Source organism: Micromonospora sp. NPDC048170, from assembly GCF_040652795.1.
Taxonomy (GTDB): Bacteria; Actinomycetota; Actinomycetes; order Mycobacteriales; family Micromonosporaceae; genus Micromonospora.
Map to the genome: position 1 here is coordinate 1 of NZ_JBEZMR010000042.1, position 47,276 is coordinate 47,276.

The 47,276-nt window shown below is 71.6% G+C and carries 42 protein-coding genes, 1 tRNA gene and 2 pseudogenes; 28 read left to right on the plus strand and 17 right to left on the minus strand.

Annotated elements, in window-relative coordinates:
• Nucleotides 1–134 precede the first annotated feature (134 nt).
• Nucleotides 135–1,916, minus strand: coding sequence for a hypothetical protein (locus AB0D32_RS30285; protein ID WP_357097616.1), 1,782 nt, complete (start codon nucleotides 1,914–1,916; stop codon nucleotides 135–137).
• On the opposite strand from AB0D32_RS30285, the gene AB0D32_RS30290 reads away from it, so the two are divergent.
• Together AB0D32_RS30290 and AB0D32_RS30295 are read left to right on the plus strand one after the other, a co-directional pair.
• The gene (locus AB0D32_RS30290; RefSeq protein ID WP_357097603.1) at nucleotides 1,881–2,819 is read left to right on the plus strand and encodes a tetratricopeptide repeat protein; all 939 of its coding nucleotides are present in this window, start codon (nucleotides 1,881–1,883) and stop codon (nucleotides 2,817–2,819) included. The two genes, AB0D32_RS30285 and AB0D32_RS30290, sit on opposite strands and share 36 nt — an antisense overlap.
• Nucleotides 2,816–3,832, plus strand: coding sequence for an HAD-IIA family hydrolase (locus tag AB0D32_RS30295; RefSeq protein ID WP_357097534.1), 1,017 nt, complete (start codon nucleotides 2,816–2,818; stop codon nucleotides 3,830–3,832). Before AB0D32_RS30290 ends, AB0D32_RS30295 begins: the two co-directional genes overlap by 4 nt.
• 34 nt (nucleotides 3,833–3,866) lie before the next feature.
• Here the strand turns inward: AB0D32_RS30295 and AB0D32_RS30300 are convergent, their stop codons facing one another.
• Nucleotides 3,867–4,205, minus strand: coding sequence for an SCP2 sterol-binding domain-containing protein (locus AB0D32_RS30300; RefSeq protein WP_357097605.1), 339 nt, complete (start codon nucleotides 4,203–4,205; stop codon nucleotides 3,867–3,869).
• A 113-nt stretch (nucleotides 4,206–4,318) separates the two neighbouring features.
• Between AB0D32_RS30300 and AB0D32_RS30305 the strand changes: the two genes are divergently transcribed.
• The 13 genes from AB0D32_RS30305 (at nucleotide 4,319) to AB0D32_RS30365 (ending at nucleotide 20,035) form a co-directional block, all read left to right on the plus strand.
• The gene (locus tag AB0D32_RS30305; protein WP_357097536.1) at nucleotides 4,319–4,915 is read left to right on the plus strand and encodes a hypothetical protein; all 597 of its coding nucleotides are present in this window, start codon (nucleotides 4,319–4,321) and stop codon (nucleotides 4,913–4,915) included.
• Nucleotides 4,912–5,181: a hypothetical protein gene (locus AB0D32_RS30310; protein WP_357097538.1), complete on the plus strand. Its 270-nt coding sequence runs from the start codon at nucleotides 4,912–4,914 to the stop codon at nucleotides 5,179–5,181. Before AB0D32_RS30305 ends, AB0D32_RS30310 begins: the two co-directional genes overlap by 4 nt.
• 21 nt (nucleotides 5,182–5,202) lie before the next feature.
• The gene (locus tag AB0D32_RS30315; RefSeq protein WP_357097540.1) at nucleotides 5,203–6,063 is read left to right on the plus strand and encodes a TlyA family RNA methyltransferase; all 861 of its coding nucleotides are present in this window, start codon (nucleotides 5,203–5,205) and stop codon (nucleotides 6,061–6,063) included.
• 121 nt (nucleotides 6,064–6,184) lie between these two features.
• Nucleotides 6,185–7,069 carry an NAD kinase gene (locus AB0D32_RS30320; RefSeq protein ID WP_357097542.1) on the plus strand — a complete coding sequence of 295 codons (885 nt, stop codon included), beginning with the start codon at nucleotides 6,185–6,187 and terminating at the stop codon, nucleotides 7,067–7,069.
• Nucleotides 7,070–7,199: 130 nt separating this feature from the next.
• The gene (recN, locus tag AB0D32_RS30325) at nucleotides 7,200–8,957 is read left to right on the plus strand and encodes a DNA repair protein RecN (protein WP_357097544.1); all 1,758 of its coding nucleotides are present in this window, start codon (nucleotides 7,200–7,202) and stop codon (nucleotides 8,955–8,957) included.
• A 119-nt stretch (nucleotides 8,958–9,076) separates the two neighbouring features.
• Complete coding sequence (gene steA, locus AB0D32_RS30330) at nucleotides 9,077–10,255, plus strand: putative cytokinetic ring protein SteA (protein WP_357097546.1); 1,179 nt, start codon at nucleotides 9,077–9,079, stop codon at nucleotides 10,253–10,255.
• A 27-nt stretch (nucleotides 10,256–10,282) separates the two neighbouring features.
• Entirely contained in the window at nucleotides 10,283–11,218 is a 936-nt protein-coding gene (locus tag AB0D32_RS30335; RefSeq protein WP_357097548.1) for a copper transporter, read from the plus strand.
• Between the two features lie 61 nt (nucleotides 11,219–11,279).
• Entirely contained in the window at nucleotides 11,280–12,146 is an 867-nt protein-coding gene (locus tag AB0D32_RS30340; protein ID WP_357097550.1) for a hypothetical protein, read from the plus strand.
• Between the two features lies 1 nt (nucleotide 12,147).
• The gene (locus AB0D32_RS30345) at nucleotides 12,148–13,848 is read left to right on the plus strand and encodes a lipid II flippase MurJ (RefSeq protein ID WP_357097552.1); all 1,701 of its coding nucleotides are present in this window, start codon (nucleotides 12,148–12,150) and stop codon (nucleotides 13,846–13,848) included.
• Nucleotides 13,849–13,903: 55 nt separating this feature from the next.
• The gene (locus tag AB0D32_RS30350) at nucleotides 13,904–15,064 is read left to right on the plus strand and encodes a glycosyltransferase family 4 protein (RefSeq protein ID WP_357097554.1); all 1,161 of its coding nucleotides are present in this window, start codon (nucleotides 13,904–13,906) and stop codon (nucleotides 15,062–15,064) included.
• Nucleotides 15,064–17,448 carry a hypothetical protein gene (locus AB0D32_RS30355; protein WP_357097556.1) on the plus strand — a complete coding sequence of 795 codons (2,385 nt, stop codon included), beginning with the start codon at nucleotides 15,064–15,066 and terminating at the stop codon, nucleotides 17,446–17,448. Before AB0D32_RS30350 ends, AB0D32_RS30355 begins: the two co-directional genes overlap by 1 nt.
• A gap of 150 nt (nucleotides 17,449–17,598) precedes the next feature.
• Nucleotides 17,599–19,353 (plus strand): CTP synthase, encoded by a 1,755-nt coding sequence (locus AB0D32_RS30360; RefSeq protein WP_357097558.1) that lies wholly within the window; start codon nucleotides 17,599–17,601, stop codon nucleotides 19,351–19,353.
• 76 nt (nucleotides 19,354–19,429) lie between these two features.
• Entirely contained in the window at nucleotides 19,430–20,035 is a 606-nt protein-coding gene (locus AB0D32_RS30365) for an NUDIX hydrolase (RefSeq protein ID WP_357097560.1), read from the plus strand.
• A gap of 108 nt (nucleotides 20,036–20,143) precedes the next feature.
• Here AB0D32_RS30365 and AB0D32_RS30370 read toward each other — a convergent pair whose 3' ends face one another.
• Nucleotides 20,144–20,467, minus strand: coding sequence for a TM2 domain-containing protein (locus AB0D32_RS30370; RefSeq protein WP_357097607.1), 324 nt, complete (start codon nucleotides 20,465–20,467; stop codon nucleotides 20,144–20,146).
• Between the two features lie 225 nt (nucleotides 20,468–20,692).
• Between AB0D32_RS30370 and ald the strand changes: the two genes are divergently transcribed.
• From ald to AB0D32_RS30415, 9 genes are all read left to right on the plus strand, one after another.
• Nucleotides 20,693–21,808, plus strand: coding sequence for an alanine dehydrogenase (ald, locus tag AB0D32_RS30375; protein ID WP_357097562.1), 1,116 nt, complete (start codon nucleotides 20,693–20,695; stop codon nucleotides 21,806–21,808).
• A gap of 11 nt (nucleotides 21,809–21,819) precedes the next feature.
• Nucleotides 21,820–22,812 carry a site-specific tyrosine recombinase XerD gene (locus AB0D32_RS30380; RefSeq protein WP_357097609.1) on the plus strand — a complete coding sequence of 331 codons (993 nt, stop codon included), beginning with the start codon at nucleotides 21,820–21,822 and terminating at the stop codon, nucleotides 22,810–22,812.
• Nucleotides 22,813–23,187: 375 nt separating this feature from the next.
• On the plus strand, nucleotides 23,188–24,111 hold the full coding sequence (locus AB0D32_RS30385) for an AAA family ATPase (RefSeq protein ID WP_121397670.1): 924 nt from the start codon (nucleotides 23,188–23,190) through the stop codon (nucleotides 24,109–24,111).
• A gap of 35 nt (nucleotides 24,112–24,146) precedes the next feature.
• Nucleotides 24,147–25,214, plus strand: coding sequence for a ScpA family protein (locus AB0D32_RS30390; protein WP_357097565.1), 1,068 nt, complete (start codon nucleotides 24,147–24,149; stop codon nucleotides 25,212–25,214).
• A complete protein-coding gene (gene scpB, locus AB0D32_RS30395; RefSeq protein ID WP_357097567.1) occupies nucleotides 25,211–26,113 on the plus strand; it encodes an SMC-Scp complex subunit ScpB in 903 nt (300 codons plus the stop codon). The genes AB0D32_RS30390 and scpB overlap by 4 nt, the downstream gene beginning before the upstream one ends.
• Nucleotides 26,100–26,870, plus strand: a complete 771-nt coding sequence (locus AB0D32_RS30400) for a pseudouridine synthase (protein WP_357097569.1) — start codon at nucleotides 26,100–26,102, stop codon at nucleotides 26,868–26,870. The genes scpB and AB0D32_RS30400 overlap by 14 nt, the downstream gene beginning before the upstream one ends.
• A gap of 160 nt (nucleotides 26,871–27,030) precedes the next feature.
• Complete coding sequence (gene cmk, locus AB0D32_RS30405; RefSeq protein ID WP_357097571.1) at nucleotides 27,031–27,711, plus strand: (d)CMP kinase; 681 nt, start codon at nucleotides 27,031–27,033, stop codon at nucleotides 27,709–27,711.
• Nucleotides 27,708–29,111 carry a ribosome biogenesis GTPase Der gene (gene der / locus AB0D32_RS30410; protein WP_357097573.1) on the plus strand — a complete coding sequence of 468 codons (1,404 nt, stop codon included), beginning with the start codon at nucleotides 27,708–27,710 and terminating at the stop codon, nucleotides 29,109–29,111. The genes cmk and der overlap by 4 nt, the downstream gene beginning before the upstream one ends.
• Before the next feature lie 200 nt (nucleotides 29,112–29,311).
• Nucleotides 29,312–29,385, plus strand: a tRNA-Pro gene (locus AB0D32_RS30415).
• Between the two features lie 84 nt (nucleotides 29,386–29,469).
• On the opposite strand, the gene AB0D32_RS30420 is transcribed toward AB0D32_RS30415, so the two are convergent.
• The 12 genes from AB0D32_RS30420 to AB0D32_RS30475 form a co-directional block, all read right to left on the minus strand.
• The gene (locus AB0D32_RS30420) at nucleotides 29,470–30,675 is read right to left on the minus strand and encodes a site-specific integrase (RefSeq protein ID WP_357097575.1); all 1,206 of its coding nucleotides are present in this window, start codon (nucleotides 30,673–30,675) and stop codon (nucleotides 29,470–29,472) included.
• Entirely contained in the window at nucleotides 30,675–30,857 is a 183-nt protein-coding gene (locus AB0D32_RS30425) for a helix-turn-helix domain-containing protein (RefSeq protein WP_357097612.1), read from the minus strand. The genes AB0D32_RS30420 and AB0D32_RS30425 overlap by 1 nt, the downstream gene beginning before the upstream one ends.
• 534 nt (nucleotides 30,858–31,391) lie before the next feature.
• The gene (locus AB0D32_RS30430; RefSeq protein WP_357097577.1) at nucleotides 31,392–32,951 is read right to left on the minus strand and encodes a hypothetical protein; all 1,560 of its coding nucleotides are present in this window, start codon (nucleotides 32,949–32,951) and stop codon (nucleotides 31,392–31,394) included.
• Nucleotides 32,948–33,907, minus strand: a complete 960-nt coding sequence (locus AB0D32_RS30435) for a bifunctional DNA primase/polymerase (RefSeq protein WP_357097579.1) — start codon at nucleotides 33,905–33,907, stop codon at nucleotides 32,948–32,950. Before AB0D32_RS30435 ends, AB0D32_RS30430 begins: the two co-directional genes overlap by 4 nt.
• Before the next feature lie 197 nt (nucleotides 33,908–34,104).
• Nucleotides 34,105–34,398, minus strand: coding sequence for a hypothetical protein (locus AB0D32_RS30440; RefSeq protein ID WP_357097581.1), 294 nt, complete (start codon nucleotides 34,396–34,398; stop codon nucleotides 34,105–34,107).
• Nucleotides 34,395–34,670, minus strand: a complete 276-nt coding sequence (locus tag AB0D32_RS30445; RefSeq protein ID WP_357097583.1) for a hypothetical protein — start codon at nucleotides 34,668–34,670, stop codon at nucleotides 34,395–34,397. Before AB0D32_RS30445 ends, AB0D32_RS30440 begins: the two co-directional genes overlap by 4 nt.
• A gap of 136 nt (nucleotides 34,671–34,806) precedes the next feature.
• Nucleotides 34,807–36,963, minus strand: coding sequence for a cell division protein FtsK (locus AB0D32_RS30450; protein WP_357097585.1), 2,157 nt, complete (start codon nucleotides 36,961–36,963; stop codon nucleotides 34,807–34,809).
• 97 nt (nucleotides 36,964–37,060) lie between these two features.
• Complete coding sequence (locus AB0D32_RS30455) at nucleotides 37,061–37,231, minus strand: hypothetical protein (RefSeq protein WP_357097587.1); 171 nt, start codon at nucleotides 37,229–37,231, stop codon at nucleotides 37,061–37,063.
• Nucleotides 37,232–37,258: 27 nt separating this feature from the next.
• Nucleotides 37,259–37,726, minus strand: coding sequence for a DUF3307 domain-containing protein (locus AB0D32_RS30460; protein ID WP_357097589.1), 468 nt, complete (start codon nucleotides 37,724–37,726; stop codon nucleotides 37,259–37,261).
• Nucleotides 37,727–37,816: 90 nt separating this feature from the next.
• Nucleotides 37,817–38,701, minus strand: coding sequence for an ABC transporter permease (locus AB0D32_RS30465; protein WP_357097591.1), 885 nt, complete (start codon nucleotides 38,699–38,701; stop codon nucleotides 37,817–37,819).
• On the minus strand, nucleotides 38,698–39,072 hold the full coding sequence (locus AB0D32_RS30470) for an RRQRL motif-containing zinc-binding protein (RefSeq protein WP_357097593.1): 375 nt from the start codon (nucleotides 39,070–39,072) through the stop codon (nucleotides 38,698–38,700). Before AB0D32_RS30470 ends, AB0D32_RS30465 begins: the two co-directional genes overlap by 4 nt.
• Nucleotides 39,072–39,323, minus strand: coding sequence for a DUF6284 family protein (locus AB0D32_RS30475; RefSeq protein WP_357097595.1), 252 nt, complete (start codon nucleotides 39,321–39,323; stop codon nucleotides 39,072–39,074). The genes AB0D32_RS30470 and AB0D32_RS30475 overlap by 1 nt, the downstream gene beginning before the upstream one ends.
• A 733-nt stretch (nucleotides 39,324–40,056) precedes the next feature.
• Here AB0D32_RS30475 and AB0D32_RS30480 point away from each other — a divergent pair.
• Together AB0D32_RS30480 and AB0D32_RS30485 are read left to right on the plus strand one after the other, a co-directional pair.
• Nucleotides 40,057–41,223 (plus strand): hypothetical protein, encoded by a 1,167-nt coding sequence (locus AB0D32_RS30480; protein ID WP_357097597.1) that lies wholly within the window; start codon nucleotides 40,057–40,059, stop codon nucleotides 41,221–41,223.
• A 4-nt stretch (nucleotides 41,224–41,227) separates the two neighbouring features.
• The gene (locus AB0D32_RS30485) at nucleotides 41,228–41,788 is read left to right on the plus strand and encodes a cysteine hydrolase (protein WP_357097614.1); all 561 of its coding nucleotides are present in this window, start codon (nucleotides 41,228–41,230) and stop codon (nucleotides 41,786–41,788) included.
• Nucleotides 41,789–41,863: 75 nt separating this feature from the next.
• On the opposite strand, the gene AB0D32_RS30490 is transcribed toward AB0D32_RS30485, so the two are convergent.
• Nucleotides 41,864–44,839: an NACHT domain-containing protein gene (locus tag AB0D32_RS30490; protein WP_357097599.1), complete on the minus strand. Its 2,976-nt coding sequence runs from the start codon at nucleotides 44,837–44,839 to the stop codon at nucleotides 41,864–41,866.
• 372 nt (nucleotides 44,840–45,211) lie between these two features.
• A pseudogene (locus AB0D32_RS30495) lies at nucleotides 45,212–46,179 on the minus strand (tyrosine-type recombinase/integrase); the annotation flags it as partial.
• A 59-nt stretch (nucleotides 46,180–46,238) separates the two neighbouring features.
• Between AB0D32_RS30495 and AB0D32_RS30500 the strand changes: the two are divergent.
• Both AB0D32_RS30500 and AB0D32_RS30505 read left to right on the plus strand, forming a co-directional pair.
• Nucleotides 46,239–46,400, plus strand: a complete 162-nt coding sequence (locus tag AB0D32_RS30500; RefSeq protein WP_357097601.1) for a UTRA domain-containing protein — start codon at nucleotides 46,239–46,241, stop codon at nucleotides 46,398–46,400.
• Nucleotides 46,400–46,921 (plus strand): annotated as a pseudogene (locus AB0D32_RS30505) (GNAT family N-acetyltransferase). The gene AB0D32_RS30500 and the pseudogene AB0D32_RS30505 overlap by 1 nt, the downstream one beginning before the upstream one ends.
• Nucleotides 46,922–47,276: the final 355 nt, after the last annotated feature.

The following is a 47,276-nucleotide window of genomic DNA, read 5'->3' on the forward strand; positions in this document are numbered from 1 at the left end:
GTACTGCACTCGGGAGGGTGTGGGAGAGTAGGACACCGCCGGACAATCTTCCAGTCGAGGGCCGCCCCATCCGGGTCGGCCCTCGACTGCGTAGCGTCGTTGGTGACGCAATGAGGAAGGATGTACCTGTGAGTTCAGAATCGCAGGGCGGAGATCGTCCCCGTCGCTACGAAGACCGTTCGAGCGGACGCGAGGGAGCACCGCGCCGCGACGACCGACCCCCGTACCGTGATGACCGGGGCGGCCAGCGAGGCGGGAACGCCGGCAGCGACCGCCGTGAAGGGGGCTACCGCGGCGGTGACCGCCGCGAGGGAGGCTTCCGGTCCGGTCAGCGAGGGGGCGACTTCCGTGACGGCGGCGCCCCACGCCGCGACGCCGGCGACCGCCAGGGCGGCTTCCGGGGCGACCGCGAGGGTTTCCGTGGCGGGGATCGCCGCGAGGGTGGTTTCCGTCGCGACAGTGACGAGCGCTCTGGTGGTTACCGTGGTGGGGACCGTCGTGAGGGCGGCGACCGCCAGGGTGGTTTCCGTGGCGGCGACCGCGAGGGCGGCTTCCGTGGCGGCGACCGTCGCGAGGGCGGGTTCCGTCGTGAGGGTGGTGACCGTCCGGGTGGTTTCCGTGGTGGTGACCGCGAGGGCGGTTTCCGTGGTGGGGACCGTCGTGAGGGCGGCGACCGCCAGGGCGGCTTCCGTGGCGGCGACCGCGAGGGCGGCTTCCGTGGCGGCGACCGCCGTGAGGGCGGGTTCCGTCGTGAGGGTGGTGACCGTCCGGGTGGTTTCCGGGGTGGTGACCGCGAGGGCGGTTTCCGTTCGGGTCCGCCACGTGAGGGTGGCTTCCGTCGTGACGGTGGTGACCGCGAGGGTTTCCGTGGCGGCGATCGCCGTGAGGGTGGTTTCCGTCGCGACAGTGACGAGCGCTCTGGTGGTTTCCGTGGTGGGGACCGTCGTGAGGGCGGCGACCGTCCGGGTGGTTTCCGGGGCGGCGACCGTGACGGCGGTTTCCGTGGTGGGGACCGTCGTGAGGGCGGCGACCGCCAGGGTGGTTTCCGGGGCGGCGACCGCGAGGGCGGCTTCCGTGGCGGCGACCGTCGCGAGGGCGGGTTCCGTCGTGACGGTGGTGACCGTCCAGGTGGTTTCCGGGGTGGTGACCGCGAGGGCGGTTTCCGTTCGGGTCCGCCGCGCGAGGGTGGCTTCCGTCGTGACGGTGGTGACCGTCCGGGTGGTTTCCGGGGTGGTGACCGCGAGGGTGGCTTCCGTGGTGGGGACCGTCGTGAGGGCGGCGACCGCCAGGGCGGTTTCCGGGGCGGCGACCGCGAGAGCGGTTCCCGCGGGGGTGACCGTCGTGAGGGCGGCTTCCGTTCGGGTCCGCCGCGCGAGGGTGGCTTCCGTCGTGAGGGTGGTGACCGTCCGGGTGGTTTCCGTGGTGGTGACCGCGAGGGCGGTTTCCGCGGGGGTGACCGTCGTGAGGGCGGCGACCGTGAAGGTGGCTTCCGGGGTGGTGACCGCGAGGGCGGTTTCCGTTCGGGTCCGCCGCGCGAGGGTGGCTTCCGTGGTGGGGACCGCCGTGAGGGCGGCGACCGCCAGGGCGGCTTCCGGGGCGGCGACCGCGAGGGCGGCTTCCGCGGGGGTGACCGTCGTGAGGGCGGCGACCGCCAGGGCGGCTACCGGGGTGGTGACCGCGAGGGCGGCTTCCGGGGCGGCGACAGTCAGGGTGGTTTCCGGGGCGGCAACCGTCGGGACGGTGGCTTCCGGGATGGAGAGCGCCGCGACGAGCGGCGGGAGCGTCCGGAGGCGGAGGGGGAGCGCACGGCGGCCCCCGTACTGCCCGACGAGATCGTCGCGACCGACCTCGACAAGGATGTCCGGGCCGAGCTGCTGTCGCTGGCGAAGCCGGTCGCCGAGACGGTCGCGCGGCACCTGGTGGCAACGGGTCAGCTGATCGACGAGGACCCGGCCGAGGCGCTGGCGCACGCGTTGGCGGCCCGTCGGCTGGCGTCCCGGATCTCCGCCGTCCGCGAGGCGGTGGGCCTGGCGGCGTACCACGCGGGTGAGTGGCAGACGGCGATCGCGGAGCTGCGTACGTACCACCGGATGAGCGGGTTGCAGAGCCACCTGGCGGTGCTCGCGGACTGTGAGCGGGCGCTGGGCCGGCCGGAGCGGGCGATCGACCTGTTCCGTGGCGCGGACCGGGAGAAGCTGGACCCGGCCGTCGCGACCGAGCTGCTGATCGTGGCGGCCGGGGCGCGCGGTGACCTGGGCCAGAAGGACGCTGCCGTGGCCATGCTCCAGGTCCCCGAGCTGACCAGCGAGACGGCCGAGCCGTGGACGGCCCGGCTGCGGTACGCGTACGCCGACGCGCTGCTCGCGGTCGGTCGTCGCGACGAGGCCCGTGAGTGGTTCTCCCGGGCGGCCGACGTCGACACCGAGAGCGAGACCGACGCCGCCGAGCGGCTGCTGGAGCTCGACGGGGTGGTGATCGAGGGCGACGAGGAGGACGAGGAGTCCGCCGAGGAGATCGCCTCCGGCCCCGGCGCCCCGGGTGCGGTGCCGGCCCGGCCGGACGCCGACCTCGGCGGCGACGCGGAGCCGACCGACGAGGACACCGACGGGCGGCAGGACGACTCGGAGACCGCCGACGAGCGCCGGGACGAGGTCGCGGCCACGGCGGTGCCGACGGACGACCCGGTCGACGCCAAGCCGGTCAAGCCGGTCGAGGACGAGCCGGTCGAGGACGAGGCGCCGGCGGGCGACGACACCGGGGCCGCCACCGGCGGTGGCAGCCCGGCGGTCACCGGCGAGTCGGACACCGCGCAGCGATGACGACGGGTGCCGGGGAACGGCTGGTCGACGGGTACGCCCTGGTCGTGTTCGACCTGGACGGCGTGATCTACCTGATCGACCGGCCGGTCCCCGGCGCAGTCGAGGCGGTCGGCCGGCTGCACGCCGAGGGCCGAGCGGTGGCGTACGCGACCAACAACGCCTCGCGCCGCTCCAGTGAGGTGGCCGACCTGCTCACCGGGATGGGCGTGCCCGCCCGTCCCGAGGAGGTGCTCACCTCTGCGTCAGCCGCCGCCGAGCTGCTCCGCGACCGGCTTCCCGCCGGCACCGCGGTGCTGGTCGTCGGCACCGAGGCGCTGCGGGCCGAGCTGCGTGCGGTGGGGCTGACCCCGGTGTCCCGGGCCGACGAGTCGCCGGTCGCGGTGGTGCAGGGGTTCGGTCCCCAGGTGTGCTGGGCGGATCTGGCCGAGGCGTCGGTGGCCGTACGGGGCGGCGCGACCTGGGTCGCCACCAACACCGACCCGGCCCTGCCCAGCGGGCGGGGACCGCTGCCGGGCAACGGTGCCCTGGTCGCCGTGCTGCGTACCGCGCTCGGGCGGGATCCCGACGTGGTCGTCGGCAAGCCCGAACCGGCACTGTTCACCACGGCGGCCCGCCGCGCCGGGGAGGGCCGGACGCTGCTGGTCGGCGACCGGCTGGACACCGACATCGAGGGCGCCCGGCGGGCCGGGCTGGACAGCCTGCTGGTGCTCACCGGCGTGAGCGACGCGGCCGAACTGCTCGCCGCCCCGCCCCACCGCAGGCCGACGTACGTCTCGATGGACCTGGCGGGGCTCTTCGACCCGGCGGCCGTGGTGCGGGTCCCGGGCCCGGCGGACGCCGGCGGCTGGTCGGTGCTGGCACGGGACGACACGCTGGAACTCTCCGGGTCGGGCCGTGCGCTGGACGCCCTGGCGGAGCTCTGCGCGGCCGCCTGGTCGGCACCGCCGGCGCGGATCCGTTCCGGGTCGACCGAGGCGGAGAAGGCGCTGGCCGAACTCGGCCTCGCCGGCTGACCTCCGCTCACCGGCACGCCCGGCGTCGTGAGGCTCAGAGCAGTTTGCGCAGCTTCATCAGGTCGAGCGGGTTCGCCTTGATCGACACCCGGCGGGACGTGACCGCGCGGGTGACGTCGAGTTCGCCGCGGACCAGCGCGAGCAGGTCGTCGCTGCTGGTGCTCAGCGCGATCTTGGCCTTCGGGTCGTCGCCGTCGGCCAGGTCGACCAGGCGGCCGCCGGTGAGCCGGCCGTGGAAGGCGGTCTCCAGGTCGGTGATCCGGCAGGCCAGCGTCCGGTCGAAGTCGACCTTCTCCCGCACGGTCTCCGCGTTGTGGTCCAGCCGGGCGGCCAGATCCCGCAACGCCTGCCGGCACTCGTCCACGCTGGCCACGATCGCCCCCTCACCGCTCGCCACGCCGTCCCCGGCACCGTACCGCACAGGGCGTTGCGGGGTGCCCGGTAGCGTGACACCTGCACACCCCCGCCCCGCGGAAGGAATGAGGCATGCAGGACGCGTGGCGCGCCTACCTCGAGCTGGCCATGGGCCTGACGGAGGCGCCCCGGAAGAAGGCCCAGGACGCGGTTCGCCGGCTCGTCGGCTCGGGCGGGGCGACCGCCGTCCAGTTGCAGACCCTCGCCGAGGAACTGGTCTCCACCGGCGCGGCCAACCGTGAGGCGCTGACCAAGCTGGTGCGCTTCGAGGTGGATCGGGCCCTCGGCGCGGTGGGGCTCGCCACCGCCGACGAGGTCGCCGAGCTGACCCGACGGGTGCGCGAGCTGGAGCGTCAGCTCCGCGGCGCCAAGGCGACCCCCGGTGCCCCCGCGCCCGCCGGCGTCGCCGAGCCGTCACACCCGGTGCCCGCCGGTGCCGGACCGTCGGCCGCCCCGGGCGCCGCCGAGCCGGTCGCACCCACCTCGGCGGCGCCGGTCGAGAGGCCGGCCGTCGCGAAGAAGGCGCTGGCCAAGAAGGCCGTCGCCAAGAAGGCGGTGGCGAAACGGGCGCCGTCGGCCCTCGCCCCGGCCGAGGGCGGCGAAGCGGAGCCGGTCCGGCCGGCGAAGAAGGCGCCGGCCCGTAAGCGGCCGCCGGAGGGCGGGGCGTGACCGGCCCCTTCCGCCCCGGCCCGCCGCCCGGCGCCGGCGTACGACCGGTGGCGCCGGGAGCACCGGCCCGGCCTGGGCCGCGCCCCGGTCCGCCGCCGCTGCCGGAGCCCGACGAGGACCTCGGCGAGGGCCGGCATCCCGCCGTGGACGCCGCCGTGCGGGCGATGGCCAACGCCGCGGCGCTCGCCCCGGTCGACCAGATCGCGCAGTACGAGGCGGCGTACGAGACGCTGCGGGAAACCCTCGCCACCATCGACCAGTCCTGACCGACCGGAGAAGAACCACGCATGGCACGTCGTAACCGGCTGGACGCCGAACTCGTCCGCCGCGGTCTGGCCCGGTCCCGGGAGCAGGCCGCCGCGCTGGTGGAGGCCGGCCGGGTCCAGCTGCGCGGCGTGCCGGCCCGCAAGCCCGCCGCGATGGTCGACCCCGCCGACCCGCTCCTGGTGACCGGTGAGGACCCCGGCTCGGAGTACGTCTCCCGGGGCGGGCACAAGCTGGCCGGCGCGCTGGCCGCCTTCGCCCCGGGCGGGCTGATCGTGGCCGGCCGGCGGTGCCTGGACGCGGGCGCCTCCACCGGCGGCTTCACCGACGTGCTGCTGCGCGCCGACGCGGCGGAGGTGGTCGCGGTCGACGTCGGCTACGGGCAGCTCGCCTGGCCGCTGCGCAACGATCCCCGGGTGCGGGTCTTCGAACGCACCAACGTCCGTACGCTGACACCGGAGGCCATCGACGGGCCGGTCGACCTCACGGTCGCCGACCTGTCGTTCATCTCGCTGCGGCTGGTGCTGCCGGCGCTGGCCGGCTGCACGCGGCCCGACGGTGACCTGGCGCTGATGGTGAAGCCGCAGTTCGAGGTCGGCAAGGAACGGGTCGGGGCCGGCGGGGTGGTCCGCGATCCGCTGCTGCGGGCGGAGGCCGTGCTCGACGTGGCCGCCGCGGCGGGCCGGCTCGACCTCGGCCTGGCCGACGTGGCCGCGAGCCCGCTGCCGGGGCCGAGCGGCAATGTCGAGTTCTTCGTATGGTTACGCCGGGACGCACCACCTGCCGACCCGGAGCGGGTGCGCGCGGTGGTGACCGCCGGGCCGGGTGGCCCGGTGCCGTCCGGCGACCGGCCGGACGCGGCGACGGAGGAGGTGGCCGGGTGAGCGAGCTGGCGAGCCCCACGGTCGCGGGCGGGCCACGGCGGCCCGGTGGACCAGGCATCCGGGACGGACACCCGGCGAATGGCCGCGGGGGCCGGGCGGGCACGGCGGGACGGCCGTCCCGGTGAGCCGCACCGCCCTGCTGGTGACGCACACCGGCCGTCGGCGCAGCACCGAGCACGCCCGCGCGGTCGCCGCCGACCTCATCGCGGCCGGTTTCGAGGTACGGGTCGTCGCCGAGGAGGCCGACGACCTCGACCTGCCCGGAGTGGTCCCGACGACCGGGTTGGAGGCGGCCGAGGGCGCGGAGATCGTCTTCGCGCTCGGCGGCGACGGCACCTTCCTGCGCGCGGCGGAACTGGCCCGCCCGGCGAAGGTGCCGCTGATCGGCATCAACCTCGGCAAGGTCGGCTTCCTCGCCGAGGCGGAGATCGACGACCTGGACAGCGCGGTACGCGACGTGGTCGGGCGCAACTACACCGTGGACGAGCGGCTCACCCTCGACGTGACCGCCGAGTTCGACGGCGGCCCGACCATCGAGTCCTGGGCGCTCAACGAGATCAGCGTCGAGAAGGGCGAGCGCGCCCAGATGCTGGAGCTGCTCGTCGACGTGGACGGCCGACCGCTGTCCCGGTACGGCTGCGACGGGGTGGTCTGCGCCACCCCCACCGGCTCGACGGCGTACGCGTTCTCGGGCGGCGGGCCGGTGGTCTGGCCGGAGGTGGAGGCGCTGCTGCTGGTGCCGATCAGCGCGCACGCGCTGTTCAGCCGGCCGCTGGTCACCGCGCCCACGTCCACGTTCGCCATCACCGTCGACCCGTTCACCACCCTCGCGGTGCTCTCCTGCGACGGCCGGCGGGTCTACGACCTGCCGCCCGGGGCCCGGGTCACCGTGCGGCGCGGCGCGCTGCCCGTGCGCGTCGTGCGGCTGCGGGACCGCCCGTTCACCGACCGGCTGGTGGCGAAGTTCGACCTGCCCGTGCACGGCTGGCGCGGCAACCGTCGGTGACCCCACCAGGTGGGGCCGGCGCCGACCGGCCGCACCCGGTTCGCGTCGCCGGGGGTGTCGGCGGGCGGACGCACCGGCGCGCCCACGCCGGCTGGTCAACTGTCGGGGGCCGCGTCTACTGTCGGTTGTTGTGCTGGAAGAGCTGCGCATCACCGGACTGGGCGTCATCGAGGACACCACGCTGCCGCTGACCGGCGGCATGAACGTCATCACCGGCGAGACCGGTGCGGGCAAGACCATGGTGGTCACCGGCCTCGGCCTGCTCTTCGGGGGGCGTGCCGACGCCGGGCGGGTCCGCGCCAAGCCGGGCCGGGCGGTGGTCGAGGGACGGCTGCGGCTCGACGGCCGCGTCGCCGCCACCGTGCACGCGCGGATCACCGACGCGGGCGGCGAGCCCGACGAGGACGGCTCGGTGCTGCTGAGCCGCACCGTCACGGTGGAGGGCCGCTCCCGGGCGCACCTGGGCGGGCGGAGCATGCCGGTGTCGATGCTCGGCGAGGTGGGTGAGCAGGCGGTGGCCGTGCACGGCCAGTCCGACCAGTTGCGGCTGCTGCGGCCGGCCGAGCAGCGGGCCGCGCTGGACCGGTTCGCCGGCCCCGAACACGAGAAGCTGCTCGACGCGCTGCGCGAGGCGTACGCCCGCTGGCGCGCGGTGGTCGACGACCTGACCGACCGGCGGCGCAACGCCCGCGAGCGCAACCAGGAAGCGGACCTGCTGCGGCTCGGCCTGGACGAGATCACCCGGGTCGACCCGCAGCCCGGCGAGGACGACGAGCTGAAGGCGGAGGCGCAGCGGCTGGAGCACGCCGAGGGGCTGCGTACCGCGGCGCAGGTGGCCCACCAGTGCGTGGCCGGCGGCGTGGAGGCGACCGACGAGACGCCGGACGCCGCGGCGCTGCTCGGCACCGCCCGCCGCACCCTGGAGGCGCAGGCCGGCACGGATCCGGCGCTGGGCGAGCTGGCGGGGCGGCTGGAGGAGGCGGCGACCCTCGTCACGGACGTCTCCGCCGAGCTGTCGGCCTACCTCGCCGCGCTGGACGCCGACCCGGCCCGGTTGCAGACCGTCTACGAGCGGCGGGCGGCGCTACGCGCGCTCACCCGCAAGTACGCCGACGACGTCGACGGGGTGATCGCCTGGGCCGAGCGTGCCCGCACCCGGCTGGCCGACCTGGACACCTCCGACGACCTCCTGGAAGAGCTGGACCGGGAGGCCGCCCGGCTGGCCGGCGAGGTGGCCGACCTGGCCGGCCGGGTGTCGACGTCACGGCAGGAGGCGGCGACCCGATTCGCCGCGCAGGTCACCGTCGAGCTGGCCGGGCTGGCCATGCCGCACGCCCGGATCGAGGTGGCGGTGCTGCCCCGCACGGCCGGCCGTGCCGAGCCGACCCTGCCGGTCAACGGCACCGAGGTCGGTGTCGGTCCGGACGGCGGCGACGAGGTCGAGCTGCGCCTGCTGGCCCACCCGGGCGCGCCCTCGCTGCCGTTGCAGCGCGGCGCCTCGGGCGGTGAGCTGTCCCGGGTGATGCTGGCCATCGAGGTGGTCTTCGCCGGCTCGGGCGGGCCACCCACGCTGGTCTTCGACGAGGTCGACGCCGGGGTCGGCGGCCAGGCCGCGGTGGAGATCGGCCGGCGGCTGGCGAGGCTGGCCCGCAGCCACCAGGTGCTGGTCGTCACCCACCTGCCGCAGGTGGCCGCGTTCGCCGACCGGCACCTGGTGGTGGCGAAGGACACGGGCGGGGCGGTCACCACGAGCGGGGTCCGGGTGGTGGAGGACACCGAGCGCGCCCGGGAGCTGGCCCGGATGCTCGCGGGTCTGCCCGATTCCGACCTGGGTATCGCGCACGCCGAGGAGCTTCTCGCCGTGGCGGCCCGGGAAAGGCGTCCGTGAGGTCGGCGATTGTGAGCGCAGGCACACCGGCCTGCGCGTTAGTGTGTTTCCCTGGGTAGGCGGCCCTGCTCAGGCATGTCACGACAGATCTGCCTGCCTCACATGCCAGGATGGTCACGATGCGTCTACCCACGTTGCGCCGGACCCGGAACGCGGAACCGGGCAGGATCCTCGGCACCGCGCGCCTCGACCGCCGGACAAAACGCCTGGTCGGCCGGCTCCGCCCCGGCGACATCGCGGTCATCGACCACGTCGACCTCGACCGGGTCGCCGCCGACTCGCTCGTCGCCGTCGGTGTCGGCGCCGTGCTCAACGCGAAGCCGTCGGTCTCCGGCCGCTACCCCAACCTGGGGCCGGAGGTGCTCGTCGCCGCCGGCATTCCGCTCCTCGACGACCTGGGGGAGGGGGTCTTCGAGCGGATCCGGGAGGGCGACAGCGTCCGGATCGAGGGCAACACCGTCTTCGTCGGCGACGAGCCGGTGGCGCACGGCAGCCTCCAGGACGCCGAGACGGTGGCCAAGGCGATGGCCGACGCCCGGGAGGGGCTCTCGGTCCAGTTGGAGGCGTTCGCCGCCAACACGATGGACTACCTCCGCCAGGAGCGCGACCTGCTCCTCGACGGGGTCGGCGTGCCCGACATCCAGACCGAGATGCAGGGGCGGCACTGCCTGATCGTGGTGCGCGGCTACGACTACAAGGCCGACCTCGACGTGCTGCGTCCCTACATCCGCGAGTTCAAGCCCGTCCTGATCGGCGTCGACGGCGGCGCGGACGCGCTGGTGGAGGCCGGCTACACGCCGGACATGATCATCGGCGACATGGATTCGGTCACCGACGACGTGCTGCGCTGCGGCGCCGAGGTGATCGTGCACGCCTACCCGGACGGCCGGGCGCCCGGCCTGGCCCGGGTCAACGGCCTCGGCGTACCGGCGGTGACCTTCCCCGCGGCGGCGACCAGCGAGGACCTGGCCATGCTGCTGGCCGACGAGAAGGGCGCCTCGCTGCTGGTCGCCGTCGGCACCCACGCCACGCTGGTCGAGTTCCTCGACAAGGGCCGCGGCGGGATGGCCTCCACGTTCCTGACCCGGCTCAAGGTCGGCGGCAAGCTGGTCGACGCCAAGGGCGTGAGCCGGCTCTACCGGCAGAGCATCTCCGGGTCGTCACTGCTGCTGCTGGTGCTCTCCGCGATCGCGGCGATGGCCTCGGCCGTGGCGGTCTCCACCGTCGGCAAGGCGTATTTGGGTGTGGTCTCCGAGTGGTGGAACAATTTCGTGTTCCAGCTTGAACAGCTTTTCTAGCGTCCGACCGATCAAGAGGCTGCAGGCGTGATCAATTTCCGGTACCACGTGGTGTCCCTGACCGCGGTCTTCCTCGCGTTGGCGATCGGTCTGGTGGTCGGCACCGCCGCCCTGAACGGCCCGGTGGCCGACTCGCTCAAGGAGAACGTCAACGCGCTGCGCAAGGACAACCAGCAGATGCGCCAGGCGGTCCAGAGCATGGAGAAGGAACTGGAGCTCGAGGAGGACTTCGCGGCCCAGATCGCCGAGGTCGTCCTGCCGGGCACCCTGACCGGCAAGCGGATCGTGGTGGTCAGCCTGCCCACCGGGCGCGACCACACCGAGGGTGTGATCAAGATGCTCCAGCTCGCCGGGGCCCAGGTGAGCCGCGTCGACCTGCAGGACAAGTTCATCAACCCGGACAACAACAACAACCTGCTGGAGCTCGCGGTCACCGCCGCGCGTCCCACCAGCGCGCCGACCGCCGACCTGCCGAGCAACAGCAACGGGGTCGAGACGTCCAGCGCGCTGCTGGCCAGCGTCCTGCTCGACCGGGCGCCCGGCGCCACCCCGGTCAGCGAGGCCGACCGGCGGGCGGTGCTCGCCGCCTACACCAACGCCAACTACCTCACCACCCAGGACCGGGTCACCACGTCGGCGGAGGCCGTCGTCGTGGTCAGCGGGCAGCCGTACGTGGACAAGGACTCGGCGAAGAAGGACGAGTCGGTGCTCAAGGTCGCCGAGCAGTTCGACCGGGCCGGCACGATCGTCGTCGGCGGCAACGGGTCGGCCGGCGGCAACCTGGTGGCCGCCGTCCGCAGCGACCCCGTGCTGGTGCAGAGCATCTCCACCGTCGACAACGCCAACACCGTCCAGGGTCAGCTCGTCACCGCCCTCGCGTTGGTGGAGCAGGTCACCGGGAAGAAGGCCGGGCAGTACGGCATCGCCGACAACGCGACCCTGCTGCCTAGACTGCCCCAGTGATGCGACGACGTACCCCGATGTCCGGATTCCGCTTCGCCGACGCGCGGCGGGAGGTAGGCGCATGAGTCTGCTCGGTCGACTGCTGATCGCCGGCGCGGGCGCCGCTGCCGCCCGGTACGCGCTGCGTGAGGTGCGCACCTCACCGGCCGGGCCCGCGCTCGACCGGACCAACTTCCGTGGCCGCACGGTGACCCTGGCCGCCGGCCCCGCCCTCGCGGCCGGTGCCGCCGCGGCGGGTGCGTTCGGCGCCTCCAGCGGCCCCTCCGGCGCCGCGGCCCTGGTCGCCGGGGTGGGTGCCGGGGCGGTCGGGCTCTACGACGACGTGGTCGGCGCACGGCCGGAGCAGAAGGCGGCCAAGGGCTTCGCCGGGCACCTGGCCGCGCTGCGCGAGGGCCGGGTCACCGCCGGGCTGGTCAAGGTCGTCGGGGTCGGTGCCGCCGGCCTCGGTGCCGCCGCGCTGCTCGCCGCCGACCCCCGGGTCGCCGGGCACCGGCGCCGCCAGCGACAGGGCCCGCTGGGCCGGGGCGTCGACGTGCTGCTCGGCGCCGGTGTCGTCGCCGGCACCGCGAACCTGCTCAACCTGCTCGACCTGCGTCCCGGCCGGGCGCTGAAGTCCGGCCTGCTGCTCGGCGCCCCACTGACCGGGGGCCCGCACGGCGGGATCGCCGCCGGTGCCGTCGGCGCCGCCGCCGGGCTGCTCCCCGCCGACCTCGGCGAGGACGTGATGCTCGGCGACAGCGGCGCGAACGCGCTCGGTGCGCTGCTCGGCGTGGCGCTGGCCGCGCGTACCGGGCCGGTCGGGCGGGCCGGGCTGCTCGCCGTACTCGCCGGCCTCACCGCGGCCAGCGAGAAGGTCAGCTTCACGCAGGTCATCCAGCGCACCCCGGGGCTGCGCGAGCTCGACGCACTGGGCCGTCGCGCCGACTGACGTGACGACACCGGCACCCCTCGCCGGCGCCGGCCGTGTCGCCGGAGCGGCCGCGCTCATCGCCGTACTCACCGTGGTCAGCCGGCTCGCCGGCTTCGGCCGCACCGCCGTCTTCACCTGGGTCGTGGAGAAGAGCGACCTGGGCGGCATGTACGTGATCGCCAACACCGTGCCGAACATCATCTTCGAGATCGTGGCCGGTGGGGCGCTCGCGAGCCTGGTCGTACCGCTGCTGGCGGGGGCGGTCGCGGCAGGTGACCGGCGTGCGGTGGCCGCCACCACGGGGGCACTGCTCACCTGGACGGCCACCCTGCTGGTGCCGCTGGCCGTCCTGGTCGCGGTGGCGGCCGGCCCGATCGTGTCGCTGATCAGCGAGGGGCGCTCGGAGGCGGAGCTGGCGGCCGGCGCGCGGATGCTGCGTGTCTTCGCTCCGCAGTTGCCGCTCTACGGCATCGGCATCGTGCTGACCGGCGTGCTCCAGGCGCACCGCCGGTTCGCCTGGCCGGTGATCGCGCCGCTGCTGTCCAGCCTCACCGTGATCGTGGTCTACCTCGTCTTCGGCGGCGCCGAGGGGCGTGGCGTGAGCGTGGCGCAGGTGAGCCTCGGCGGGGAGCTGATCCTGTCCGCCGGCACCACGCTGGGCGTGGTGGTGCTGTCGCTGTCGCTGCTGTTCCCGCTGCGCCGGTTGGGCCTGCGGCTTCGCCCCGGCTACGCGTTCCCGCCCGACGCGCGGGCGCGGGTGGGCGGGCTGGCGATGGCCGGCGCGGTCACCGTCACCGCGCAGCAGCTCGCACTGCTGGTGCTGATCAACCGGGTCTCCGGCGGCCCGACGGGCTCGCCGCAGGTGTTCAACCTGGCCCAGACCATGTACCTCCTGCCGTGGGCGGTGCTGGCGGTGCCGCTGGCGGTGGCGGCGTACCCGACGCTGGCGACCGCCGCCGCCGCGGGGCGGGACGAGGACTACCGGGGCACGCTCGCCTCGACCGTACGCGGGGTGCTGCTGTTCAGCTGCCTCGGCGCGGCGGCACTGGTCGGCACGGCCGCTCCGGTCGCCGCGTTCTTCTACCCGGACGACCCGGCCTCCACCGCCGCGGGGATCGTCGGCTTCGCTCCCGGGCTGCTCGGCTACGGTCTCTTCGCGGTGCTCTCCCGCGCCCTGTACGCCCGCGGGGACACCCGCCCCGCCACCGTCGCGATCACCGCCGGCTGGCTGGCCGTGCCGGTGGCGGCCATGCCGCTGACGGCCCTCCTGCCGGTGGCGGACCGGGTGCTCGCGGTGGCCCTCGCCAACTCGGTCGGGATGGTGCTGCTCGGCGGGCTGCTGCTCGTCGCCGTACGGCGCGCGGCCGGGCGTCCCGCCCTCGCCGGCGCGGCCCGGGCCGGTGCCGCGGGACTGCTCGCCGGCGTCCTGGCCGCGCTCGCCGGAACGTCCGTCGCCCGCTTGCTGGACACGGCCACCGGCGGCACCCCGACGACACCCGGCGCACTCGTGCAGGGCATGCTGTCCGGAGTCGTGGTCGGTGTCGTGTTCCTCGCCGTCGTCTGGCTGGTCGACCGGCGGGACGTGACGCCGCTGCTCGCCGGGGTGTTGCGGCGACTGGGCAGGGCGGGCCGGCGCGGGCCGGCGACCCCCGCCGAAGGGACGGGCGGGGGCGACATCCCCCCGGAACGGGGTGGCGGGAAGGAGACGGTGTCCCGGTGAGCGGGTGCAGGACGGGTGACCGGCCGACGGCGACCGACGGGCGGGGGTGGTCGTGGTGACGGCACCGGTTCCCGGCTGGCACGGCACGGTGGCCCTGCTGCTCGCCTCCAGCACCGGCGGCGTCGGGCAGCACGTCCGCTCGCTGGCCCGGGGCCTGACCGCCGAGGGTGTCCGCGTGCTGGTCTGCGGGCCCGCCGCGACGCAGGAGCAGTTCGACTTCACCGGCGTCGGCGCCCGCTTCCTGCCGGTGGAGATCCCGGCCAGCCCGACCCCGGCCGACGCCCGCGCGGTCAGCGCGCTGCGCCGGGCGCTCGCCGCCGAACCGGTCGACGTGCTGCACGCCCACGGCCTGCGCGCCGGGCTGGTCGCCGTGCTCGCCCGCCCGGCGGCCCCGCTCGTGGTCACCTGGCACAACGCGGTACTCGCGGGCGGCCTGCGTGGCGGCGTGTCCCGCCTCGTCGAGCGGGTCGTCGCCCGGGGCGCCCGGGTGGCGCTCGGCGCCTCCGCCGACCTGGTCGAGCGGGCCGCCGCACTGGGCGCGGCGGACGCCCGACTCGCGCCGGTCGCCGCGCCGGCACTGCCCGCACCGCGCCGCCGCCGGGCCGCCGTCCGCGCCGAGTTCGGCGTCGCGGCGGAGCAACCGCTGATCCTGTCCGTCGGCCGGCTGCACCCCCAGAAGCGGTACGACGTGCTCATCGACGCCGCTGCCCGCTGGCGTACGCGGACACCGGCGCCGGCCGTGGTGATCGCCGGCAGCGGCCCCGCCTACCTGCCGCTGGCGGCCCGGATCTCCGCCGCCCGGGCCCCGGTGACCCTGCTCGGGCACCGCACCGACGTGGCCGACCTGCTCGCCGGGGCCGACCTGGCGGTGGTGACCAGCGACTGGGAGGCCCGTCAGCTCTTCGCACAGGAGGCGATGCGGGCCGGCGTACCGCTGGTGACGACCGGCGTCGGCGGCCTGCCGGAGCTGGTCGGCGACGCCGCGGTGCTGGTGCCGCCGGGGGACGTGGACGCCGTCGACGAGGCCGTGCGCGCCCTGCTCGACGACGACGTCGAGCGGGCCGGGCTGGCGCGGCGTGGCGCCGAGCGGGCCGCCACCTGGCCCACCGAGGCCGACACCCTCGCCCAACTGGCGGCGCTCTACGCCGAACTGGCCCCGGACGGCGCCGGACCGGCGGCTCCCGGCGCCGACGCCCCGTCGACGGGACGCCGGTGATGCGGCGCAGAATCGCCCCTGTCCTGCTGACCCTGGTCGTGGTGGCGTTGGGTATCACCGCGCTGACCGCCCGCCCCGGACGGGAGGCGCCCGGGCGTACCGCCGACTTCGTGGTGCTGGTCGGGGTGGCCGGGCTGCGCTGGGAGGACGTCGACCCGCAGACCACGCCGACGTTGTGGCGGATGGCCCAGGACGGCTCGATCGGCTCCCTGTCGGTCCGTTCCGCACACCGGCCGACCTGCCCGGTGGACGGCTGGCTCACCCTCGGCGCCGGCAGCTACGCCGCCTGGAACGGCAGCCGGCAGGCCGGAGCCTGCCCACCGGCCCAGGTGACGGTGGAACAGCCCGACGGCATCGGCGCGAACCTGCCCGACCAGGAGAGCGTCGTCGTACACAACCAGGAACGGCTGCCCTGGGGCGCGATGCCCGGCGCGCTGCCGGAGTCGGTGCGCTGCTCGGTGGCGGTCGGACCCGGCGCGGCCGTGGCCGCCGCCCGGCCGTTCGGCCGCGTCGACCGGTACGCGCCGACGCTTCCCGCGGACCCGGCGGGCCTGCTCGGCTCCTGCGTGCTGAGCATCGTCGACCTCGGCACGATCTCCGGCGAGGACCCGGCGGCCCGGGCCTCGGCCGCGCGCGAGGCGGACACCCGCCTGGCCCGGGTGCTGGCCGCCCGGCCGCCCCGCTCGCTGGTGCTCGTCGCCGGGGTGTCCGACACCGACGTACCGTCCCGGTTGCACGTCGCCGTCGCCGACGGGCCGGGCTGGGAACACGGGTGGCTCACCTCGGCCAGCACCGGTCGGGAGGGCTACCTGCAACTCGTCGACCTCGCGCCGACCGCGCTCACCGCGCTGGGCCGGCCCATGCCGGAGCGGCTCTTCCTCGGGCGGCCGGCCGAGTCGGTCGGCGGGCGGCCGGCGGATCTCGCCGCCGCGATCGCCGAACCCGCCGACGCCGACCGGGAGGCGGCCGCCCAACGCCGGGTGGCCGACTGGTTCTTCACCCTGCTGGCCGGCGCCCAGGTGCTGCTGGCCGTGGCGGTGCTGCCGCTGCTGCGCCGGGCCCGCCGGCACGCCGGCCCGTACGGCCCGGAGCCGGTGTCGCGGCGGGTGGTGGCGGTCGTGGAACTGCTGCTGGTCGCGGCGGCCCTCGCCGTCCCCGCCGCCCTGCTCGCCGACGCCGTGCCGTGGTGGCGCGGGGAGCACGCCGGCGTGTACTTCGCCGGGGTGACCGTGCTGCTGCTGATCGCCGCGACCGCCGTGGTCCGGCTCATGCCGGGGTACGCGGGCACCCTCGGCCCGCTCGGTGCGGTGGCCGGCCTGACCACGCTGACCGTGGGGCTGGACGTGCTCACCGGCGCCCGCCTCCAGCTCAACGGGGTGGTCGGCTACTCCGCCCTCGAGGGCGGCCGGTACGCCGGGCTGGGCACCGTCGGGCTCGGCGTGTTCCTGGCCGGCGCGCTGCTGAGCGCCGGATGGCTGGCCCAGCGGGTCCGCCGGTCCTGGCGGCCACCCGTGATGGTGGCCGTCGGCGGCGTCGCCGTGCTGGTCGTGGGCAGCGCCTACCTGGGATCCGATCCGATCGGCGCGATCGCGCTGACCGCCGGGCTGAGCGTCGCCGCGGCGATCAGTGCCGGTGGTTGGCTGACGATCAGCCGGCTGGCCTGGGCCACCATGGCCGGGCTCGCGTTGACCATCGGCTTCGCGGTGCTCGACCTGCGTCGGCCGGCCGCCGAGCGGGGCAGCCTGGGCCGGTTCCTGGCCGCCGTCGGCGACGGCACGGGCGGGCTCACCGTGCACCGTTCCAGTACGGCGAACTTCGAGACCCTGGTCAACAGCCCGCTGACCGTGCTGGCCCTGGCCGGTGCCCTGCTGGTCTGGTTCGCCCTGCTCCAGCCGTGGGGCGGGCTGAAGCGGCTGTTCGGCATCTACCCGGCGATGCGGGCGGCGATGGCCGGCACCGCCGTCGCCGCCGTGATCGGCGGGGTGCTGGCCGGCGACGCCCTGGACGTCGCCGGCGCGGCCGCCGCCCTGGTGGTGCCGATGGCGGCGCTGGCCGCGCTGCGGGTGCTCGACCACTCCACGGACCGCACGCTGCCCGACCCGGCCCGGCAGCGCGACGAGGGGCCCGGCGGGACGGGCGACGGATCGGACGACGACTCCGGCGGAGGGCCGGACGACGACGGACCGGACCGGCCGGCACCGGACGGCGCGGGGGTGGACGCCGCCCGTACGCCGGATCCGGCGGTGGAACCGGCCGCCGCGACGACGCCCCCGTCCCCCCGAGCCCCGGGCCGTGGGAACGGGACGGACGGGCCGCCGGCCGGGACCGACGCCGGGGAGCGCGCGGCGGCCGGCCGGTCATCGACCGAGGCCACAGCCTCCTGAGCCGGGGCGGGACACTCCGCCGCCCGGTCCGGGTGCGCCCGGCGGGTGGGCCGGGAGAGGTGTTACCGTGGAATCCCGTGGATCGCGTGATCACTTTGCTGATCGGCACGGCGGTCTGCACGACCGCGACGGACGACACGGGAGCAGGCCTTGGCCCCTTCAGCACGGACGACCAGGCACATTTTCGTCACCGGGGGAGTCGCCTCCTCGCTGGGTAAGGGCCTCACCGCCTCCAGCCTCGGCAACCTGCTCACCGCGCGCGGCCTGCGCGTGGTGATGCAGAAGCTCGACCCCTACCTCAACGTCGACCCGGGGACGATGAACCCGTTCCAGCACGGCGAGGTCTTCGTGACCGAGGACGGTGCCGAGACCGACCTCGACGTCGGGCACTACGAGCGGTTCCTGGACCGGGCGCTCTCCGGCAAGGCGAACGTCACCACCGGCCAGATCTACTCGGAGGTGATCGCCAAGGAGCGGCGCGGCGAGTACCTGGGCGACACGGTCCAGGTCATCCCGCACATCACCAACGAGATCAAGTCGCGGATCCTGGCGATGGCCGACCCGGACGACGACGGCCAGGTGCCGGACGTCGTGATCACCGAGGTCGGCGGCACCGTCGGCGACATCGAGTCGCTGCCGTTCCTGGAGTCGATCCGCCAGGTCCGCCACGACCTGGGCCGGGACAACTGCTTCTACCTGCACGTCTCGCTGGTGCCGTACCTGGCGCCGTCGGGCGAGCTGAAGACGAAGCCGACCCAGCATTCGGTGGCCCAGCTGCGCAACATCGGCATCCAGCCGGACGCGATCGTGCTGCGCTGCGACCGGGAGATCCCGGAGAAGCTCAAGGAGAAGCTGTCGCTCTACTGCGACGTGGACCGGGAGGCGGTCGTCGCGGCCCCGGACGCGCCGAGCATCTACGACATCCCGAAGGTGCTGCACCGCGAGGGCCTCGACGCGTACGTGGTGCGCCGGCTCGGCCTCTCCTTCCGCGACGTCGACTGGGCCAGCTGGGACGACCTGCTGGACCGGGTGCACCAGCCCCGGCACACCGTCACCGTCGCCGTGGTCGGCAAGTACGTCGACCTGCCCGACGCGTACCTGTCGGTGAGCGAGGCGATCCGGGCCGCCGGCTTCGGCCACCGTGCCCGGGTGCAGCTGCGCTGGGTGCCCAGCGACGAGTGCGTCACCCCGTCCGGCGCGGCGGCCGCCCTGGCCGGCGTGGACGGCGTCGTCATCCCGGGCGGCTTCGGGGTGCGCGGCATCGAGGGCAAGATCGGCACCGCCCGGTACGCCCGGGAGAACGGCATCCCGCTGCTCGGCCTCTGCCTCGGCCTGCAGTGCATGACCATCGACGTGGCCCGGCACCTGGCCGGCCTGGAGGGCGCCAACTCGCTGGAGTTCGACGAGGAGGCCGCGCACCCGGTCATCGCCACCATGGCCGACCAGGAGGACATCGTCGCCGGTAAGGGCGACCTGGGCGGCACCATGCGGCTCGGCGCGTACCCGGCGGCGCTCGCCGAGGGCTCGCTGGTCGCCGAGGCGTACGGCAGCACCGAGGTCAGCGAGCGGCACCGGCACCGGTACGAGGTGAACAACGCGTACCGCGACGCGCTGACCAAGGCGGGCCTGCGCATCTCCGGCACCTCGCCGGACGGGCGGCTGGTCGAGTTCATCGAGCTGGACCGAAGCCTGCACCCGTTCTTCGTCGCCACCCAGGCGCACCCGGAGCTGAAGAGCCGGCCGACCCGGCCGCACCCCCTGTTCGCCTCCTTCGTGAAGGCGGCGGTGGCCTACTCGGAGGCAGACCAGCTCCCGGTCGACCTGGACGCGGCCGAGACCGCGGCGGCGAAGAAGAAGGCCGCCCGCAACGGCAGCGCCGCCGCGAAGGCGACGTCGGCCTCGTGAGCGGGCGCAGCGAGCGAACCACCGGGCAGAGCGGCGTCGCGCCTCGCGATACTGGCGCGCGGAGCGGGGCAGCGGCGTGAGCGCCGTCGAGCACCGCTACGAGGTGCGGTCCCGCACCCAGCGCTACCAGGGTCGGATCTTCGACGTGGTCAGCGAGGAGGTGACCATGCCGGGCGGCGGGACGGGGGTCCGTGACTTCGTCCGGCACGTCGGCGCGGTCGCCGTGGTGGCGCTCGACTCGGCCGGTCAGGTGGTGCTGATCCGCCAGTACCGGCACCCGGTCGGGCGGCACCTGTGGGAGCTGCCCGCCGGGCTCACCGACGTCTCCGGCGAGGACCTGGCCGCCGCCGCGGTCCGGGAGCTGGCCGAGGAGGTCGACCTGACCGCCGGGCGCGTCGACGTCCTGGTGGACCTGCACAGCTCGCCGGGCTTCACCAACGAGTTGGTCCGGGTGTTCCTGGCCCGGGACCTGGCGGACGTGCCGGCGGATCGCCGGCACGAGCGTCGCGACGAGGAGGCCGACCTCCAGGTCGTCCGCATCGACCTGGACGAGGCGGTCGGCATGGTCCTCGCGGGCGAGATCACCAACGCCTCCTGCGTGGCCGGGCTGCTCGCCGCCGCCCGGGCCCGCGACACCGGCTGGTCGGCGCTGCGCCGGGCCGACGCGCCGCTGCCGCGCTGAGCGAGCCGTCGGCGAGCGCCGGGCCGTGCCTGGGCAGCCAGCCGGCGGGGGTACGACGGAAGGGGCCGTGCGGTTCACCGCACGGCCCCTTGTCCTCGGTTGTCGGTGTCAGTCGCGCAGCGGGCGTCCCTGCGCGTCGGTGCCGCCGTTGACCAGGATCAGGATGCCGTCGATGAGACCCCAGAGGCCGCCGGCGCCGCAGGTCACCAGGCTCACCACGAGCTGGAGGACAGCGATCTTGGTGTGGCCCGTGTAGAACCGGCCGGCACCGAAGGTGCCGAGCAGGATACCGAGGAGACCTGCAACGATCTTGCTCTTGTCGGAAACGCCCGTCGGGTAGCCGGGCTGGTAAGGAGGTGTGGTCATGAGGCGACACCCTAGTGATCCACCGATCTCCTGTCCGCAGCGGTACCCGAAGAGTGGAACGATAATGGATGAACACTGTCCTGACGGCTGAGTCGATGCCCCACCGGCGGCCCGGTTGACACCTGACACATCGTCAGCGTGTGCGGGCACCGGGTGTCACTGTGCAGCCACACCGGGGGCGCCGACGCGCCTAGACTGCCGCCGGCGGGACCGGTGGACCGCGACGGCAAAGGGGCCGCCGTGGCACCGCGCAGTCGGGGGAGCGCAGCCCCGAAGAGAGGTGTCTGCATCGTGAAGGTCGGAATCCCCCGCGAGGTCAAGAACCACGAGTACCGCGTGGCGATCACGCCGGCGGGCGTCAACGAGTTCGTCCGCAGTGGTCACCAGGTCTTCGTCGAGTCCGGCGCCGGGGTCGGGTCCAGCATCAGCGACGACGAGTTCGCCGCCGCCGGGGCCAGGGTCCTGCCCACCGCCGACGAGGTGTGGGAAACCGCCGAACTGGTACTCAAGGTCAAGGAGCCGATCGCCGAGGAGTACCACCGGATGCGCGAGGGGCAGGTGCTCTTCACCTACCTGCACCTGGCCGCCTCGAAGGTGTGCACCGACGCGCTGATCGACCGCAAGGTCACCGGCATCGCGTACGAGACCGTCGAGCTGCCCGACCGGTCGCTGCCGCTGCTCGCCCCGATGTCCGAGGTGGCCGGTCGGCTCGCCCCGCAGGTGGGCGCCTACCACCTCCAGCGGCAGGGCGGCGGGCGCGGCATCCTGATGGGCGGCGTCTCCGGTGTGTACGCCGCGAAGACCGTGGTCATCGGCGCGGGCGTCTCCGGCATGAACGCCGCCGCGATCGCGCTCGGCCTCCAGGCCGAGGTGCTGCTGCTGGACAAGAACGTGGCCCGACTGCGCCAGGCCGACGCCATCTACCGTGGCCACCTGCAGACGGTGGCCTCCAACGCGTACGAGATCGAGCGGGCCGTGCTGGACGCGGACCTGGTCATCGGCGCGGTGCTGGTGCCCGGCGCGAAGGCCCCGACGCTGATCTCCAACGAGATGGTGTCCCGGATGAAGCCGGGCAGCGTGCTGGTCGACATCTCCATCGACCAGGGCGGCTGCTTCGAGGACTCGCGTCCCACCACGCACGCCGAGCCGACCTACCAGGTGCACGACTCGATCTTCTACTGCGTGGCGAACATGCCGGGCGCGGTGCCGCACACCAGCACCTACGCGCTGACCAACGTCACGCTGCCGTACGCGCTGGAACTGGCCAACCACGGCTGGCGCGAGGCGCTGCGTCGCGACCCGGCGCTGGCGCTGGGCCTGAACACCCACGACGGCCAGGTCACCTACGGCCCGGTCGCGGAGGCGCACGGCATGGCGACCCTCGCGCTGGCCGACGCGCTGGCCTGAGGGGTGGCGGACTGACCGGCACGTCGGACGGGGCCGGCGCGGGCACGGGGCCCCCGCCGGCCCTGCGCCGTGCCGTGCGCGGCTACCTCGACCACCTCACCGTCGAACGGGGACTGTCGGCGAACACGCTCTCGTCGTACCGGCGGGACCTGGAGCGCTACCTGGACACCCTGGTGGCGGCCGGCGTGCCGGACCTGGCCTCCGTCGGCCCCGGGCAGGTCGAGGCGCACCTGGCCCGGCTGCGCGCCGGTGACGAGGAACACCCGCCGCTCGCGGTCTCCTCCGCGGCGCGGGCGGCCAGCGCGGTCCGCGGCCTGCACCGGTTCGCGCTGCGCGAGGGGCTGGCCGGCGCCGACCCGAGCCGGGACGTCCGCCCGCCCACGCCGCCGCGCCGGCTGCCCCGCGCACTGCCGGTCGACGACGTGGTGCGGCTGCTGGAGACCGCCGGCGCGGTGACCGCCGCCGGCGAGGGGGCGCCGCTCGCGCTGCGCGACCGGGCACTGCTGGAGTTCCTGTACGGCACCGGGGCGCGGATCTCCGAGGCGGTCGGCGCCGCCGTGGACGACCTGGACGTCGACGAGGGCACGGTGCTGCTGCGCGGCAAGGGCGGCCGCACCCGGCTGGTCCCGATCGGGGGGTACGCGGTCGAGGCGGTGCGGGCCTGGCTGGTCCGGGCCCGGCCCGGGCTGGCCGCCGCCGGCCGGGGCACCCCGGCGGTCTTCCTCAACGCCCGCGGCGGAGCGCTGTCCCGGCAGGGCGCCTGGACCATCCTGCGTCGCGCCGCCGAGCGGGCCGGGCTGCCGGTGGACGGGTCGGAGGCGGTCTCCCCGCACACCCTGCGCCACTCGTACGCCACCCACCTGCTCGACGGCGGCGCGGACGTGCGGGTGGTGCAGGAACTGCTGGGCCACGCCTCGGTGACCACCACCCAGGTCTACACCCTGGTCACGGTCGAGCGGCTACGCGAGGTGTACGCCACCGCCCACCCCCGGGCGCGCGGCTGACCACTGTGCGGTCTGTCGGAGTGGCCACCGTATGGTCTGTCGGGGTTTGCGGTCGGCGGCACCGCCGGGCCGACCGCTCGTCGGTCTGTCGGGGGTGGCCCGGTCGGGTCCGGCAGGGGAGTGGCCGGCGGTCGGCAGGGGCGGCGGACGGGTGCCCGGGGCGGTCCGCGGTCGGCGTCACCGGCGGCTGGCCTGCTCGGCGGGGGCGGCGACACGCCGAGCGGGTGCGACCGGGGCGTCGGCCGGTGGCGTACAGTCGGCATCGGCGCGGACCTCCTGGGGCGATGGTGATGCAGACCGGGGTGCGCAGCGGCGCCGCGAGGGACGTCGGACGGCTCCGACGCCGGGTGGTCGTCGGGAGGGGGCAACGAGCACATGGCGGGCAACGGTGACCGTGCCGAGACCTGGACGTCGGAGCTCCGCGAGCAGCAGGCCACGCTCGGGGCGGATCTCGGTCCGGCAGATCCGGCGGCATACACGATGCGCAAGCCGATCCCCGAGCCGATGCCGACGGACCGGCACGGCCCGGCCCGGATCATCGCGATGGCCAACCAGAAGGGCGGCGTGGGGAAGACCACGACGACCATCAACCTGGGCGCCGCGCTGGCCGAGTACGGCCGCAAGGTGCTGCTGGTCGACTTCGACCCGCAGGGCGCCCTCTCGGTCGGGCTGGGAGTCAACCCGCACAACCTCGACCTGTCGGTCTACAACCTGCTCATGCAGGACGACGTCACCGCCGAGGACGTCCTCATCAAGACCGACGTGGCGGGGCTGCACCTGCTGCCGGCCAACATCGACCTCTCCGCGGCCGAGATCCAGCTGGTCAACGAGGTCGCCCGGGAGATGGCCCTGGCCCGGGTGCTCCGGTCGGTCCGCAAGGAGTACGACTACATCCTGATCGACTGCCAGCCCTCGCTGGGCCTGCTGGCGATCAACGCGTTGACTGTGGCGCACGGCGTGCTCATCCCGCTGGAGTGCGAGTTCTTCAGTTTGCGCGGTGTGGCCCTGCTGCTGGACACGATCGACAAGGTGCGCGAGCGGCTCAACTTCGACCTGGAACTCGAGGGCATCCTCGCCACCATGTACGACAGCCGCACCACCCACTGCCGGCAGGTGCTCCAGCGGGTGGTGGAGGCGTTCGGCGACAAGGTCTACCAGACAGTCATCACCAAGACCGTCAAGTTCCCCGAGTCCACCGTCGCCGGGGCCCCGATCACCACACTCGACCCGGCCTCGTCGGGTGCCCGCAACTACCGTCAACTGGCCCGCGAGGTGATCGCCGCCCAGGCCGAGCGGTAGGCCGGGATGCACCTTCGCGCCGTGCCGCCCGGGGCGTGGACTACGGTCTTCCGGTGACCGCGCCACCCCTCGACCCTCCGACGACGCCGGAGCAGCCGCCCGCGCAGGCCGCCGAAGCCGCCGCCGAGGTGCCGACGGACCGGGCGGGCGTCCCCGCGGCGACGGAGGAGAGCGGCGGCTTCACCGTCCGGCTGGCGAACTTCACCGGCCCGTTCGACCTGCTGCTCCAGTTGATCGGCAAGCACAAGCTCGACGTCACCGAGGTGGCGCTGCACCGGGTCACCGACGAGTTCATCGCCTACATCCGCGCGATGGGCGACCAGTGGGACCTGGACGAGGCCAGCGAGTTCCTGCTCATCGCCGCGACCCTGCTCGACCTGAAGGCCGCCCGGCTGCTTCCCGCCGCCGAGGTCGAGGACGAGGAGGACCTCGCCCTGTTGGAGGCGCGGGACCTGCTTTTCGCCCGGCTGTTGCAGTACAAGGCGTACAAGGAGGCGGCGGCGCACATCGCCGCGCTGGAGGAGGTCGGCGGCCGGCGCTACCCCCGCGCGGTCACCCTGGAGCCCCGGTACGCCGAGGCGCTGCCCGACCTGGTGCTCGGCATCGGCCCCGAGCGGCTGCTGAAGCTGGCGATCAGAGCGATGACGCCGAAGCCGGTGCCCGAGGTGTCCATCGCCCACGTGCACATGGTGCGGGTCAGCGTCCGGGAGCACGCGGCCATCCTCACCGAGCGGCTGCGTCGCGTCGGCACGGCCACCTTCTCGCTGCTCTGCGCCGACTGCGAGGCCACCCTGGAGGTGGTGGCCCGGTTCCTGGCCCTGCTGGAGCTCTACCGGGAGGGCCTGGTCGCCTTCGTCCAGGAGCAGGCCCTGGAGGAGTTGACCGTACGCTGGACGGGCCCCGCCGACGGCGGCCCCGACCTGCACATCGACGAGTACGCCGGCACCCCGCCCGAGCCCGCCCCGGCAACATCCGAGCCTGCCTCGGTACCGCCTGAGCCCGCCGGGGCGCAGCCGGGTGCGGTGACGGGGGATACCGGGGCGCCGGCGGGTGCGGCGACGGACGAGCGCGGGGCGGCGACGACGGAGGAGCGAGCGGGATGAGCAGCGACGAGCGTCGGGACTCCCTGGCCGACCAGGCCGCTGCCTGGGTGCCACCCTGGCAACGCCCCACGACCCCCTCCGCCACCCCCGACACGGGAGATCTTGGTAGCTCCGCGCCCCCAGAAGGGCCAGAACCTACCAAGATCGGCGGAGATTCCGACACCACGCGTGGGATGGATACCGGCTCGGGAGAGCCCGGCGAGTCGGAGAAGCCGGAGACACGGGGACAGCCGGAGAAGCCGGGCCGTGTGCAGGGGGCCGCAGGGGAGAGCGGGACTGGGGGCGTACCGGCGGGGAAGGGGTCGGCGGGGCGGCGGCGGGCGGTGCCCGCGCCGGCGCCGGCGCCGGAGCTCGACGACGCGGAGCTGCGCGGGGCGTTGGAGGCGATCCTGCTGGTGGTGGACGAGCCGGTCAGCGAGCTGGTCCTCGCCCAGGTGCTGGAGCAGCCCGCCGAGCGGATCGGGCCGATGCTGGACGAGATCGCCGCGGGCTACACGGCTGCCGGGCACGGCTTCGAGCTGCGCCGGGCGGCGGGTGGCTGGCGTCTCTACACCCGGCCGGAATACGCCACCTACGTGGAACGGTTCGTACTGGACGGGCAGTCGGTCCGGCTGACCCAGGCCGCGCTGGAGACACTGGCCGTGGTCGCCTACAAGCAGCCCGTCACCCGCTCGCGGATCTCCGCCATCCGGGGTGTCAACTGCGACGGGGTGATCCGTACCCTGGTCTCCCGCGGGTTGGTCGAGGAGTGCGGCACCGAACCGGACAGCGGGGCGTTCCTCTACCGGACCACCACGTTGTTCCTGGAGAAGCTCGGGCTGAACAGCGTCGACGACCTCCCGCCGCTGGCCCCGTTCCTTCCCGACGACGTAGAAGAGCTTGCCGATGCCACGCGATGACCGCACGCCCCGCCCCGACGCGCCCGTCTTCGAGGGGGCCGAGCGCCTGCAGAAGGTGCTGGCCGCCGCCGGCGTGGGCTCCCGGCGCGCCTGCGAGGACCTGATCTTCCGCCGCCGGGTCACCGTCGACGGCCGGGTCGCCCAGCTCGGCGACAAGGTCGACCCCGCCACCGCCGTGATCCACGTCGACGGCGAACGCCTCGTCGGCGACACCCGACTGGTGTACCTGGCCATGAACAAGCCCCGCGGGGTCGTCTCCACGATGGCCGACGAGAAGGGGCGTACGGCGCTCGCCGACTTCCTCGGCAACCGGGTGGAGCAGCGGGTCTACCACGTGGGGCGGCTCGACGCCGACAGCGAGGGCCTGCTGCTCCTCACCAACGACGGCACCCTCGCGCACAGGCTGATGCACCCGTCGTACGGGGTGCAGAAGACGTACCTGTGCGAGGTGTCCGGGCCGATCCCGCGTAACCTCGGCAAGCGGCTGATGGCCGGCGTGGAGCTGGAGGACGGGCCGGCGCAGGTCGACTCCTTCCGGGTGGTGGACACGCTGGGGCGGAGCGCCCAGGTGGAGTTGAGCCTGCACGAGGGGCGTAAGCACATCGTCCGCCGGCTGCTCGGCGAGGTGGGCCACCCGGTGAGTCGGCTGGTGCGTACCGCGATCGGGCCGATCCGGCTGGGCGACCTGCGCGCGGGGCGGACGCGGCGGCTGACCAACGCGGAGGTCGCCGCCCTGTTCAAGGCCGTGGGTGACTGACCCCCGGGTTCGGGGTACGGCTGCCGGTAGGCTCCGTGGCGGCCCGGCGCCGGCGGCGGCTTTCGCGCGGCGCGGCGCCGGGCATCATTGAGAGCGTTTGGACAACCGCTTGCGGGACGCATTGGGGCGTTTCGTGAGGTACGGGCTGAGGAGGACAACGGTGGAGGAAAACGAACGGGCCGGGCGATGTGTGGTCGCTGTGGACGGGCCGTCCGGTTCGGGTAAGTCCACCGTCTCCCGGCGGCTCGCCGTCGGCCTCGGTGCCCGCTACCTCGACACCGGCGCCATGTACCGGGCCATCACCTGGGCGGTGCTGCGCTCGGGGGTCGACCTGACCGACGCCGGGTCGGTGGCCAAGGTCGCCGGCGAGGTGGACCTGCGCATCGGCACCGACCCCCGGGGGTACGGCGTGACCGCCGACGGCGTGACCGTCGACGCGGAGATCCGCGGACCGGAGGTGACCGGGGCGGTCTCCGCCGTGGCCGCCGTGCCGGCGGTGCGCGCGCTGCTGGTCGCCAGGCAACGCGAGATGATCGCCAACGCGGGCCGGATCGTGGTCGAGGGCCGCGACATCGGGTCCGTGGTGGCCCCGGACGCCCACCTGAAGGTCTACCTCACCGCCTCCGAGTCGGCCCGCGCCGCCCGGCGCAGCGCCGAGGACGCCACCGACGTGGCGGCGACCGCGGCCGATCTGGCCCGGCGGGACCGGCTCGACTCGACCCGCAAGGCCGACCCGCTGACCCAGGCCGCCGACGCCGTGGTGCTGGACACCACCGAGTTGGGCATCGACGAGGTCGTCGCGCGACTGCGCGACCTGCTGACCGGGCGGGGAGTGGCATGACCAACGCCGACGGGTGGGTCGAGTTGCGGGAACCGGACGTCGACACCGAGGAGTCGACCGGTCCCCAGCCGGTCGTGGCCGTGGTCGGCCGCCCCAACGTGGGCAAGTCGACACTGGTCAACCGGATCATCGGGCGCCGCCAGGCGGTCGTCGAGGACGTCCCCGGGGTCACCCGGGACCGCGTCCCGTACGACGCGCAGTGGGCCGGCCGGCAGTTCACCGTGGTGGACACCGGCGGGTGGGAGCCCGACGCCAAGGACCGGGCCGCCGCGATCGCGGCGCAGGCCGAGGCGGCGGTCGTCACCGCCGACGTGGTGCTGTTCGTGGTCGACGCGATGGTCGGCTCGACGGACGTGGACGAGGCGGCCGTACGGATGCTGCGCCGCAGCGCCAAGCCGGTGATCCTGGTCGCGAACAAGGCCGACAACACCGCCATCGAGATGGAGGCCACCTCGCTGTGGTCGCTTGGCCTGGGTGAGCCGTATCCGGTGTCGGCGCTGCACGGGCGCGGTTCCGGCGATCTGCTCGACGCGATCATGGCCGTGCTGCCGGAGGCCCCGAAGATCGTCGAGAACCGCCCGCGCGGCCCGCGCCGGGTGGCGCTCGTCGGCCGGCCGAACGTCGGCAAGTCCAGCCTGCTCAACCGCTTCTCGGGGGAGGAGCGGGCGGTCGTCGACTCGGTCGCCGGCACCACCGTCGACCCGGTCGACAGCCTGGTCGAGATCGGCGGGGAGACCTGGCAGCTGGTCGACACGGCGGGCCTGCGCAAGCGGGTGGGCAAGGCCAGCGGCACCGAGTACTACGCCAGCCTGCGGACCGCCTCGGCGATCGAGGCCGCCGAGGTCGCCGTGGTGCTGTTGGACTCCAGCGAACCGATCAGCGAGCAGGACCAGCGGATCCTGTCCATGGTCACCGAGACCGGCCGGGCGCTGGTGATCGCCTTCAACAAGTGGGACCTGGTCGACGCCGACCGCCGGTACTACCTGGACAAGGAGATCGAGCGCGAGCTGCGCCGCATTCCGTGGGCGATCCGGCTCAACCTGTCGGCGCAGACCGGCCGCGCGGTCGACAAGCTCGCACCGGCGCTGCGCAAGGCGCTGGCCAGCTGGGAGACCCGCGTGCCGACCGCGCAACTCAACTCGTGGCTGACCGCGCTGGTGCAGGCAACCCCGCACCCGGTGCGTGGCGGTCGGGCGCCGAAGATCCTCTTCGCCACCCAGGCGGGTGTGGCCCCGCCGCGCTTCGTGCTGTTCACCACCGCCCCGCTGGACGCCGGCTACCAGCGGTTCGTCGAGCGCAAGCTGCGCGAGGAGTTCGGCTACGAGGGCAGCCCGATCGAGATTTCCGTACGCCCCCGCAAGAAGCTCGGCCCCGGTGGCCGGGGTAAGGCGCACGGCTGACCCTGCCTGATCAGAATGCCGGGTGGGAGGCTTCTCCCGCCCGGCATTTTGCGCTCCACCAACTTCCCTATCCTCCTAGGACGCCGTACGGGTGGTGGGCTGGACGACGCGTTCCGGCACGGGAGGGGGCAGTGCGGACGGAGTGAAGATCCTGCGCTAAGCTGTACCGGCTGCCGCGGGGAGGATCACCGCGGGAGTATCGGGACGTGGCGCAGCTTGGTAGCGCACTTGACTGGGGGTCAAGGGGTCGTCGGTTCGAATCCGGCCGTCCCGACAGCACGAAAAGAGGCCGTCGACCGGGGCATACGCCCTGGCCAACGGCCTCTAACTCGTATTGGGGTAGTAGGGATTTGCTGATCTAGACGGCGCGTAGCTGGGGACCACCTGGGGACCGGCGAGCCTTCAAGTGGGCGCTGAGCGCCGTTCCCGCGTCGGTGATCGACTGTCGGTCAGGGTGCAGGTACCGCTGTGTCGTGCTGAGCGACCCATGCCCAGCGATCTTCCGCAGCACGTGCACCGGAACCCCCGCATCGGCCATCCAGGTCAGCCCGGTGTGCCGCAGGTCGTGCCGGCGTAGATGTTCGTAGCCCAGCTTCGTCACCACCTCGTCCCAGTGCGTCGCGTCCCGCAGAACGGCGGTGCTGATCCGTCCACCACGCGGCCCGGTGAATAGTCGGGAGTGCAGCTCGGCCACCGAGTCCAGGCGGCGGGCGACGATCGGTCGCACTTCGTCGATCAGCGGCACCACGCGTGCGCGCTTTCCCTTGGTGCCCTTGTCGACCAGGCCGCCGGGGCTGGGTGTGGTCTGTCGGCGTACCGTCCACATCCACGACTTCCGGTCGATGTCCTCGGCGCGGACGCCGGAAACCTCGCCGATTCTGGCCGCTGTGCAGGCGGCGAAAATGACCACGTCTCCCCATCCGGGAAAGGCGTTGGCGGACCGTTCCACCAGCGCGGCGGCGAGCGTGGTCAGCGATTCCCAGTCGGGCAGGGCGAGCGTGCGCGGGTCGTCCAACTCGTCTTCTGCTCGCCGGTATTCGCGCTGCCATCCGGTCACCTGGGCGGGGTTGCGCGGAATGATCCCGTCCCGTACGGCCTGCTCCATCACCCGGACCAGCACGGCAAGACTGTTCTTTACCGTGGAACGGCTGCACTCGTCGGCGATCCAGCCGTGCACGGCCCGGTCAACGGCACCGTTCGTGATCATCCGTACGGGGATGTGACCGAGGGCGGGCACCACCCGTTTCCGCCAGCCGGCGAGGTATGGATCCAGCGTCTTCCGCTCTAGGCCACGTAGCGCCAGCGTCATCACGCTGTCGCCGTACTCGGCCAGTCGCTTTGTCGCGGAGACCGGGTCGACGCCACCTTGCGCCGCACTGACCATCCCATCGATCCACGCTTGGGCTTCCTCGGGGGTGGCGACCGTCGTGGACTTTGACAGCCGGCGCTTCGTCGTCGGGTCGACCCATCGGACGCGTGCGCGATAGGGGCGGTCTCGGCCTGCGCGGCATTCCACATCGGAGGTGAGGTGCACGCCGATCGGTGCCTGCTGGGAGGGTGCCATCATGCCGCCTTCGGGTAGACCCGGCGGACAGAAAGCCACCGCTCTACGTCGGCCGTCGCGTACTTCACCACGCGGTCGGAGATCTGAATGAACGGCGGACCCTGCAAGGGCGGGACGGTGCGCCACCGCCGGATGGTCGACGGGTCGACGTCGAGCAGTCCGGCAAGCTCCTCGGTGGACATGAACGGCTTCGGCGAGAGCCGGATGACGTTCTCTACCTCCGGTGCGGTGGGCGTTTCTGGCGGAAAGTTCTGCGTTACGAGTCGCACGGTGAGCGCCTTTCGGGCGAGAGGTGCCGTCGAAGAAGGGTTGGGAAGGTCGGGCTGTAGGGACGCGCTGGGCGGCCCGCTGAGAGCGTCATGAAGCCAAGATCTGCGGCGGGCGGGGGTAAAGGGATGCGCCAGAGTGTCTGTGTGGCTCTCAGCGGGCCGCCCTACGTCGGCGGGCGGCGGGTGGTCGGTGTGTTGCTGCGCGGGAGGGCTGAACCATCTCCGCATCTCCGCATCTCCGCAAACATGGCTGTGAGCTGGGCAAATGCTTGCGGAGATGCGGAGTGCCGTTGAGGGGTCATCTCCGCAAGAGGCCGTCATCTCCGCAGTCGGTTGCGGAGATGCGGAGATCGATGACCGTTGAGGGTCTGATCTCCGCAGAGTGTTTCCCCTGGTAGAGCGTCGTTGCTGCGGCGTTGCGGAGATGCGGAGATGGTTCAGCGGGTTTCACCCTTGGTGGCGCTCGACCCAGAACACGGACCGGTCGCCCCGGTCGTTCTTGCCGGCGCGGATGACGTGATCGCCGCGCCACCGTCCGGCCTGCCCGGTCAGCAGCCGGCCGAGTTGCAGGGGGTTGGGTAGGCGGCCGTTGTGGGTGGTGATGAATTGCCCGTCCCACGGGTCGTTGACGTCGCTGCCGAGGTGCATGGGCTCGGCGTCTTGGCGGAGTTCGGCGGCGGTCATCGCTCGGCCGCTGTGGCGGTCGTGCCAGCAGGTGAGGAACGCGCGCCAGCGCGTTTCGTCTTCATCGATCTCGCGGATGTCGGCGGCGTTGGTGAGGAATCCTTCGATGCCGTGGTGGGCGAGGAATCCGCCGAGGGCTTGCGCCCACGGGGTGAACTGCCGCATCGACAGTCCGGTGACCCGTGGCGCACCTCGGCGGGTCCAGTCGAGGACGAGGACCAGGAGGTGCCACAGGACGGTGAGTTGGTTGGCCGGGTCGGTGATCCATTGGTCGAGGTGGGGAATGCCGAACCCTCGTTGGTCGCGCAGTTCGGGGCGGGGCATGTTCGGGTCGAGGTGCACCCGCACCGTGCGAGACGCCATGTCACCGCCAACCTGAAGGTTGTTGCCGGTGACCATCCACAGCCGGTCGTTGACGGTGGCGACGTTGCGCGACGCCCCAAGCTGCCGGTCGGACCACACGCCGGAGGTGACGAGCTGGGCGAGCACGGCGGAATCGATGACGGTGCCCTCGGCGAGGTTGTCCCAGATCACCACCCCGACCTGCTCGGCCAGAACCGCGGTTATGCTCTTGCGCAGCTCTTCGTCGGAGTATGCCCAGGTCATGACGCGTTGCCCGTAGAGCATTCCCGGCCCGGCGGTCAGGATCGTCTTGCCCGATGACGGCATGGTCGCGTCGATCAGCGCGAACGGCGTCAGTGATCGGGTGAAGTGCCGCAGGATCGGCGTGGCCAGCAGCGCTACATAGTTGGCCCGATCAGCAGCGGACGCCCACGGGAAGTCACGCAGGAACCGGCCGAGCAGGAACGTACGCGCCTCATCTACCTGCTCCGGGGTCGGTTCGTCGGGCACGGGCGGCAGCGCCACCTTGGACGCGAGGTAGAGGCCGGTTGCCGGGTCGTAGCCGGGCCGCTGCAACAGGGTGCCGTCGCGGCGCAGCACCGGGGCACCGATGATCCCGCGCAGCGGCGGCACGCCCGGCCACGTCTTGCCAGCCAGCACCGAGGACAGGATGTCGCGGGGCGGGGTCACCTCGTCTTCGAACATCTCCGGGTCGCCGGTGTCGCTCTTGCGAGTCTTGAGCCGGTACACGTAGGCGTGTTCAGCGAGCAGCCCGGCCAGGCCGGCAGGGTTGACCATGCTCGCCGACACCGGCAGCGGCGAATCCTCGTCGGCGGCGGTGGCGAGGCCGCCGGAGACGGCTTCCATGTGGACGAGAGACCCGGCCGACACGTAGGTGTCGGGCAACAGTCCGTCGACGAGCGCGGCCTTGAGCACGCGGATGGTTTCCGGCCCGGAGCCGATCTGTAGGCGGGTGGTCATGCCGCCGTCCTTCCGATGGTGGCGAGAGTGCGGGGGTTGCGTGCCCCGGTGCGCAGACCGGACGCGATCGTGCGGGCGACCTCGGCGGGCCGCAGGCCGATCGACAGCGCGGCCGGTTCCAGGACGGCGGTCACGTCGTCGTCGGTGAGCGCGCCCCCCGCGGCCAGCTGGCCGAGCGCGACGGCCGAGGCGAACAGCGCGTGGTTGCGCTGCCCATCGGGGGCGGCGGTGAGGTGGGCGACCTGGCGGCGGATCGCAGCCGCCACGTACGGGCCGTGCCGATCGGCCGGCAGCGCCACCGGGGCGGGCCGGTACGCCGGTCGCACGGCGGGGGTGAGCAGGTCTGCCAGCCATGCGGGCAGCGGCGCCGGGTCGCAGTCCAGCGCTACGGCGTAGGGGCGGCCGGCGACAGTGCTGCCGGCGGCGACGACGTAGCCGCCGTGGGCGCGGGTGTCGACCTTCCACCCGAGGCCGCCCCGCTCGCCGGTCGTGTTGCGCAGCTGCGGGCCGGCGGCCGGGTAGCGGTAGTAGAGGTGGCTTCCGCCCCGCCCGGTGGTCACGGTGTACGTGGTGTCGATGCTGCCGCCGTGCCGGTCGGCCAGTGCGGTGAGCACGTCCAGGCCGTCACGCGCACCGGCCCATGCGGCGGGCGGGGTGTCGTCGGCGGTCTTGGGCACGTCGAGGTCGACCACCGCCAGCCCGGACGGGCCGCAGGCGATGCCGATGCCGTAGGGGCGCGTCGACCACGCGCGGCGGATGCGGTCCGGGTCGGTCGTGGCGCGGTCTTCCCAGCCGAGGTGTCGGCCGGCGGCGCGGCAGCGCGGGTCGAGGCCAGTGCAGTTGTCGGCGGTGTGGTCGGGGAACGCGGGCCGCTTGTCGTCGGGGCGCAGCGGGCAGACGTGCCATCCGCGCGCGGCGTGGGCAAGGGCAGCGGCCAACAGGCCAGGGTCGGGCATGAGGTCCCTTCCTTCGGTCGATGGCGGACACAGGGGCGTAGACGGTGGTTCCGGCCGCCCGGCGAGCGCTGAGGGCGTGTGGGCGGGGCAGCGGGGGCCTTGCAGGTAGGGCCGGAGGTTGTCCGGGGTGTGGCAGTAGCGGCCGGCGGTGCCGATCCAGTGACCGCACCGGGCCGCCGGCCCCGTGCGGCCGGCGGTCACCGCGCGGCCCGCCCCGGTCGGGGTCGGACCGCGACGGCGGCGCGAGTCACGGCCTGGCGCACGTCGCCGAGCAGCCCGACCAGTTGGCGGCGGGCGGCGATCTCGCCGGGGGCGAGGGCTACGCGAACGCGTATCTCGGCGTGCTCGCGGCCGGCGGCGGTACGCACCCGCACGAGCACGGCGCGGGCGTGGCCGGCGTCGACCACGATTTCGTCGCTGCGGTGCTCGCCGAGGTTGCAGCGCTGGTCCCGGCCGCACCACGCCGTGTGGCCGGCGGTGCGGCGGGTCATCGTGGGGTGCCCTTGCCGTGTAGTTGGCGCAGGTAGTTGAGGGCGGTGCGGCCGGGGCGTAGGTGTTCTCCGTTGCCGTCGCAGCGGTAGCAGGTGCGGCCGGTGCGCAGGATCAGGGAGCGGCGGCGGCCGGTGCCCTGGCAGCGTCGACAGCGCCGGAACGGCCGGACCCAGCACAGTCCGAGGTAGCAGAGCGTGACGGTGGCGAGGGTGAGCAGGATCAGGCCGGCGGTGGTGCCGGCGGTGGTCGCGGTCGCGGCGAGGTGGGACACGATGAGCCCTCCTGAGGCGGTTTTCGGGCGTGGGAGGTGGGCGACGCGACCCGCGACCGGCCTATGTCTGGGCTGACCAGGCCGGTCGCGGGTCGGGTCGCGTCAACGCGACCGGTCGCGGACAGGCCGCGACCGTTCAGGCGCTCTTGCGGCGGCTGATCGCGGCGTCGATGGCGTCGGCTTTGGCTCCCTTGAGGGCCTTGCCGGCGCGCTTGACATCTACGCTCGGTACACCGAACGCGCGGACCTGAGCGGAGATCGATTCGGCGGTGGTGTCGGCGTAGTGCTCCGGCATCCGCTCGGCCAGGCGGGCGGCGATGTCGTCCCACTGCAACCCGCGCTCGCTGGGGCCGAACAGCGCCCGCACGTCGGCGAGCACGTCTCGCGAGTCGCGGGCGATGTCTTCCCCGGCGGCCATGCCGGTCAGGGTGCCGGCAGCCTCGCGCAGCTTGCGCGCCGCGATCAGGATCTTTTCCGCGTCGTCGGCGTCGGCGAGGTACGTGCGCACGGTGGGGGTGGCGTCCGATGCGCCGCGCAGGATGCCGACGCCCTTGTAGCTGGGCAGCAGCGTCGAGGAGTCGTAGCCCTCGGAGTTGGCCCCGGCCCCCAACACGAGATCGGACACGTTCCACGAGCCGGTACGCAGGGAGAACCGCACCTGGTGGTTGTCGCGGAAGCTGATGAACTGGGTAGCGACCTGCCCCCCACCAACCCCCGAGGGACGTTGGGTGGCGTCGACGAACATCACCCCGGCCGCCGGGGCGACCTTGACCAGGTACACCAGCAAGGATGCGATTTCCTTGCTGATGTCGCCGAGGTCGAAGTACTCCTGAAACTCGTCCAGGAACACGGCCCGCACCGGCATCCGGTACTTCGGGTCACGGGCGATCTCGCGGGTCAGCTTGCCTTCCGGGCAGACGTCGGCGGGCAGCTTCGACAGCTGCTCGTAGCGGTCCTGCACATCGGCCTTGATCTCCCGCAACGCTTCAAGCACGATCTCGGCGGGGTCACCGTCGCGGGTCATCGCCAGCCCGAACGCGCACCGGTCCGCGACCAACGCGAACTTGCGCCAGTCGGGCTTGCCGCCGCCGTCGAGGACGGTCAGCTTCACGTACGGGTCCAACGCGGCGTAGAGAGCCAGCAGGCGGGCGGCGAACGTCTTGCCCTGCCGGGGCTGCGCCCCGATCAGGACGCTGTTCCACATCAGGTCAACGGCGACCTTGTTGCCGCGCTCGTCCAGCCCGAACGGGGCCGGCTGCCAAATGTCGGTCGGCTTGCACCGCAACAGCGGCGTGCGCCCGGCACCGGCCGCCAGGGGGTCACGGTCGGCCACCCACAACGTGTGCCGGCGGTGGCTGGACGGGTCGCGGGTGATGAACACCTGCGACACCGCCACGTCAAGGCCGGAGGCGATAGCACCACGGGCCTTCACCGCGTCGTCGAACGTCTTGCCGTACGGCAGATCGATCGACACCTGAGAACCGGTGCCGGACGGGTCACGGGCCATCGTGGAACCGAACTCCACCCGCTGGTGCGCCTTGTCCGGGTGGCCCAACCCCGCCGCGTAGTAGGCGCGAAGGATGATGTCCGGGTTGACCCGCCGGAAGCGCCCCGCCACCGTCGCGGGAGTGATGATCGGCCGGTCGTCCGGGCGGCCGACATGGGCCAGGTACGCCACCGCCAGCCCGACCCCAGCGGTCAGCGCCCACCACGGCGCGACGGCCCACGCGATCGGCCCGCCGATGCCGAGGGTCAACGCCTCCGCGGTGAGAACGATCGCGCGCCACGCGCGGGTGGCCTTGACCTCCCGGTGCAGCTTGTGCCAGGTCTGCGCGTCGCCCGCGTCGGCGGCGGCCTGCCGCAACCCGGTCTGCTCACTGACCCACCACCACCGCAACTGACGGCCGGTCAGCCGGAACACCCCGACCGTCGACCAGAACGCGGCCTGCGTGGCGTACCAGGGGGCACGCACCGCGTGGAACCCCACCCGATACGCGCTCACCTCGGCCAACTCACGGACGCTGTGCCGGATGTTGCGCCAACCCGACCACCCCGCCGGGATGATCGGCCGCCGACCAGACGGGCCAGCCTGCGGCGGCTCCACCGGCATCCCGCCGGCCTGCGGCATCTCGTCCAACGGCACGTCAAAGTGCGTGCCACCCGCCGGCCGGGGCCGGGGGGCCGACCGGCGGGCGCGGGCGTCGTCCAGGTCGACAACCTCAGCGCCCGGGCCGGCGGTGAGGTCGGCCTCAGCGGCCTGCCAGTCGAAACGGTTCTCATCAGGGGCAGTCATGATGGGTGTTCCTCCATCTGATCCGTACTCGGGTCGGGGTTGAGGGCCGGCGGCACGGCGCGGTTTTCCAGGCCAGGTGCCGTGCCGCCGGGCGGGGTCAGCTCTTGACGGAGACGCGGTTGCCGCAGTCGCCGCAGGTCGCGTGCGTGCGCTGGCTGTCGGCGGTGATGTCGCGCCAGTTGCTTTCGTTGCCGCAGGCCGGGCACCACAACTGCGAGGTGCCGGTGGTGATGCGCCCGCCGGTGGAGCCGATCGAGATGCTTGCCATCAGGAGTTTCTCCTTCGCTGGGGTGGGTTAGGCAGCGCAGAACAGGGCGGCGATGAACAGCCAGCCGATGTGCCAGGACTGGTCCAGGGCGTAGGCGCCGGTGCCCAAGCTCGGGTTGTCGTCGTAACCGGGCCGGGGTGCGCCGAGGGCGTAGAAGCGGGCCGAACCGAGGGCGGCGGCGATGCGCTGGAGCGGGGTGCGCCGGTCGGCGACGTAGTGCGAGACGGCCGAGATGGTCAGCCCGACCGCCACGCCCCACGGGGCCAGCCGCAGGCCGGTACCGGCGACCAGGAACAGCAGCGCGACGGCGGCGGTGAGGGTGTAGGTGGTGACGTGGGCGGCGCAGGCGATACGGCCCGGCCATCCGGGCTGACCCTTGCAGTCGGCCTGGTGCTGGGTCTGTACCCAGTGGTCGGCGACCTGGTGGGCGACGTAGAGGGCGACGAACACGGCAGCGAACGTGGCGGCGTGGCGGCCGGTGGGATCTGCGAACATGGGTGCCTCTCCTGAGGTTGTCTGGCTGAGGGGCGAGGGCCGGCGGCGCGGCACGGTTCCTAGGCCGAGGGGCCGCGCCGCCGGGCGCAGCTAGTCGTGAGTGCGGACGAGGTGTGCGAGGGCGGCACCCATGCCAAGCACCGCGACCGGCAGGCAGGCGACGGCGGTGGTGATCCACCACGGGGCCGAGGTGACCCCGGCGGCTTCCAAGAGGTGGTAGGCGATCTGGCCGAGCGCGCCGACAGCGAGGGAGCCGAGGGCGGACCACTTGGCGAACCGTCGGGCCGGGGCGGGCACTCGCCCGGACAGCCACACGTAGAGGGCGTACGCGCCGTACGTCTCCACCCCGATCGGCAGGGTGATCGCCGAGTTGATGGAGAAGCTGTCCCAGATGCCCGGCAGCGGGTGCACCACCCCGAACCCGGTGAGTCCGCCAAGCCCGACCCACCCGGACCAGATCGCCACGAATGCCGGCAGCGCCAGCAGCACCACCGGCCACACCACCGCCGGACGGACCGGCGCGGGCGGGGTGGGCGCGTCCGGGTGACCGACCACCGTGACCTGCCCCTCCGGCTCAGCAGGCGTGATCTTCGCCGAGGTGGCCGGCACGGGGTCGGCCGGCGGGGTGTGTCCGGGTGCGACCGGGGCGGGGGCCGGGTGCGGGCCGATCGGCTCGGCGTAGTCCCACGCCACCGCAGCCGGCTCGGTGACGTCGGCGGGCGCGTTGTCGAGCGGCAGGAGCGCACCCCGGACGACCATCGCGGCGCGGATCTGCTCGACCCGGGTCTGCTTCTCGTGCTCGGCGACCAGGCGGGCGCGCAGGTCGTCTGCCTTCGGTGCGCCGATGTGGAACTCGCGCATCAACCGGTTACGCGACGGCAGGCCGCCGAGTTCGGTGGTGAGCTTCCGCGCGGCCGGCAGAAGCGCGTCTACCGGCTGGGGGTAGCGGGTGCCGTTGATCGTGGGGGCGGTCATGCTGCGTCCTCCTGGGGGAAGGCGCACGCGAGGCATTCGCCCAGCGAGCGCGGAATGTAGTAGGGCCGCACCTGACGGCAGATACGGCAGGTACGACGGGCGGTCAGCGCCTTGCCGATGGCGGCGCGCTGGGCGGGGGTGGCGGTGCGCTTGGGCCGCGCCAGGTCGACCCGGTACAGGTAGGCGGCGCGGGTACCACCGACACCACGCCAGAGCACCTGAGCGGCGACCGGCTGACCACCGGGGCGCAGGCCGGCGGCGGTCAGTTGACGGCGGGTGGCGTAACCGTGCGGGGCACCCCGCCACCAGTAGGTAGGGATGCCGTAGCGGGTGCCGTCCGGGTCGTGGTAGGCGGCGCGGATGCGGGGCATCAGGCCGCGCGGTGCGGGCCGGCGAGGGTACCGGCGGCCAGCTCGGCGGCGGCGCGGGTGACGCGGGCCTCGGCCCGGCGCAGCCGCCGCCAATCCAGGACGGTCGGGCCGCCGTGGTCCTCGGCGTAGAACATCGTGATTTCGGCGTCGAGCACGTCCAGTTCGGCCGCGATCAACGGCCATTCCGTGTCGATCGCGGCCAGGTCGGCAGCGGTCGGCTCGGCGGTGACGGGGGCGAGGTGCGTTCGCACAGGAACCTCCGGTACAGGTCAAGACAGCGGGGATCCTCGGAGCCAGGCCGGTGCCGCGACGGAGTAGCAGACGCGCCACCGGCCCGGAAACCGAGGTTGTGCAGCACGCGCTATCCGCTTTGCTCGCCCCGCTCGCCCGGGACATACCGGGGTCGACCACCAGGTGGCTCATGGCAGGGATGCCGCTCGGCGGCTTCACGCGTGCTCATTCCTGTCGCTGTGGAGTTCTCAATGAACGGCCTGATCCGGCGTCTCATGGGCGTGCGGCAACGTGTGCCGTCGTCCCCCGAGCCATCCGGCCGATACAACGTGGCGTTGTATTCGTGACGCTACAGCGTCACGTTGTATTCGAGCAAGCGCTCATACCGCGTAGGCTTGTACTGATGACTGACGCAGACCTGCCCGCCGACTGGTGGACGACGGACCACGTACGCACCTACCTCGCTTCGGTAGGTGCCCCGATTAGTCGTGCAACCTGGGCTTCTTACGTCTCGCGAGGGCAGGCGCCCGCACCCGATCGGATGTTCGGCCGGTCCCCGGCCTGGCAGCCCGAGACCATCCGAAAGTGGCAGGCCGAGAGGCCACGTAGAGGCACCACCGGCTAGGTCGGATCATCCGGTGCCTCCCGTCCTCGGCTCCCGTTTGCGGCGGCACCTTGCTCGCCTGCCAATGAGCCTGCCCGGCGGGCGGCGATCCGGGCAGGTACTACGCACGGACACGAAGGACACGACGTATGTCCACTGAGGGCCCCCGGCAGTTCAAGCCGAACCTTGTGCTGGTCAACCGTCGAAAGGCGGCCGGATGGGAGTCGCGCAAGCGAGCGGCGCGCGAGCTGCACCGCGTCGGCCAGCAGCGCGGCATCCGGGAGACACCCACGGTCGAGGCCATCGAGAAAGCGATGTACCGCCACGAGACCGGGCGCGTAGCGGTCACCGATCCCATCTACCGGCAGCTCTACTGCCTGGCGTACGGAGCAAAGCCCCACGATCTGTTCGGTGAGCTGACCAGCGGCGCTGAGGATCGCCCACACTTCTCAGCGCGATCTCACAAGTTCGTGACGGCATTTGTCGGCGCTGACGGCGCTGCCCGACTGTGCGATGCCGCAGGCTGCGCGCCAGCGGTGGGGGAGTGGCACACCTGCTACTCGGCGTCCGTCGAGCATCCAGAAGGTGACTGCACCCTCTACGTCTGGCCGTGCGGGTCGGTGGTCTTCCACCTTGTCGAGCCTGTGCAGTTGTCCACGATCGCGGCGTTAGCCGCGTGGCGGGTAGCGTCGTACGGCGACAATATCAATTGGGCCATCGATTACCTCGCGCCCATTGCGCCAGTCGAAGATGAGTCTGCGGTGTATGTGCTTGGTGCTCACTGGGTCGTTGAGCCAGCATGGCCGGCAGAGTTGCTAGGAACTGCGCTGCGTATCATGTCGACGCCGAAGGTGTTGCTACACCGCGACCGCCCTATGGATGACGAGCACCTGGCGCACGCCGAACTGATCGAGCAGTCGTTGCTATCCGAGGCATACGACCACGTAGGCATCGAGTCTTTCGGCTTGCAGGGCATTTCGGTAGGCTACGCCTCTTGGTCCGGGGTTGTGTACCACCCCATCTCAGCCGAGCGTGCTCTAACGGAGGCCGAGATAATCTCCTGCGAGCTTGCGATTCAATCCATGTGGGCATATAGCGACGCGATTGCCCGCCAGGTAGAGCAGGGGCGAGACCCGCGAGTGCCATCCGAGTATGGATGGCGTTACCTTCGGGGAGTACGCTCCCGACTTACTATTTCCCGCCTGCGGGAGCCCGGACAACATCAGGCGATGCGTCGAGCAATTTTGCGGACGTGTGACCTGATGCCAGCCCTAGACCAAGCTATCGAAACCCTCCGTGAGCCGGATCGAGGTTGAGCCAATGACATCGGGTCGCCCTGTGCTTGTTGTGACTGACATGCAGAACGGCTTCGTGCGAGAGCAATCAGCGCACATCGTTCCTGTCGTTGTCGACTTGGTGCGCCGTTGGCAGGCAGCCGGCGGCGACACGCTTTTCACCCGGTACCTGAACTACCCTGGTAGTCCATTTGAACGTTTCTTTGGTTGGCAACGGCTCCAGTCTTCCCCGGACATTGACTTCGCACACGAGCTGAAGCTGTATGTAGATCAGGGCGTGACACTGGACAAGAGGATCTACAGCCCATTCACCTCGGAGGGGATCGCGCTCTTCAAGCAGCGCGGATGGGAAGAGTTCTACTTCTGCGGTATCGCCACCGAAAGTTGCGTCTTAAAGGGGGCCGTGGACGCGTTCGAGCACGACTTCACGCCGTGGCTCATCGCGGATGCCTCGGCGAGCCACGCGGGCACTGAGGCGCACGAGGCGGGGCTACTGGTAGCGCGACGGTTCATCGGCCCTGGCCAGGTAATCCAGCTAGCCGACATCCCCGCCGCGCTCATCGACCTGTCACCGGAGTCACCGTAGTCACCAAGCCCATCATGAATTACGGAAACGCCCTCGAACCTCGATGACAGCCCAACGTACCGCGACCAACACCAGTTAGTCGGATCTGCTTTGTGTAGGATGGTCTGCAAGAAAGTCCATCTCATTCGCGTATTGCTGAGGCACCCGAAGGTGTCTTTCGACCGATTGCCATCGGGCAAGTTCCTCTCGCACCTTATGTGGGACCCCGGTGCTCTCGTCGGCAGGTGCTACGTCCGGGTGGCTCATGGCTTCTATTACGGGAGTTGCCCTGCCTAGCCCGGCTGGATACTTAGCGAGAAGCTCCAGCAATTCGTTGTGTTCACGCATTCGGAGAGACGACCAGGTTAGCCAGCATCCGCCAATGATTGCGTTAGGACTGTAGTCCTTAAAGTTCAACTTCTGGTTTGCCGCTTCACGCAAGACGTGATCCGATATGGGGTTCCTATTCCCGATCCTGGGCCCAAACGGACTCCTTGTCTGCTGCACAGCCTGCCCCAGTTGATCTAGTAAATCTTGTGGGTCATGGAATCTCCAAAAGTCGGTGTATCCAGTCAGGAACCAATCCGTCAGGGCGCTGCCGGTCGAGATAAGCCCTATCCCGTAGGCGGTAAGAGTCGTTTGCTTCCAAAGGGTAGACAACTTATTTGAATTGGTTGCTGGGTGAAGTTCGGGCAGCTTGATGTGTCCCCGCGACCACGCGTACGCTCTGACGACCCGGTGCGACTTGGCCTCAGGATTAGCCCCGTGATACACGTCATCAAAGAGAGAAGCGCAAAAATTGATCCACTGGAATCTGTTGATAGGGCCAGTCGGCCCTGGACCGACGAACAAGCCAACCCAACCCATCGCCGAGATCTGAAGCGCGTTGGTGCTGAAATGAACTGAGTCGCTCTGAGAACTCGTGATGAGATTGCTCCTAATTTCGTCCTTGACCAGCGCTTCTCGTGGACCTGTAGCGCTAGCCATCAAGGAGCCGAGTGCCGCCAAGGGTGCGGTTGTGCGCGCGACCCGGTCAGACGTCTGGACGCAACCGTCGATGGTCTGCCTTATCAGCTTCCTGAAGGTGGGGTGTGTGATGGTTACAAAGGGTAGGCAGCTGCATAGGAACAACAGAATGTTTGCACGCTTATCCCACCTCCGCTTAACCTTCTCATTTAAGAGATTGCAGAAGAACCGCTCGGCTCCCGACTCGGAGTGCTTCTCGCAAATCTGGACGGCCAGCTGTGCGATTACATCCCATTCTGCATTGGAGATCTTGGGCGCTAAGGTTCTTGCCAGCTTTTCTGGTGAGTCGTGAGTTCGTGTCAGATGGTAAGCAGCGAAGTACTCCAGGAAAGTCCTATGAGTGAATTTGTAGAGGTTCTCGCCATCGGCCGTGGAGCCGGCGTCGCTAAATACCCATGCACGTCCGCGACAGAAAGTGACGAACTCGGTCGCTGCCGCTTCGGCTTCATATGGATCCTCGAAGTCGTGTTGCCGTAGGTACGTAGTTGTCTGTCGGACGAGCACGGATTCCGGGACACCCTCGCTTCCGTCGCTCTGCGTCAATATCCAGTGCGCCAGGTATTTCATAGCAGGATCAACGAGTCTGCCTACACGTAGCTCGACGTGAATTTTACGGCTGCTATCCCATTTTTCGAACAGCATTGTCGCGCAGCGCTCGTACACCGCGGGTCGATTGCGCGGGATAGAGTGTTCTCCCCGATAGATGATGCACATGAGCGCGAGGAGTAGAGGGTTGGCGCGTAGGTCCGGGACCGAGGAGCTTTCCTCCATGAATGATGATGTCCAGGAGAATGCTTCTTCTGAACTCAAGGAATCGTCTTGCTTGAACCATTTCGAAACATACTCCTGAATCTGATCCTCGTTGAAGCCAAAGATCTCAAAGGAGGTGAACTGGTTCGGATCCATAGGTGCCTGATCGTAACCGACTCGACGACTTGTGACTAGTACCCGCGTGAGCGGATAGCGAGAGCAGAAAAGGCCAACGAGATCGGTAACCTCTCGCCGTTTGCTGGTATCCAGGAGTTCGTCCAACCCGTCGAAAATGACGAGACAACGCCCGGATATCAAAAGTCGTTCTATGAGCCCTTGCGGAGGCGCACACTGGTATGTCACGTTCAGGAGCTTCTCGATGTGTTGCAAGATCGACTCATCGATGACCTTGCCGGCGGCGAAGTCGCGCAGGGTAACAAGAATTGGAACTAGTCCGCTTCCGCCTGTCGCGGTGTAGTGCATGGTGACAGTTGCGGCGGTAGATTTTCCGCCGCCTGGGTCACCTAGCAGTACCGTGCGGTCAATAAGCCGTATCAAGTCATCTAGTCTAAGCGGCACCTCCTCGTGGCTGACGCCTACCCTTTTTAGGTTCGGGCTAACGTAGATCTCCGAGATTGGTACCCGCTTCCGTCTGTCGAAATCAGGCGGCGTTAGGTGGCCGTGATGCCGTGTTGCTTGAGGCAGATAGTGTCGGAGAAAGCGTTGTTCTTCGTCTGCTTCAGTTGGCTTACTTTCGGCTGGGCTTGCGAGGCGCCGCTCGATCGCTTCAAGAATGGAAGCTAGTCGCTGGTAGTGCGCTTGCGAATGGATCTTCTCGGCAATGGTCGGGTATTGATCGTCGAGCATACTCGCAAGTGCATCGCATTCCTCCTTCATGATGCCGAATACCTGCTTGACAAAATCGGCTCTCTGGCCGTCCGGCACATCAGGAAGCAAAGACTTTGAATCGTCGACCCATCTTGAGAGGATGGAATTTTTTGAGGCTTGTGGGGCTCTGGCGAGAGTTGCGACGAGCGTTTCGAATGCGATGCCATCGGTGATTGGATCCGTCATGAACGCCCGGAAAGAATCTCTATCCATTCCTGCTGGATAGGAGACTGCCGTGAAGCGAAGTGATTTGACTAGTCTCGGTGTCGACAGGATGCCGGCTACTGCGTCCTCGTCGGACTCCCTATTCCGGCGACGGCGGACCCCTTGACTGATTTGCGCCGCCACGCGCTGGCCTGCGCCTGCTATTGCTCCGCCGATGACTTCGGCTGCAATTCCCTCGATCAATGCCGTTCCCCTCAGGTTAGGAAGACAGCATAGGGAAGCAGGACTCGGTTCGGGGGTGTACACGCCGTCGGCGAGGCGCCCCTGCGTGTTTTGACAGCAGCAGTAGGAGCGGCGTGAAGCCCGGTCGAAGCGTAGGGCGGGGAACTCGGGGACCAGGTGGGGACCACACGGCCTGCGCGATGGTGCGCGGCACGACGTCGGCTGCACGGCCTGATCTTGGGGATAGCGTGTGTGACGTGCGGGAACGCTTACCAAATCGTCCTGGGGGTCAAGGGGTCGTCGGTTCGAATCCGGCCGTCCCGACACTGTTCAGAGGGCATATCTCATCGATGGATATGCCCTCTCGTCGTATCTGGGTGACTAACTGAGTGACTACGCCTCAGCGTCGAAGATCCGATCCATGGCGACGGCACCGCTCAGGAGCACCGGCCGCAGTTGGTGCCGGTAGACGCTCTCGGTGACGGTCGTGCCGGAGTGGCCGCAGAGGTCGGCGATCTGCTCGATACTGACGCCGCTGTCGGACAACAGGGATACGAAGCTGTGCCGCAGCTCGCGGGGGGTCCAGTCGCGCGGGTCGAGGCCCGCTTTGACGACGACCAGGCGGAAGGCCCGAAGCACGTTGTGCCGATCGAGGGCCGTGCCGGCGGCGGAGGGAAAGACGAGACGGTCGGCGGCAGGCTCGCCCTGGTGCTCGCGGAGGTTCGTGAGCGCGGTGACGCACCGGGCCGGCACAGGGCCAGGGTGCGACGCGACTTCTTGGTCTTGGTGTCTCCGTCAGTGCGGACCGAGCGCCACACCTGGATGGACGGTGGCACGGACGGGTCGTCATGCGGCCTGCCAGTGAGGTCGACGTGTGCCCAGATGAGGGCGCGCAGTTCCTCGGTGCGAGCGCCGGTCAGCAGTGAGAGCACGACGTAGGCGTGCAACGAACTGCCCTCGGCGGCGATCAGAAGCGCCTTGGCGTGGTCGAGGGTCAAGGACTTGGACGGACGCCCAGAGCGACCCGTGGGGACGCCGCAGAGGGCTACGACGTTGCGCTTGACCTTGTCCCGCGCCATGGCCCGATTGACCGCGCGGTTCAGCAAGGAGTGAAGCAGGCGCAGGGTTCGAGTGCTCAGGTGCTGGGACTTGCCCAGTAGCCAGCGGTCGACGTCGGTGGCGCTGAGGTCCCGCAGCTTCCTCGCGCCGAGGTCGCTGATGATGTGGGAGCGCACGAGAGTTTCGTAGTTCGCCTTGGTGTTCTCGGACTGTCGGCTCAGGCCGTAGGTGAGCCAGTCGGTGAGAGCGGCGGCCACAGTCTGCCCGTCCTGGACGAGGGCGAGGCCGTCTTCGTAGTCGCGGGATACTAGAAGACCGGGGTCACACGCCCACGCGCTACCAGGACGAGATCACTTGGCGCATGCCCACCGCCGAGGAAGCCAGGGCTCTGCACTTGGGACCAGCGACGCCGGTTGGTCGACTCCTCCGCACGACGCTTGACCAAAACGATCTACCTGTCGAGGTCTACCAAGTGATCCTGCCGGGTGACCGACACGTCCTGCTTTACGAGGTGGAAGCCTGATGGATCTCACGCCCGTAACCCTGACAGGATCGATCATCCGACTTGAGCTGCTCGGGCTGCACCACGCGGCAGGACTGCTGAAGGCGGCTTCGCACGACGAGATCTGGTCGTATCTTGACGAGCCCACGCCGCAGCGGATCGAGAATGCCGAAGCGCTGATCCGGGACGCGGAGAACGAGCGGGCGCAGGGTGCCCGACTTCCTTTCGCCACAATCGACCTGAGCACCGGCGAGGTCATCGGAAGCATCAGTCTGATCGACATTCGGCAGCGTGACAGAGCCGTCGAGGTCGGGTGGGCTTGACTGACTCCGAGTAGTTGGCGGACCGGCGCTTCACGCGAATCCGTCTTCATGCTCATGCACCACGCTTTCGAGACCATGGGCACCATCCGCGTCGCTTACAAGACCGACAGCCGCAACGTCCGGTCCCAGAACTCGATCCTTGGCATCGGTGCCAAGCAGGAAGGCATCTTCCGCAGTCACCGCATCCTCAGCGATGGCTACGTACGGGACTCGATCTAACTACAGCGTCATCGAAGCGGAGTGGCCTGCCGTCCGCGACCGCTATCACGCTCGGCAGGTAGCGGCCGGCTGCCGGCCGATCGGTGAGAACTTTCTGTACGTGTTCAAGGCGGCCCTGAAGGGCCGCACGCGCCGCCGCCTGGGCGCGCGTCCGACGCTCCGCTGTCACTCCACGCCGGCCACGCAACACGCCCGGCGGCTGGCGCGGAGAGCGGGAAGCCCGGGCCGCCGCAGACGGCAGACGCCAAAAGTGGTTGCGGTTCGCGGGCCGGCAGCCGGCCGCGGGGGGGCCCCCGGGCGGGGCGCGGCGGGGGGGGGGGCCGGGCGCGCCGCGCGGCCGGGGGGGCCCCCCCCC

What these genes read in the sequence shown, in the direction of transcription:
- AB0D32_RS30450 (WP_357097585.1), bottom strand. Translation starts at nt 36,963, where the DNA reads ATGACTGCCCCTGATGAGAACCGTTTCGACTGGCAGGCCGCTGAGGCC.
- der (WP_357097573.1), top strand. Translation starts at nt 27,708, where the DNA reads ATGACCAACGCCGACGGGTGGGTCGAGTTGCGGGAACCGGACGTCGAC.
- AB0D32_RS30430 (WP_357097577.1), bottom strand. Translation starts at nt 32,951, where the DNA reads ATGACCACCCGCCTACAGATCGGCTCCGGGCCGGAAACCATCCGCGTG.
- AB0D32_RS30420 (WP_357097575.1), bottom strand. Translation starts at nt 30,675, where the DNA reads ATGGCACCCTCCCAGCAGGCACCGATCGGCGTGCACCTCACCTCCGAT.
- AB0D32_RS30340 (WP_357097550.1), top strand. Translation starts at nt 11,280, where the DNA reads ATGAGTCTGCTCGGTCGACTGCTGATCGCCGGCGCGGGCGCCGCTGCC.
- AB0D32_RS30315 (WP_357097540.1), top strand. Translation starts at nt 5,203, where the DNA reads ATGGCACGTCGTAACCGGCTGGACGCCGAACTCGTCCGCCGCGGTCTG.
- AB0D32_RS30465 (WP_357097591.1), bottom strand. Translation starts at nt 38,701, where the DNA reads ATGACCGCCCCCACGATCAACGGCACCCGCTACCCCCAGCCGGTAGAC.
- AB0D32_RS30500 (WP_357097601.1), top strand. Translation starts at nt 46,239, where the DNA reads ATGCCCACCGCCGAGGAAGCCAGGGCTCTGCACTTGGGACCAGCGACG.
- AB0D32_RS30485 (WP_357097614.1), top strand. Translation starts at nt 41,228, where the DNA reads ATGACATCGGGTCGCCCTGTGCTTGTTGTGACTGACATGCAGAACGGC.
- AB0D32_RS30470 (WP_357097593.1), bottom strand. Translation starts at nt 39,072, where the DNA reads ATGCCCCGCATCCGCGCCGCCTACCACGACCCGGACGGCACCCGCTAC.
- AB0D32_RS30480 (WP_357097597.1), top strand. Translation starts at nt 40,057, where the DNA reads ATGTCCACTGAGGGCCCCCGGCAGTTCAAGCCGAACCTTGTGCTGGTC.
- AB0D32_RS30295 (WP_357097534.1), top strand. Translation starts at nt 2,816, where the DNA reads ATGACGACGGGTGCCGGGGAACGGCTGGTCGACGGGTACGCCCTGGTC.
- scpB (WP_357097567.1), top strand. Translation starts at nt 25,211, where the DNA reads ATGAGCAGCGACGAGCGTCGGGACTCCCTGGCCGACCAGGCCGCTGCC.
- AB0D32_RS30400 (WP_357097569.1), top strand. Translation starts at nt 26,100, where the DNA reads ATGCCACGCGATGACCGCACGCCCCGCCCCGACGCGCCCGTCTTCGAG.
- AB0D32_RS30425 (WP_357097612.1), bottom strand. Translation starts at nt 30,857, where the DNA reads ATGTCCACCGAGGAGCTTGCCGGACTGCTCGACGTCGACCCGTCGACC.
- AB0D32_RS30455 (WP_357097587.1), bottom strand. Translation starts at nt 37,231, where the DNA reads ATGGCAAGCATCTCGATCGGCTCCACCGGCGGGCGCATCACCACCGGC.
- AB0D32_RS30440 (WP_357097581.1), bottom strand. Translation starts at nt 34,398, where the DNA reads ATGACCCGCCGCACCGCCGGCCACACGGCGTGGTGCGGCCGGGACCAG.
- AB0D32_RS30460 (WP_357097589.1), bottom strand. Translation starts at nt 37,726, where the DNA reads ATGTTCGCAGATCCCACCGGCCGCCACGCCGCCACGTTCGCTGCCGTG.
- AB0D32_RS30355 (WP_357097556.1), top strand. Translation starts at nt 15,064, where the DNA reads ATGCGGCGCAGAATCGCCCCTGTCCTGCTGACCCTGGTCGTGGTGGCG.
- AB0D32_RS30305 (WP_357097536.1), top strand. Translation starts at nt 4,319, where the DNA reads ATGCAGGACGCGTGGCGCGCCTACCTCGAGCTGGCCATGGGCCTGACG.
- AB0D32_RS30385 (WP_121397670.1), top strand. Translation starts at nt 23,188, where the DNA reads ATGGCGGGCAACGGTGACCGTGCCGAGACCTGGACGTCGGAGCTCCGC.
- steA (WP_357097546.1), top strand. Translation starts at nt 9,077, where the DNA reads ATGCGTCTACCCACGTTGCGCCGGACCCGGAACGCGGAACCGGGCAGG.
- AB0D32_RS30435 (WP_357097579.1), bottom strand. Translation starts at nt 33,907, where the DNA reads ATGCCCGACCCTGGCCTGTTGGCCGCTGCCCTTGCCCACGCCGCGCGC.